General features: G+C 55.4%; 53 protein-coding genes and 1 tRNA gene (2 of these 54 running past the window's edge). 30 read left to right on the top strand and 24 right to left on the bottom strand.

Features of this window, described 5'->3' with window-relative positions:
* Positions 1 to 757: the 3' portion of an FAD-binding oxidoreductase gene (locus ASN_RS13510; RefSeq protein WP_058988480.1), read on the top strand. It extends 677 nt beyond the left edge of the window; only the last 757 of its 1,434 coding nucleotides appear in the window; its start codon lies beyond the left edge, outside the window; its stop codon occupies positions 755 to 757.
* Between the two features lie 75 nt (positions 758 to 832).
* Here ASN_RS13510 and ASN_RS13505 read toward each other — a convergent pair whose 3' ends face one another.
* The 3 genes from ASN_RS13505 to ASN_RS13495 all read right to left on the bottom strand — a co-directional run bounded on the left by ASN_RS13505 (position 833) and on the right by ASN_RS13495 (position 3,020).
* A complete protein-coding gene (locus tag ASN_RS13505; protein ID WP_006559261.1) occupies positions 833 to 1,300 on the bottom strand; it encodes a hypothetical protein in 468 nt (155 codons plus the stop codon).
* 37 nt (positions 1,301 to 1,337) lie between these two features.
* A complete protein-coding gene (locus ASN_RS13500) occupies positions 1,338 to 2,030 on the bottom strand; it encodes a hypothetical protein (protein WP_006559260.1) in 693 nt (230 codons plus the stop codon).
* 429 nt (positions 2,031 to 2,459) lie between these two features.
* Positions 2,460 to 3,020 (bottom strand): cob(I)yrinic acid a,c-diamide adenosyltransferase, encoded by a 561-nt coding sequence (locus ASN_RS13495; RefSeq protein ID WP_058988479.1) that lies wholly within the window; start codon positions 3,018 to 3,020, stop codon positions 2,460 to 2,462.
* 214 nt (positions 3,021 to 3,234) lie between these two features.
* Here ASN_RS13495 and ASN_RS13490 point away from each other — a divergent pair, with 214 nt between their 5' ends.
* The 3 genes from ASN_RS13490 (at position 3,235) to ASN_RS13480 (ending at position 5,506) form a co-directional block, all read left to right on the top strand.
* Positions 3,235 to 3,621, top strand: coding sequence for a DUF423 domain-containing protein (locus ASN_RS13490; protein WP_231948239.1), 387 nt, complete (start codon positions 3,235 to 3,237; stop codon positions 3,619 to 3,621).
* Positions 3,618 to 4,544, top strand: a complete 927-nt coding sequence (locus ASN_RS13485; protein ID WP_039904921.1) for an SAM-dependent methyltransferase — start codon at positions 3,618 to 3,620, stop codon at positions 4,542 to 4,544. Before ASN_RS13490 ends, ASN_RS13485 begins: the two co-directional genes overlap by 4 nt.
* A 116-nt stretch (positions 4,545 to 4,660) precedes the next feature.
* Positions 4,661 to 5,506, top strand: a complete 846-nt coding sequence (locus tag ASN_RS13480; protein WP_058988478.1) for a class I SAM-dependent methyltransferase — start codon at positions 4,661 to 4,663, stop codon at positions 5,504 to 5,506.
* A 333-nt stretch (positions 5,507 to 5,839) separates the two neighbouring features.
* On the opposite strand, the gene ASN_RS13475 is transcribed toward ASN_RS13480, so the two are convergent.
* Positions 5,840 to 6,139, bottom strand: coding sequence for a hypothetical protein (locus ASN_RS13475; protein WP_050942351.1), 300 nt, complete (start codon positions 6,137 to 6,139; stop codon positions 5,840 to 5,842).
* A 52-nt stretch (positions 6,140 to 6,191) separates the two neighbouring features.
* Positions 6,192 to 6,758 (bottom strand): hypothetical protein, encoded by a 567-nt coding sequence (locus ASN_RS13470; RefSeq protein ID WP_058988477.1) that lies wholly within the window; start codon positions 6,756 to 6,758, stop codon positions 6,192 to 6,194.
* A 40-nt stretch (positions 6,759 to 6,798) separates the two neighbouring features.
* On the opposite strand from ASN_RS13470, the gene ASN_RS13465 reads away from it, so the two are divergent.
* Together ASN_RS13465 and ASN_RS13460 are read left to right on the top strand one after the other, a co-directional pair.
* Entirely contained in the window at positions 6,799 to 7,050 is a 252-nt protein-coding gene (locus tag ASN_RS13465) for a DUF1653 domain-containing protein (protein ID WP_006559251.1), read from the top strand.
* A gap of 167 nt (positions 7,051 to 7,217) precedes the next feature.
* Positions 7,218 to 7,670 carry a CHRD domain-containing protein gene (locus ASN_RS13460; protein WP_058988476.1) on the top strand — a complete coding sequence of 151 codons (453 nt, stop codon included), beginning with the start codon at positions 7,218 to 7,220 and terminating at the stop codon, positions 7,668 to 7,670.
* 98 nt (positions 7,671 to 7,768) lie between these two features.
* On the opposite strand, the gene acs is transcribed toward ASN_RS13460, so the two are convergent.
* The gene (gene acs, locus ASN_RS13455) at positions 7,769 to 9,694 is read right to left on the bottom strand and encodes an acetate--CoA ligase (protein WP_082666690.1); all 1,926 of its coding nucleotides are present in this window, start codon (positions 9,692 to 9,694) and stop codon (positions 7,769 to 7,771) included.
* 234 nt (positions 9,695 to 9,928) lie between these two features.
* Positions 9,929 to 10,378 carry a DUF2501 domain-containing protein gene (locus ASN_RS13450; RefSeq protein WP_006560090.1) on the bottom strand — a complete coding sequence of 150 codons (450 nt, stop codon included), beginning with the start codon at positions 10,376 to 10,378 and terminating at the stop codon, positions 9,929 to 9,931.
* A gap of 603 nt (positions 10,379 to 10,981) precedes the next feature.
* Here ASN_RS13450 and ASN_RS13440 point away from each other — a divergent pair.
* Together ASN_RS13440 and putA are read left to right on the top strand one after the other, a co-directional pair.
* Positions 10,982 to 11,686 (top strand): GntR family transcriptional regulator, encoded by a 705-nt coding sequence (locus tag ASN_RS13440; RefSeq protein WP_058988474.1) that lies wholly within the window; start codon positions 10,982 to 10,984, stop codon positions 11,684 to 11,686.
* Positions 11,687 to 11,969: 283 nt separating this feature from the next.
* The gene (gene putA / locus ASN_RS13435; RefSeq protein WP_058988473.1) at positions 11,970 to 15,605 is read left to right on the top strand and encodes a bifunctional proline dehydrogenase/L-glutamate gamma-semialdehyde dehydrogenase PutA; all 3,636 of its coding nucleotides are present in this window, start codon (positions 11,970 to 11,972) and stop codon (positions 15,603 to 15,605) included.
* Positions 15,606 to 15,891: 286 nt separating this feature from the next.
* On the opposite strand, the gene ASN_RS13430 is transcribed toward putA, so the two are convergent.
* Entirely contained in the window at positions 15,892 to 16,395 is a 504-nt protein-coding gene (locus tag ASN_RS13430) for a GlcG/HbpS family heme-binding protein (RefSeq protein ID WP_407922314.1), read from the bottom strand.
* 283 nt (positions 16,396 to 16,678) lie between these two features.
* On the opposite strand from ASN_RS13430, the gene ASN_RS13425 reads away from it, so the two are divergent.
* The 5 genes from ASN_RS13425 (at position 16,679) to ASN_RS13405 (ending at position 20,298) form a co-directional block, all read left to right on the top strand.
* The gene (locus tag ASN_RS13425; RefSeq protein WP_039905264.1) at positions 16,679 to 17,362 is read left to right on the top strand and encodes a YoaK family protein; all 684 of its coding nucleotides are present in this window, start codon (positions 16,679 to 16,681) and stop codon (positions 17,360 to 17,362) included.
* Between the two features lie 540 nt (positions 17,363 to 17,902).
* Complete coding sequence (locus tag ASN_RS13420; RefSeq protein ID WP_058988472.1) at positions 17,903 to 18,322, top strand: hypothetical protein; 420 nt, start codon at positions 17,903 to 17,905, stop codon at positions 18,320 to 18,322.
* An 11-nt stretch (positions 18,323 to 18,333) separates the two neighbouring features.
* Complete coding sequence (locus ASN_RS13415; protein ID WP_231948238.1) at positions 18,334 to 18,981, top strand: cupin domain-containing protein; 648 nt, start codon at positions 18,334 to 18,336, stop codon at positions 18,979 to 18,981.
* Complete coding sequence (locus ASN_RS13410; RefSeq protein ID WP_058988470.1) at positions 18,978 to 19,415, top strand: cupin domain-containing protein; 438 nt, start codon at positions 18,978 to 18,980, stop codon at positions 19,413 to 19,415. Before ASN_RS13415 ends, ASN_RS13410 begins: the two co-directional genes overlap by 4 nt.
* Positions 19,416 to 19,467: 52 nt before the next feature.
* Positions 19,468 to 20,298, top strand: a complete 831-nt coding sequence (locus ASN_RS13405) for a class I SAM-dependent methyltransferase (protein ID WP_167541318.1) — start codon at positions 19,468 to 19,470, stop codon at positions 20,296 to 20,298.
* Here the strand turns inward: ASN_RS13405 and ASN_RS13400 are convergent, their stop codons facing one another.
* The gene (locus ASN_RS13400) at positions 20,299 to 21,657 is read right to left on the bottom strand and encodes an amino acid permease (protein ID WP_058988468.1); all 1,359 of its coding nucleotides are present in this window, start codon (positions 21,655 to 21,657) and stop codon (positions 20,299 to 20,301) included.
* Positions 21,658 to 21,743: 86 nt separating this feature from the next.
* Complete coding sequence (locus tag ASN_RS13395) at positions 21,744 to 23,189, bottom strand: alginate export family protein (RefSeq protein WP_231948237.1); 1,446 nt, start codon at positions 23,187 to 23,189, stop codon at positions 21,744 to 21,746.
* Positions 23,190 to 24,055: 866 nt separating this feature from the next.
* Here ASN_RS13395 and poxB point away from each other — a divergent pair.
* The gene (gene poxB, locus ASN_RS13390) at positions 24,056 to 25,792 is read left to right on the top strand and encodes a ubiquinone-dependent pyruvate dehydrogenase (protein WP_035378147.1); all 1,737 of its coding nucleotides are present in this window, start codon (positions 24,056 to 24,058) and stop codon (positions 25,790 to 25,792) included.
* 126 nt (positions 25,793 to 25,918) lie between these two features.
* On the opposite strand, the gene ASN_RS13385 is transcribed toward poxB, so the two are convergent.
* The 4 genes from ASN_RS13385 to ASN_RS13370 form a co-directional block, all read right to left on the bottom strand.
* Positions 25,919 to 27,688: an AIPR family protein gene (locus tag ASN_RS13385; protein ID WP_058988467.1), complete on the bottom strand. Its 1,770-nt coding sequence runs from the start codon at positions 27,686 to 27,688 to the stop codon at positions 25,919 to 25,921.
* 143 nt (positions 27,689 to 27,831) lie between these two features.
* Positions 27,832 to 27,905, bottom strand: a tRNA-Gly gene (locus tag ASN_RS13380).
* Between the two features lie 65 nt (positions 27,906 to 27,970).
* Entirely contained in the window at positions 27,971 to 29,359 is a 1,389-nt protein-coding gene (gene radA, locus ASN_RS13375; protein WP_035378142.1) for a DNA repair protein RadA, read from the bottom strand.
* Positions 29,360 to 29,413: 54 nt separating this feature from the next.
* Complete coding sequence (locus tag ASN_RS13370) at positions 29,414 to 30,727, bottom strand: UDP-glucose dehydrogenase family protein (RefSeq protein WP_058988466.1); 1,314 nt, start codon at positions 30,725 to 30,727, stop codon at positions 29,414 to 29,416.
* 298 nt (positions 30,728 to 31,025) lie between these two features.
* Between ASN_RS13370 and ASN_RS13365 the strand changes: the two genes are divergently transcribed.
* From ASN_RS13365 to ASN_RS13355, 4 genes are all read left to right on the top strand, one after another.
* Positions 31,026 to 31,811 (top strand): MlaE family ABC transporter permease, encoded by a 786-nt coding sequence (locus tag ASN_RS13365; RefSeq protein WP_006559776.1) that lies wholly within the window; start codon positions 31,026 to 31,028, stop codon positions 31,809 to 31,811.
* Positions 31,808 to 32,584, top strand: coding sequence for an ABC transporter ATP-binding protein (locus ASN_RS13360; protein ID WP_058988465.1), 777 nt, complete (start codon positions 31,808 to 31,810; stop codon positions 32,582 to 32,584). Before ASN_RS13365 ends, ASN_RS13360 begins: the two co-directional genes overlap by 4 nt.
* Positions 32,585 to 32,718: 134 nt before the next feature.
* Positions 32,719 to 32,862 carry a hypothetical protein gene (locus tag ASN_RS19995; RefSeq protein ID WP_162829227.1) on the top strand — a complete coding sequence of 48 codons (144 nt, stop codon included), beginning with the start codon at positions 32,719 to 32,721 and terminating at the stop codon, positions 32,860 to 32,862.
* A gap of 254 nt (positions 32,863 to 33,116) precedes the next feature.
* On the top strand, positions 33,117 to 35,558 hold the full coding sequence (locus ASN_RS13355) for a DUF3772 domain-containing protein (RefSeq protein ID WP_058988464.1): 2,442 nt from the start codon (positions 33,117 to 33,119) through the stop codon (positions 35,556 to 35,558).
* Positions 35,559 to 35,666: 108 nt separating this feature from the next.
* Here ASN_RS13355 and ASN_RS13350 read toward each other — a convergent pair whose 3' ends face one another.
* The 4 genes from ASN_RS13350 to gmk all read right to left on the bottom strand — a co-directional run bounded on the left by ASN_RS13350 (position 35,667) and on the right by gmk (position 40,660).
* On the bottom strand, positions 35,667 to 37,181 hold the full coding sequence (locus ASN_RS13350) for a replicative DNA helicase (protein WP_006559781.1): 1,515 nt from the start codon (positions 37,179 to 37,181) through the stop codon (positions 35,667 to 35,669).
* 187 nt (positions 37,182 to 37,368) lie between these two features.
* Entirely contained in the window at positions 37,369 to 38,568 is a 1,200-nt protein-coding gene (locus ASN_RS13345; RefSeq protein ID WP_231948236.1) for an AGE family epimerase/isomerase, read from the bottom strand.
* Positions 38,568 to 40,001 carry a D-glycero-beta-D-manno-heptose-7-phosphate kinase gene (rfaE1, locus tag ASN_RS13340; protein WP_058988463.1) on the bottom strand — a complete coding sequence of 478 codons (1,434 nt, stop codon included), beginning with the start codon at positions 39,999 to 40,001 and terminating at the stop codon, positions 38,568 to 38,570. The genes ASN_RS13345 and rfaE1 overlap by 1 nt, the downstream gene beginning before the upstream one ends.
* A 5-nt stretch (positions 40,002 to 40,006) precedes the next feature.
* Positions 40,007 to 40,660, bottom strand: a complete 654-nt coding sequence (gene gmk, locus ASN_RS13335; RefSeq protein ID WP_058988462.1) for a guanylate kinase — start codon at positions 40,658 to 40,660, stop codon at positions 40,007 to 40,009.
* Between the two features lie 131 nt (positions 40,661 to 40,791).
* Here gmk and ASN_RS13330 point away from each other — a divergent pair, with 131 nt between their 5' ends.
* Both ASN_RS13330 and ASN_RS13325 read left to right on the top strand, forming a co-directional pair.
* Positions 40,792 to 41,610, top strand: coding sequence for an SDR family NAD(P)-dependent oxidoreductase (locus tag ASN_RS13330; RefSeq protein WP_058988461.1), 819 nt, complete (start codon positions 40,792 to 40,794; stop codon positions 41,608 to 41,610).
* Between the two features lie 28 nt (positions 41,611 to 41,638).
* Positions 41,639 to 42,997: a purine-cytosine permease family protein gene (locus ASN_RS13325; protein WP_058988460.1), complete on the top strand. Its 1,359-nt coding sequence runs from the start codon at positions 41,639 to 41,641 to the stop codon at positions 42,995 to 42,997.
* Here ASN_RS13325 and rlmB read toward each other — a convergent pair.
* The 3 genes from rlmB to proP all read right to left on the bottom strand — a co-directional run bounded on the left by rlmB (position 42,931) and on the right by proP (position 45,789).
* Positions 42,931 to 43,770: a 23S rRNA (guanosine(2251)-2'-O)-methyltransferase RlmB gene (gene rlmB / locus ASN_RS13320; RefSeq protein ID WP_035378126.1), complete on the bottom strand. Its 840-nt coding sequence runs from the start codon at positions 43,768 to 43,770 to the stop codon at positions 42,931 to 42,933. The two genes, ASN_RS13325 and rlmB, sit on opposite strands and share 67 nt — an antisense overlap.
* Positions 43,771 to 43,829: 59 nt before the next feature.
* On the bottom strand, positions 43,830 to 44,261 hold the full coding sequence (locus tag ASN_RS13315; protein ID WP_058988459.1) for an NUDIX hydrolase: 432 nt from the start codon (positions 44,259 to 44,261) through the stop codon (positions 43,830 to 43,832).
* 73 nt (positions 44,262 to 44,334) lie between these two features.
* A complete protein-coding gene (gene proP / locus ASN_RS13310; protein WP_058988458.1) occupies positions 44,335 to 45,789 on the bottom strand; it encodes a glycine betaine/L-proline transporter ProP in 1,455 nt (484 codons plus the stop codon).
* A 497-nt stretch (positions 45,790 to 46,286) separates the two neighbouring features.
* On the opposite strand from proP, the gene ASN_RS13305 reads away from it, so the two are divergent.
* The 5 genes from ASN_RS13305 to lptB are packed head-to-tail and all read left to right on the top strand — an operon-like array spanning position 46,287 to position 50,618.
* Positions 46,287 to 46,946, top strand: coding sequence for a ribonuclease D (locus ASN_RS13305; RefSeq protein WP_058989339.1), 660 nt, complete (start codon positions 46,287 to 46,289; stop codon positions 46,944 to 46,946).
* Positions 46,947 to 46,973: 27 nt separating this feature from the next.
* Positions 46,974 to 48,005: a KpsF/GutQ family sugar-phosphate isomerase gene (locus tag ASN_RS13300; RefSeq protein ID WP_058988457.1), complete on the top strand. Its 1,032-nt coding sequence runs from the start codon at positions 46,974 to 46,976 to the stop codon at positions 48,003 to 48,005.
* Complete coding sequence (gene lptC, locus ASN_RS13295) at positions 48,002 to 48,736, top strand: LPS export ABC transporter periplasmic protein LptC (RefSeq protein ID WP_006559836.1); 735 nt, start codon at positions 48,002 to 48,004, stop codon at positions 48,734 to 48,736. The genes ASN_RS13300 and lptC overlap by 4 nt, the downstream gene beginning before the upstream one ends.
* Positions 48,737 to 48,753: 17 nt before the next feature.
* Positions 48,754 to 49,800, top strand: a complete 1,047-nt coding sequence (locus ASN_RS13290; RefSeq protein ID WP_375600764.1) for an LptA/OstA family protein — start codon at positions 48,754 to 48,756, stop codon at positions 49,798 to 49,800.
* Positions 49,801 to 49,802: 2 nt separating this feature from the next.
* Entirely contained in the window at positions 49,803 to 50,618 is an 816-nt protein-coding gene (gene lptB, locus ASN_RS13285; protein ID WP_006559834.1) for an LPS export ABC transporter ATP-binding protein, read from the top strand.
* A gap of 296 nt (positions 50,619 to 50,914) precedes the next feature.
* On the opposite strand, the gene ASN_RS13280 is transcribed toward lptB, so the two are convergent.
* Entirely contained in the window at positions 50,915 to 51,190 is a 276-nt protein-coding gene (locus ASN_RS13280) for a hypothetical protein (RefSeq protein ID WP_058988456.1), read from the bottom strand.
* Between the two features lie 325 nt (positions 51,191 to 51,515).
* Between ASN_RS13280 and hpf the strand changes: the two genes are divergently transcribed.
* The 5 genes from hpf (at position 51,516) to tnpC (ending at position 55,408) form a co-directional block, all read left to right on the top strand.
* The gene (gene hpf / locus ASN_RS13275) at positions 51,516 to 52,136 is read left to right on the top strand and encodes a ribosome hibernation-promoting factor, HPF/YfiA family (protein ID WP_058988455.1); all 621 of its coding nucleotides are present in this window, start codon (positions 51,516 to 51,518) and stop codon (positions 52,134 to 52,136) included.
* Between the two features lie 118 nt (positions 52,137 to 52,254).
* Entirely contained in the window at positions 52,255 to 52,677 is a 423-nt protein-coding gene (locus ASN_RS19730; protein ID WP_157765189.1) for a hypothetical protein, read from the top strand.
* A 353-nt stretch (positions 52,678 to 53,030) separates the two neighbouring features.
* Positions 53,031 to 53,390, top strand: coding sequence for an IS66-like element accessory protein TnpA (gene tnpA, locus ASN_RS19275; RefSeq protein ID WP_058986867.1), 360 nt, complete (start codon positions 53,031 to 53,033; stop codon positions 53,388 to 53,390).
* Entirely contained in the window at positions 53,387 to 53,734 is a 348-nt protein-coding gene (gene tnpB, locus ASN_RS13260) for an IS66 family insertion sequence element accessory protein TnpB (RefSeq protein WP_010510701.1), read from the top strand. The genes tnpA and tnpB overlap by 4 nt, the downstream gene beginning before the upstream one ends.
* Positions 53,735 to 53,797: 63 nt before the next feature.
* Entirely contained in the window at positions 53,798 to 55,408 is a 1,611-nt protein-coding gene (gene tnpC / locus ASN_RS13255) for an IS66 family transposase (RefSeq protein WP_058986868.1), read from the top strand.
* Positions 55,409 to 55,431: 23 nt separating this feature from the next.
* Here tnpC and ASN_RS13250 read toward each other — a convergent pair whose 3' ends face one another.
* A complete protein-coding gene (locus tag ASN_RS13250; protein WP_058988453.1) occupies positions 55,432 to 56,217 on the bottom strand; it encodes a polysaccharide pyruvyl transferase family protein in 786 nt (261 codons plus the stop codon).
* Between the two features lie 312 nt (positions 56,218 to 56,529).
* Positions 56,530 to 57,671, bottom strand: the 3' portion of a protein-coding gene (locus tag ASN_RS13245) for a glycosyltransferase (protein WP_082666688.1). Its footprint extends 337 nt past the window's final position; only the last 1,142 of its 1,479 coding nucleotides appear in the window; its start codon lies off the right edge, out of view — the gene reads right to left on this strand; it ends in the stop codon at positions 56,530 to 56,532.

The following is a 57,671-nucleotide window of genomic DNA, read 5'->3' as shown; positions in this document are numbered from 1 at the left end:
CGAGACTGCGTTATGCGCCGTAGCTGACGCCAAGAGCGCGCTGGCTCTGTTCGCCGCCTTCCGCAAGCAGGACCCGGCCGCCATTCAGGCCTTTGAATATATGTCTGGCACCAGCATGGCGCTGGTCAACACACTGATAGAAAGCTGCCCACTTCCCTTGTCTGAACCTGCACCTGCCTATGCGCTGGTTGAACTGGGCAGCCCGCGTGAAGATGAAAGCCTGCGCACCCTGATGGAAGATGTGCTGGGACAGGCGCTGGAAGAGGGATTGGTAACGGACGCGGTTCTGGCTGAAAGCGAGACGCAGCGCCAGAACATCTGGATGATTCGCGAAGAACACGCAGAAGCCCAGAAACGGGCTGGGGCGTCGGTCAAAAACGATGTGTCTGTCCCTCTGGCCGCCATTCCGGACTTTATTGAAGAGGCGACAAAAGCGTGTGAATCTCTGGTTCCGGGCATACGCGTAGCACCCTTCGGCCATATTGGAGATGGCAACATCCACTTCAATCTGGTGCAGCCGGAAGGGGCTGATCCTGCGGCCTTTCTGGCACAGGATCATGCCTTAATGGATGCGGTCGCTGAGATTGTGAGAAAATTTGGCGGTTCATTCTCGGCGGAGCATGGTGTCGGCCAGTTGAAAACCTACATGATGCCTTCATGGCGCGGTGGGGCGGAACTTGAAACCATGCGCAAGATCAAGAATGCGCTGGACCCCAAAAACCTGATGAACCCCGGAAAAATTTTCCCGTCACACTGAGAAAACCAAACCCTGACGCCTGCATAACGGCGTCAGGATATTTCCTTGCTGTCGGTCGCACTCAGAAACTGAGTGTTATTTGTTACGGGAAAAGAAATCCATTTCCGGACGCCGCAAAGCGGCCAGTTGCAGCAGAAACGCAGGCAGCATGATCAGCCCCAGTTCCGGGCCACCCAGCACCGCAGCGCCAAGTGTAAAAAGCGGGGCCATGCGCCTCTCCACCACGGCTGCTCGTGGGCTGCCACACGCCAGAACAGAGCACAGGCCGCCGACAGCAATCATGATGGCGGCCGATATGGCCCGGAACGGATGACGCAGGACATTGGGCGTCAGCCCTCCCATCACGCTATCAAGCGATGACATGTCGGACGACCAGCCAGCCAGACCGAACAGGAAGGTGAACGGCAGCACAAGCACGCCGAACACGTCCTTCAACAACAACAGAAAACCCATAACCAAGGGGGGCAGCAACACAAAGGCTACCCCAACCGCAGCATCGGCTATCAAGAACACAAGAGCGGGGGTTACGGAAGCATTTTTCATACCCCGCACCCTAAGCCAAAATATGGCGAAATGTTAGTTAGTCTTTCCACCATTTCACGGGTTGAGGCTCTTCCACATCCAGTTCCTCTTCCCGCACTTCGTCCGCCATGGCGTAGTCCTCAACCGGGCGGGTACGGGGGCGGCCACGCGGGCGCGCTTCCGCTTTTTTGCGCAGCTCTTCTTTCTCTTCTTCCAACGCAGCGATCTCACGCTGGATGCTGCGTAGCTCCCGCGCCTGTTCCGCCAGTTCGGCTTCCCGCTGTTGCAGTTTTTCTTTCAGTTCCCGCACCATCAGATCAGCATGCACCTGACGGGTTTCCATGCTTTTCTGTGCGTTCTGCAACGCTTCAATCTGCTGTTCTGCCTCTTCCGCTCTCAGTTTTTCATCTGCAAGCTGGCGGCGCAGTTTGGAAACTTCACCATTTTCTTCATCTGTGAAGTGCAGCGCGCGTGAGGTGGACATCTTGCCCGGCATGGCCAACGTACGCGGTTTGGTACGCGCCAGAGAATGTTTTTCTACCTGCACATCACCATCTTTTACAAAACGGCGACGTTTGCCCTGCGCAGAATCCGCAGACGGACGAGGCGTTTGCTGCGGCCGTGAGCGAGAGGAAGACCCAAGCCGCTCCAACGCGTTGCGGAGGGAGGCTTCCTCAAATGCTTCATCCTGGCTTTTTTCGGCCACGGGCGTTGATAAAAAAGACGGTGTCTTCATGAATTCGGAAGTCACTCTGCTTTATACTTTCCTGACTCTGCAAACAGTTACCTGAGTTTTCCACACACACGATGCTTTCAGAATAAATCTGAAAATATCAGGAAAAATCATAAGCTACTCTTTTTCGCCTTCAACGGGCAGATAAAACCCAGACAGGCTACATGGGATATATGGATAAAGAAACATTCTGCGCTCTTTTCTTGCTGACAGAATTCTTTCTTTCAGGTGTTGGTCTAACACATCTAATTGCTATTTCCAACACATTCAAAACACAAGAAAAAACTTTTCTATCTGCGCTCAGGTCATATGCGCCATACCTTCAGAGCACATTCCATTACTTTTGCGTCATTACAAAAAAAATGAAGCAAGCGCTACTTCGTGGTCTTGATACTATGAATTTTCATTTAAGTTATGGCCTAAATTATAGGCTCACTCCCCTTGGCTTCAAGAGGGCACCCAAAGAATATCCTCTTTGCCATCTGCATTGAAACGACGAGCGAGAACAAAAAAATAATCGGAAAGTCTGTTAAGAATTCTTATAAGTTCAGAATTCACACCTTCCTGTTCCGCCAGTGCAACCACACGCCGCTCCGTAGTGCGCGCCTGTGTTCGTGCCAGATGCGCCCATGCGGCGGCAACACTGCCACCGGGCAGGACAAAGCTGGTCAAAGGCGCCTGTTTTTGCCGTAGCTGCTCAGTCCACTCTTCCAGCTGCACAAGTATCTGGCCTGTCACCCGGCGCGCATGTACTGCCTTTGGCGTATCTGGCTGGCATAAATCGGCCCCCATATCAAAAAGCAGATTCTGCACCCGCTGCAACTGCTGACGAACGACACAGTCTTCCTTGGTCTGTGTCTGTAAAAGACCAACAACAGCATTCAGTTCGTCCAAACAGCCCATGGCTTCAATCCGCGCATTGCTTTTGGAAACACGCTGACCATCCCCTAACGACGTCTGTCCCGCATCTCCTCCACGCGTTACAACCTTGTCTATCCGTACGCTCATGCGCCCTGCCCTTTAGTCGTGAAAAGTGTTTGGAATCTTAACGTGACTGGCCTAGCGGACTTTTAAATGTCTTTCCCGTCACAAAAAATCCTGTGTTGCTGACGCTTTAAACAGGCTCTTGCTCAGAAATAAAGTATTTCGCGTCAGGTTAAGCACGCCCACACCGGTTTTTCTGTTTCCGCTGCGGCAGGATACGCCCTATAGAAAGCGCATCATGGTATCTTCTTCTCTTATCCCTCGTCTGTGGCGCATCTGTGGCGCATTATTTGCTGGCACCGGCACCATTATGGGGGCGCTGACCGCCCACATGCCTGATGCAAATTTTGGTGCAGGTGGCCGCGCCATGGCGCATGGCGCGATGGAAATGCAGATGTGGCACGCACTTGCTCTCATCATCCTTGGCCTGACCACACATCAAAAACCCGGCCGGTTGCTGGCCATTGGTGGATGCGGACTGTTGTTGGGCACAGTGCTGTTTTGTGGCGGCGTGTATTACACGGCATTTTCTGGCCATCACGCTGCCCATGTCGCCCCCACAGGCGGCAGTATTCTTATCCTCTCGTGGCTCTGCCTTGCTGGTGGATGGGCCTTCCGCGCATGACACAGACCATTCGAGGCGCCTGGCTGGCACCAGAAGGGCTTGAAACTGTTCTGGAGCAGGATCTGGCCCGCCGTGGCGTGACAATAGACCGCTGGCATGGCCAACTGGCACTTTCTGGCCAGCCGTCTGTTTTTTCCCCCTGGGCGCTGGATATCTGGCAGGAGCCGGAAGTGGCTCCTATCACCTCCATTCGCAGTGCAGCGGAAATCCTGCGCGCGCGCCAACGCAACTGGAGCCTATACGCAGCAGACTGCTTCCGGCGTGCAGCCTTGATAGAAGAACGGCTTCCGCCCGTAAAAGCAGCGCCTCTCACGTTTCCCACCGCTCCACCTATAAGCCCGTTGGGCGCGTGGACGCTGCTAGATGCCAGCACACTGCTCTTTTCCGCCCGTAAAAGCAGTCCATTTGTCAACGGCACGCCCCAATTTGTAGAAGACCGCATCGGTCCTCCCTCCCGCGCCTATCTGAAATTGTGGGAAGCCTGCACCCGCCTCGGCCGCTGGCCCCAGCCTGGCGAGACGTGTCTGGACCTTGGCGCGACCCCCGGCGGGTGGACATGGGCAATTGCAAAGCTAGGGGCAAACGTCACCGCCATTGATCGCGCACCGCTGGACCCGCGTGTGGCAGCCATGCCTACAGTCTCCTTCCAGCAAGGAAGTGCCTTTGGTCTGGACCCAAAAGAAATGCCTGAAGCAGACTGGGTGTTTTCGGATATCATTGCCTACCCCAAGCGCCTTTTTGCTCTCGCGACACGCTGGATAGAGTCAGGCCGTGCCAAACAACTTGTTCTGACTGTCAAATTTCAGGGCGAAACAGACCATGACACAGTGGCCGCTTTTGAAGCCATTCCCGGCGGCCATCTGGCGCATCTTGCCCAGAACAAGCACGAACTGACTTTTTTCTGGACCAAACCAGCACCATGATCCGCACTGGTTCAGGCGCTACGCGACACGCTCCTGTTCCAAGGCTGCACGACTGACGAAATAAACGGTGGAGTAAGCTTATGCTGCCTCCACCGACAGCATAAGCGTGACCCGCCATGCCACCCCAACCGGACATCTGCCCCAGCACCACCGCGCTTCGCGTTGCCCGGCAACGCGCCTTGCATCAGATACGTGAAGAGGGCCGTCTGTTTTCAGATCCATTCGCCATGCGCGTTCTGGGTGAAACCGCTGAAACCCTCGTTTTTTCTGAACAAGAGTGTGCGAAGGCGCGCCTGCGCCACTTTGTTGCCGCTCGGCAGCGTATTGCGGAAGATGCCCTCGCCAAAGCGGTCAGGCACGGTATGCGCCAGACTGTTATTCTGGGGGCAGGGCTGGATACGTTTGGCCTCAGAAACCCCTTTGCTCCTCTTGGCCTACGGGTTTTTGAAGTGGATGCACCCCAGATGCAGGCATGGAAACGCGCACAACTCCATAAATTGGCCCTGCCGGTTCCGGCCTCCCTGATGTATGTCCCCGTCAATTTTGAAACAGACACACTCGGCCAACGCCTTGAAGAGAGTGGATTCGACCCGACCCAACCGGCTTTTTTCTTCTGGCTGGGCGTGATTCCCTATTTAACTCGCTCTGCAATTACCGCCACATTGGAGTTTATGGGGAAAGTGCCCCATGCAAACGTCGTGTTTGATTACAATGAGCCTGTTTCCAACTACACGGGTCAGGACCGCGAAAACACGCTGGCGCGGGAACAGGCCGTTGCGGCTCTGGGCGAGCCCTGGCTTTCCCGCTTCCAGCCAGAGGATATGGCGTCCCTGCTCCGCTGTTCCGGTTTCTCACACATACAAGACCGGGACCGTTATGATCTCGCTGCCTATTTTGGTAACGCCACGCCTCGCCCTACCCCAAGGCCAGCCAGCGCGCATATTCTTCACGCATGGCGGTAACGTCCCCTCCGCCACTCTTATCTCACCAGACGAGAGCAAAATCGGCCCTCTCTCCGTAAGGGCAAAAAAGACAGGCAGCGCAAGACATCACGCCGTCTGTTTTAAACCCCAGCACTGAATGCTGGCAGCCGACGTATAAACACCTGCCGCAAAAGGTCGCCAAACATCAGTTCATCGCAACGGGCCGTTTGAACGGCCAACTGCAACATGATGCCCAGAAATCCTGAGGGAAAGAGATCAGTTAAAAAGGCTAATCCAGAAATATCAGCCCTGAAGAGCGGGATGGTCAGGAGCGAAGTCCTTTAACCTTCCCGCCATATTTTTCAGGCCGCCTTACCGGCGGGCAAACACCTTTTCGCCCATCCGCACAAGCACGACGGCCAGCACGAAACACACGAATATCAAGCCTGCGGCAATCATCTGCTGCTGTTGTGTCACCCCTCCGGCAGCGAGAATCCGCAAAATGCTGCTTCCGGCATGAAAGCCAGTGACCTGATCAAGCCACGGCAGGATTCTCAGCAATTCGCGCAGCAGGGCTATCAGCAGCACGGTCAAGGCTACCGTGCTGGCTGTTTTGATAAGGGTCTGCTTCAAACTGCCGGGTACAGATGAAGAGGGCGTTTTTCTAGGCATCAAGATCCTTCACATCAGCATAAATCATCATCCGGCAACCGGCACCCCTTGCCTATTGAGGCACCGCCTGACCTTTTTTCCGCATTTCCGCCTGATGCCGTTTGATGGACGTTTTGAAGCCGGGCAGATCAGTTGCAGTCAACGTGTCCACATAGGTTCCGTTTTTCCAGATCCAGCGGTCAGAACTGTCCACCAGAATATCCCGCATACCACCATGCGTTGTGGGTAGCAGGCTGATGGGCCCGCTCACAGAATCCAGAATTTTGCTCCAGCTATTCCCGCGTTTCAGATAAACGTCCGTTGAACAGCCAGCCGAGCCACACAGGCTGGCCGACTGTACCTGCACGAACAACGCTATATTCTTGCCATCAGGGGAAAGGGGCGCAGACCCAATCAAAATCAGCGGGGTCTCATGGTGCCGTGCGGCTGCCGCCAGATCATCCGTGTTCAGTTTACGGGCCTCGGCATCCAACCCACTCCCAGGCTGGTGCGTCAGAATAACGGGGTCCCCCCCTTTCTGTGCCGTGCTGTGGGTCCGCTTTGCGGCGTGCGCCAAAGAAGGAGCCGCTATCAGCAACGCCCCCGCCAGCACGTGGCCCAGAATGAAAGAACGGTTCAAGGTTGCGATCCCTCCGCAAGCTGTGGAACATCTGTCTATCATGAATACTCACGCTCAAAATACGATCGACACCACCATGCCGGAACATCCACGGCCCGGCCTGTACCGACATTACAAAGGAGGACTGTACACCGTTCTTTGTGTCGGACGCCACAGCGAGACTGAAGAATGGCTTGTCACCTACCGCAGTGAAGCCCTTGGCAGTTACTGGGTCCGGCCATTGGCCATGTGGCAGGAACAGGTGGATGGCATTCCCCGCTTTGCCCTGATTGAAGAAACCGCATCAAAATAATTACGAAAACAAACCATTATTCACGATCCGTTTTCTTTTCACCAACAAGAAAACGGACCAAGTCAACAAGAGTGTAAAAACAGTCCTGAATTCAGGATGGAACCTTTTCTGGAAGGGTGCGTTTTTATTGCCTGTAAGGACATTATAGTTTTTATCAGGAGAGAAACATGATTTCTAAACGCACCATTACTTTTAGCGCAGCCCTTCTTACTGGTGTTCTGGCTATTTCGCCTGTTCTGGCTCACGCTGAAACCATTTCATCAGAAGGCCATTTTGCTCCCCAGAAATCTGCCGGCGCAGAAGCCACGGGCGGCGTGCGGGCCACGCTTGAAACGCGCAACAATCTGCTCAGCTACACCATTACCTGGAATAACCTTTCAGGCCCGGTTGTAGCGGCTGAGCTTCTGGCTGCCAAATCACTGACCGATACGGCGGACAAAGTGGAACCGCTGAAAGGCCCGTTTACGTCTCCGCTCACCGGCACCATCACGCTCAGCGCGGACGAAATTGAGCAGTATCGCAACGGCCAGCTTTACGTCAGCCTTGGCACGGCAGCCCATCCGCATGGCGAAGTGCGCGCACAGCTTACGCCTGCCGGTGGTGCATCCAGCCACCAGTAATCTCTGTTCCCTAAACAGAGGAAAGGGGGCCTGACCACCGTGTCAGGCCCCCTTTTTCATCTCCTGCGCTCTAACCGGGCACAAAAAATGGCCGGGTATCAGCTTTCCTGTGCTTTTACGGTAGCAATCAATTCACCCACAATATCCGGATCAGCCAAGGTGGACAGATCCCCCAGTCCTTCCAGATCATGCGATGCTATCTTACGCAGCAAACGCCGTACAATTTTGCCGGATCGGGTTTTGGGCAGATCCCGCACCACATATATTTTTTCCGGCACTGCATAGCGCCCCACACCTGCCGCCACGGCAGTGTTGACGGCGGACGGATGAAAGACATCCTGCTCTCGAGGCACCACAAACACCACCAGCCCCTGCCCTTTCAGGTCATGGGGAATGCCCACGGCAGCGCTTTCCACAACTTCATGGTCTGTGGCTATGGCATCTTCAATTTCTGCCGTGCCAATCCTGTGTCCGGATACATTGACCACATCATCCACACGGCCGGTTATCCAGTAATACCCATCTTCCTCTCGCCGTGCGCCGTCCCCGGTAAAGTAATGGCCCGGACAGGTTGTAAAGTAAGTCTGCCGGAAACGGTCATGATCCCCCCAGATGGACATGGCCTGACCCGGCCAGGATTGGGCCATGCACAAAAGCCCTTCGCCCGCACCTGCTACTTCCTTGCCCTGTGTATCCAGCAGCACAGCCTCCACGCCCGGCAAAGGCCGCGCAGCCGCACCGGGGCGAGGAACCACACATCCGGCCGCAGCCGTAATCATCACGCCACCGGTTTCAGTCTGCCACCAAGTATCCACCACAGCGCAGTGGCCTTTGCCCACTTCATCATGGAACCAGTGCCATGCCTCCGGGCTGATCGGCTCGCCCACTGTTCCCAGAATCCGCAGGCTTTTGAGGGAACGGCTCCGCACAACGGCTTCATCTTCACGCATGGCCGCTCTTACAACCGTGGGAGACGTGTAAAAGACAGTCACACCGTTCCGGTCAATCACATCCCACCACTGCCCCGGCTCTGGCCATGACGGCAGACCTTCATACACCATAATGGTCGCGCCATTGGCCAGCGGGCCATACACCACATAGGTGTGGCCGGTAATCCAGCTGACATCCGCTGTACACCAGAAAATATCGTCTGGTTTGTAGTCAAACACCACAGCATGGGTAAATGCGGCCCAAGTCAGGTAGCCGCCCGTGCCATGCACCAACCCTTTGGGACGACCGGTGCTGCCAGAGGTATAAAGCAGAAACAGTGGGTCCAGAGCATTCATGCGCTCTGCCGGGCAATCTGCAGCTTCCTTCGCGACTTCCTCCGCATAACGCAGGTCGCGCCCGGGCTGCATGGGCACGTCTGCCCCGGTAACAGGCACCACAAGCACATGCCGCACAGCGCTGGCTGCGCCACACCGTGCAATGGCCTCATCCATTGTCGTCTTGCTGGGAATACGCTTGCCACCCCGGCGCGCAACATCGGCCGTCAGCACCACAACGGCGGCACTATCAGTCAGACGCTCGGCCAATCCTTCGGCTGAGAAGCCGCCAAACAGCACCACATGCACAGCGCCCACGCGGGCGCACGCCAGCATGGCGATGATCCCTTCCGCCACCATAGGCAGATGAATGGCGACACAGTCCCCCTTTTTAACACCCAGCCTGCGCAGAACATTGGCCAGCCGGCAGACACGCTCATACAGGTGCCGATAGGACAACACTTCCCGCTGGCCGGCTTCCTGTCCTTCCCAGATCAGGGCCGTTTTCTCTGGCTGTGTGCGCACATGGCGGTCCAGACAGTTTTCTGAAGCGTTCAGAAATCCATCAGCATACCACTCTATCCGAACATCCTGCGTGAAGTCCGAGCGGGAGGCCTGCGTGGGCGGGGTTTGCCATGTCAGGCGGCGAGCCTGCTGAAGCCAGAAGACTTCAGGATTTGTGTGCGCTTCCCGCACCATGCCATCATATTGCCCGGCAGACAGCGTTGCGCCACCGGGGGTTACAAACGCGTCTGACACGTTCTCCCGCCCTTTCTTCTTGTTTTGCCGCTCGAGACCCAATGTTCGAAGCCGAAACGGTTTCATCACATTAACGCGATTGGGGAAAGGTATGCCGCCCGATACGGCCAGATTAAACTTGGTTTATAATAACAAGAAAAAAGGCCGACTGCTTTGCGCAGCCGACCTTCCCCCTTTTTACAACTCTTACCCTACAAGGCCTGAACCCGCAGGAAAGACCTGAGAACCTGTGTCTTACAGTGCAGCCTTAGCGCGAGACAGAACTGCCGCGCAGGTTTTCTGGCGCACCGGGATGCTGGATGTTGCAATGGAATAGGTCTTGCCATTGGCCTGAAGCTGCCCGGCTGTGCCACGGGCGTAATACATGTTGCCTTCCTGGCCATCCGGCACGGCGTTGGTCTTCTGGTTGTAAGACTGCAGCACCTTGAAGCCATCATCATAGTCAACATAGTTGCCCTGGGTGCAGTAGTTCAGCAGCCCGGCCACTTCAACCGGATTGATGGACCCCACATAACCGGACAGATCGGCATCTGTCTGGATAGCACCTTTGCCACCAGCTTCAGCCTGTTCACCACCCTTGGAAACCGGAGCGGGGGTATCGGCAGCGTGAGCAAACACAGGCGCGCCAGCCAGCATTGTTGTAACAGCAAGCGCCGACAGGGCACGTACGGAAATCAGTTTCATTCAGAATCTCCCTAGCGGAATAAGCGCCAAACTGCCCTGCAAACCACAGAAAGATCAAGCCAGCCCTCTGCGCATCTCAAGCATGGCAGACCTCAGATATCACTCAGCTTTTTCCGCTCCTCCCTGCCCATTTCATCCCGATGCAAGTCCTCTCTCCCCTCCCGCGCCTTTGCTCTAGAGAAAACCTTGCAGGCCCTGCGGATGGACAGCCCTCCGCTCCCACCACATCAACTTCTGGAAAACGTAATGAGCCCAGCATCATTTTCCAGGTTTTTATGGCGTTCTGAAACCACGCGGGCGCAAGGCTGGCCGGTGGAGAGATAGAGGGCTGACACCCTGCCTGCACCACCCCGGCACGCGGCTTGGCAGTAACTTCCCGTACCACCAGTTCGCCCTGCCTCCGGCAGCCTGTTCACAATATAGTGACCGCCGACTTTTCCTGCGCTGCCCATCATCACCCAGCAGATACTTTCATCCGGCAGGTTACTGCGTCATCTGCCGGAGGCATTTTCGTTCTCCTGACGAGACGGGTTGGCATAACAGACTGACGCTCTCTATGATGCGATCAGATGTTTCTGGTCGATTTTTTGGAGCCCCCCACGGATGCTACCTGCTAGCCTTTTCAACAAAACGGAATTTGCAGGCCATGGCACCGCGTCAGAAACCATTTGCGCGGCTTTGCGCAAGGCGATTCTGAACGACACTCTGGAGGCAGGGCGGGCTTTACCTCAGTCTGAACTGGCAAACGGTTTTGGCGTCAGTATCATACCGGTCAGGGAAGCCCTCAAACATCTTGAAGCCGAAGGACTGGTGGCATTTCTGCCCAACCGCGGAGCAACCGTGGTGGGTATGAACGAAGCCGATATTCTTGAATATTCTCATATCCGCGCTCTGCTGGAAGAACAGGCGGCGGGCGACGCCGTGCGGAACATGACCCGTGTGGATCTGGCCCGCATAGAAGATGCCTATGACGCCTTTGTGGAAGGTGTGAGCGGCCCGGATGGCACGGTGAAGTCTGGTGCCCTGAACCGTGCCTTTCATAACGCCATCTATGCCGCCGCAGGCAAACCCCGCCTGCTTGAAATGATTGATGATCTGCACAACAAGCTGGACCGCTACATCCGTGGCCATCTGCTGATTGAAGGCCGTAAGAGCACGACGGACGAAGAACACCTCGCCATTCTGGAAGCCTGCCGGGCGCGAGATGCAGATCTGGCTGCACGGTTGACCCGTATTCATATTCTGGATGCCGCCGATATCTCGGTTAAAGTATTTCGCAATAAAAAATCTCAGGCCAAAATCCGCTGAGCCCGCAAGCAGGTGGCTTGGCGCTGATAGAGTGGTTTCCTCGTCTTCTGGCCGTTCGTAACGGCTGATTATTCCCGTCTCTCCTGTTCCCGCGTTCCATCCTTCGCAGACAGATGCGCCCTTGCACAAAGGGCGTGCGCAGACTGCTGCCCTCACAAGTAATATATGATCTTGCAAATCATATATTATCATGCGAAGGACGAAAAACGTTATGAAGCCAAAACTTCCTGAGTCTCGGAAAAATCAGGAAGCGCAGGCACTCCACATGCCGGAATAGAAGCCCATGTCAGTGTATGACACTTTCGCCCCCGCGTTTTCTTCCCGCACGCCCCTGCGTAAGGCTATTGTTGAGGCTATTCGCAAGCCGGAAGCGGCCTGCGTCACGGCTCTCACACCCGCTGCAACACTGACCGACGCTGAAAGCCACGCCACCACCGCTCTGGCGACCCGCCTTGCTGAAAAGCTCCGGGCGGAACGGAACCCCGGCTTGGTCGAAACACTGGTGCAGGAATTCTCCCTTTCTTCTGCCGAAGGGGTGGCCCTGATGTGTCTGGCCGAAGCCCTGCTGCGTATTCCTGACACCGCCACGCGTGATGCTCTGATTCAGGACAAGATTGGCGAGGGAAACTGGCTGGCCCATGCCTCTCGCGGTCGGCCGCTGTTTGCCAATGCGGCGGCATGGGGGCTGGCGCTGACAGGCGGACTGGTGGCCGAGCGGGACGAGAAAGATCTGACCACTGCATTGCTGGGCTTTGTAAACCGCGCCACCAAACCGGTTATCCGCAAAGCAGTTGATGCCGCCATGCGCCTGATGGGCGAACAGTTCGTGCTGGGCGAAACCATTGAACAGGCCCGCAAAAACAGCACAAAGCTGGAAGAGATCGGTTTTTCCTATTCCTATGACATGTTGGGAGAAGCCGCATTCACAGCACAGGACGCCAACCGCTACCGGCAGGATTACATCAACGCCATTCATGCCATTGGTCGCAGTGCCAAAGGCGCAAATGTGTATGAACGCCCCGGCATTTCCATCAAGCTTTCCGCCCTGCACCCGCGCTACGCCCGCGCGCAACGCGAACGGGTTATGACAGAACTGCTGGCTGTTGTGCAGGAACTCACCCTGCTTGCCCGCAGCTATGACATTGGCATCAATATTGACGCGGAAGAAAGCGAAAGGCTAGATATCTCGCTTGATCTGCTGGAAGTACTTTGCCAGACCCCCGGCCTAGAGGGCTGGAACGGCATTGGCTTTGTGGTGCAGGCTTACGGCAAACGCTGCCCATACGTGCTGGACTTCATTATTGACCTTGCACGCCGCACCAACCGCAGGCTGATGGTTCGGCTTGTTAAAGGCGCTTACTGGGACAGTGAAATCAAGAAAGCACAGGTCGATGGTCTATCTGATTTCCCGGTTTATACCCGCAAAAGCCACACGGATATCAGCTACATTGCCTGCGCCCGCAAACTGTTGACCGCACGGGATGTTATCTTCCCGCAATTTGCCACCCATAATGCCCGCACGCTTTCCACCATCTACACTCTCGCAGGCGAAAAGTTTGAGATCGGGTCATATGAATTCCAATGCCTGCATGGCATGGGCGAACCTCTTTACAAGCAGGTTGTCGGGGCAGAAAAACTGGGGCGTCCCGCACGGATCTATGCACCTGTCGGCACACATGAAACGCTGCTGGCTTATCTTGTGCGTCGCCTTTTGGAAAACGGGGCCAACTCTTCCTTTGTAAACCAGATTGGTGATGAAAACATTCCGGTTTCCGCCTTGGTGGAAGATCCGCTTGAAGTAGCACGCAGCTTCACACCCTACGGCGCGCCTCATTCCGAAATCCGCAAACCGGCAGATCTGTTTGGCGCAGAACGTCGCAACTCCGCTGGCACAGATCTGGCGGACGATCAGGTTCTTGCGACCCTTGCGGAAGGATTGAAAAACGCGCCTGAAACGTGGACAGCGGGTCCCATCATCGTCGGCCAGAAGCCCAAAGGGACTGCGGCACCCGTTACCAATCCCGCCAACCGTCAGGACGTGGTCGGCACGGTGGTTCTGGCTACACCGGCTGTTGTGAAAAAAGCTGTTACAGCTGCGGAAAAAACCAAGACTGACTGGGCGACCACCTCTCCCGCCACCCGTGCGGACATTCTGGAAAAAGCCTCTGACCTGCTGGAGGCCCGGCAGGATGAACTGCTGGCTCTGCTATCCCGTGAAGCTGGTAAATCCCTGCCCAACGGCATTGCGGAAGTGCGTGAAGCGGTCGATTTTCTCCGCTATTATGGCGCACTCATACGCCGGGACTTTGATAACAGCACCCATGTGCCTCTTGGCACCGTAGCGTGCATCAGCCCCTGGAATTTTCCGTTAGCCATTTTCACCGGGCAGATTGCCGCAGCACTCGCCGCTGGCAACGTGGTGTTGGCCAAACCGGCTGAAGAAACGCCCCTGATTGCCGCACTGGCCGTTGGCATCCTGCACGAAGCAGGCGTGCCCGCTGGCACGCTGCAACTCCTGACGGGAGAAGGAGACATTGGCGCGGCACTGGTGGGGGATGATCGCGTTGCCGGCGTGATGTTCACCGGCTCCACCGTGGTTGCGCAGGCCATTAATCGTCAGCTTGAAACCCGCCGCACCCATACGGGCCAGCCCGTGCCGCTTATTGCGGAAACTGGTGGCCAGAACGCTATGATTGTCGATTCCACGGCATTAGCGGAGCAGGTTGTGGCCGATGTTGTGGCGTCCGCTTTTGACAGCGCTGGCCAGCGCTGCTCCGCCCTGCGTCTGCTATGTGTTCAGGAAGACTGCGCGGACCATATTCTGACCATGTTGCGCGGTGCCATGCGCGAGTTGCGCATGGGCAACCCGGCTCTGCTTTCAACCGATGTTGGCCCGGTGATTACGGCAGAATCTGCTGAGGGGATAAGCAAACATATTGAAAGCTTCCGCCAGAAAAAGGCGCCGGTTTTTGCTCTCTCTACGCCGGAATCCTGTGCCAATGGCAGCTTTGTGCCCCCTACAGTGATTGAAATCAGCTCGGTGCGGGAAATGGGCGCGGAGGTGTTCGGCCCCGTGCTGCACGTGCTGCGTTATTCCCGCAGTGGGCTGGATCAGCTTCTGGCCGATATCAATGCAACAGGGTACGGCCTGACCTTTGGTTTGCACACCCGCATTGAATCGACCGTGCAGCATGTTCTGTCCCGTGTGGACGCGGGCAATCTGTATGTAAACCGCAACACCATTGGCGCTGTGGTTGGCGTGCAGCCCTTCGGTGGACGTGGGCTTTCTGGCACCGGCCCCAAAGCTGGCGGTCCGTTGATTCTGCGCCGCCTGCTGGCTCAGGCCCCCACCGTTCCGCAACTGGTGCGTGGCCGTGTGCCCGCCGCCATGACAGCATGGACTGACTGGCTCCGTGAGCAGGGAGAAAGCATTTCCGCCAGAACGGCTGCGGCTCTCGCCCGTCAGCCACTGGTGGGGGGTGAGATCGCCCTCCCCGGCCCTGTAGGGGAGAAAAACCTCTACAGTCTTGCGCCGCGCGGCAATGTGCTCTGTATTCCAGCCACCAAGGCAGGCCTGTATGATCAGATTTCTCTCGCTCTCAGCGGAGGAAATACGGCGCTCATTCTGGCAGATGAATCCATTGCCAGCTGGTACGTCAGTCTGCCCGAAGCCATCCGCGCCAAGGTAAAACTGGTGGCAAGCGCCACTGCGGAGCCTTGCGCCATCGTGCTAAGCGAACGTGATGATGCCGCCTTTGCTGCGGCCCGGCAGGCTCTGGCGAATAGCACCGCCCCCATCGCTTCAGCGTGGATTACGGGCAACGGCCTTCCCTCAGCTGAATGTGTGTTGGAAGAACAATCCCGCAGCATCAACACAACGGCTGCTGGAGGAAATGCCAGCCTGATGACACTCGGCTAACAAGCAGGCACCATCAAGCCAAAGCTGAGATACAGGCAGTTCCTTCCTGTATCTCAGCGTGCCTTGAGCCCGGTTGGGCACAACAATCTTTTGCCGGACGGGTTTTAACAAAAGAGAAAGTTCTCTGCCTCTTTGCAGGCTGTGTGAATAACCGCCGAGGCTTCTCAAAGCGCCTTCCTGCAAGGAACAGCCTTCTCCATCTGCTGCCCTGATAAATAGTCACCATCTCCGGTCATGATTATTCTCGTTCCATCAGGGCCTGACCTCTTTTTTCTTAAAACTGCCTCTACTGAAAATCGGCTTGAAATTTTTTGACCGCTGTCAGAGCACAGGCTTCATCCTTATCACCACCCGGTGCGCCAGACACGCCAAGACCACCCAGAACTGCGCCACCAGATGCCGTGCGCAATGTTACACCGCCCGGAACAAACAGAACTTCCGGAATGGTGTTCAGTGCCCCGTTGGCAGGCCCTGTCACTTTGGCGGCAATCAGTTCACTGGTTGTGTTCTTGTTAAACGCCAGCCCGTACGAATAAGCCGTATAAGCTTTGCGATAGGAGACCGAGAGCGACTGCAACGGCACCGTATCGCCTTTAATAACAACCTGCTGATGCCCCGTGGTGTCCACCACCGTCGCCGTTACGGAATATCCCTGCGCCTGACACACCCGCACGGCTTCCGCCGCAAGATGCTCTGCGGTGGACCAATCCAGTTTTTGCAAGGATATAATATGGCTTTGCGCACAGGCCACCGAATGCCACGCCCCCGCCACCATCATACCCGCGCACATTACTGACGCGATAAAACCTGCGGGCTTGTAAAACATGATTTTCGCACTCCTGCTGCCATTATACCAAAGAACGGTGTGACAGGGGGAGAAACGCCCGCAAATCAAAAATACAAGAGCAGACAAACTTCTTTTCTCATCCACCGTTTCCTGCTCAAGATCGGCATGCAAAAAGCCGTGCAACAGCCCCATAGGAGCCTTGACAACAGAACCACACAAAAACGTGAAAAAATGATATGAGACCCCTTATCCCTCTTTATCCACCACTTTATTGTCCGGAGATTTCATGACCACCCGCGCAGGCCACGACCCCCGACTGGTTGCCGCCATTATCTTGGTAACCATGGCCATGGGCATGCTTGATGCCGTATCCCTGCTGCACCTGAAAATCTTTGCTGGTTACATGACAGCGACCATCCTGCTCATGGCGGTGCATATTGCGACATCGGAAACGGTGGTACTGTCCGGCTTTGAAGCAATTGGCCTCTATCTTCTGGGGGCCGTTACGGGTGGACGCCTTACCCGAAGGGACCGCACGGTTCGCTACGCTGTGGGGGATATCCTGTTGCGTGTTGGTCTGCTGGTGGGGCTGACCGCTTTGGTCTGGGCGGCCAACCCACCGGGCCGTACCTACATCACACTCGGCCTGCTGGCTTTTGCCATGGGCATGCAAACTTCCGCCACGCGGCACGCCAGAGTAGCGGACATGAGCCTGCCTGCCGCCACCATGCTGCTGCATGGTCTGGCCCACAACAGCAGTATTGCCGGAGGCTCCAATCCCGGCACATGGCGCAGATTGGCCGCCATCGGCAGCCTGTTTGTGGGAGCCGTTATCGGCACGCTGGTTTCCAGCCACAGCATATCCCTGTCCATTGCCATTGCCGGGGCTACCATTCTTTCAGCAGGAACGCTGCTTTACCTGCGCGAACACGGCCTGCTGGTGCGTCTGGACAGTCTAACCATTCACTAAATAGGGTGGGTAAGAGGCTTAATGGCCGGGCGTAGAGTGTAGCAGTCAGCCTGAAAATCTATCAGCTTGATCTGGCGCATTTTCAGCGGGTGACTGTGTGGGATTTGCATCCCGATGGCCCCGCATCTCGTCTTCACATCCATCCGTCAGTCTTTCAAACTCCCCCTCCCTGAACTGCTTGTTCAGAACAGCCTCTAAAAGTCAGAAACAGAAGGCTAACAAGGATGCGTCGGGTGGAGGCCCCTGCGAAGAGGGTGCACCCGCCCCTACAGGCGCAAAGGGAACACTCTCTGTCCAAACGGTTCTGCCTTACGGCTTGCGCTCCCCACGCATCGAGGTGATAATTCTATCGTAACAATATAGCGGAAAAGTCAGGGCGTGATGATCTGGCAAGCGATCGCAGAGAGATACGGCTTTCTGGCTTTGTGCTGCGTCCTCTCAGGTGCAGCAATACGCTGTGAGGCCGCAGAGGCCGGAACATCGCCCGTTCCGTCACAGGTGCAGGGTCTTTCCGGCTGCTGGAAAGGCGACGGGACTGTTATGAAAAAGCCCGTGTGGATTCATCTGGCGGCCAAGCCAATAGTGCTTGGCGCGATGCTGACGATTGATGCAACCAGCACCGCCAAGAATGATAAATCAGATCGTTATGCAGCACATCTTCTGTTCGGTGCAGGCCCTGAAACTGCTCCTCACCCAGATGCACAACACCCTGTCAGTGCATTCTGGGCCGATAGTTTTGGCGGAACATTTGCCGTTACAGGCAGCGGTATCACGCTACTTGATGGTTTTGACATCGTATATCATTACCCGCAACAGACTTTCCTGAATCAGTGGCGCAAGCAGGGAAACCATCTGACATGGGAGATTTTCACCATGTCGTCCGGATCAGTCCTCAAAAAATTGTTTGCCCAGTATCGTTTGCAAAGCACTCCCTGCACTTCCACCGACCATAAAGAGTGATGGTGCGTGACATGAAAACACTTGGCACAAGACGATCCCTGCGGCGCTTTTCTGCTTCTTTGCGAAAGTTGCGCGCCCTTGCCGCTACACTCACCATCTTTCTGGGTCACTCACCTTGCACCGCAGGGGCGGAAACTGCCTTTTCCATGCCGCCAGAGGCGCAACGTTTGATTACGCATTATCACATGCAGCCAATCCCCGTTGAAGGAGGATGGTTCTCCCAGTTGCAAAGAACACCGGAAACCATTCCCGGGGCGGTGCTGCCTGCCCGCTATGCAGGCGTTACACATCCTATCTCAACAGCCATTCTGTTACTGGAAACCCGAAGCGGGTTTTCAGCCCTGCATCGCTTAAAAACTGCCGAGATCTGGCATTTTTACAAAGGAGATGCCATTCATCTGCTTCTGCTTTACCCCGATGGCAGCATCAAGCGGGTAATATTGAATTCAGAAAACCCCGCCTTTGTTGTGCCGGAAGGTGTGTGGCAGGGCTCGGCCCCGGAAGGCCCCTTGGGGTGGGCCTTTGCAGGCACCACCATGGCGCCCGGTTTTATACCGGATGATTTTGAAGCCGGAGAGCGCACGCAACTTTCCCGCCTGTATCCTGCTGCGGCCAAAGACATTCTGGCGTTAACCCGTGAGAAAGCCCCCACGCCATGAAGATACTGGTTTCTGTTGTTCTCATCCCGGTGCTGACGGCTTTTTCCGGCATATCTGCACATGCCCAGACACTCACACCCGCGCAGGTACCCGCGGTCACACCCTCGGCTGGAAGCAGCCTGAAAGAACTGATTGGACGAAATGCGCCCCTTTCATCAAACAGACTGAGCGTGGCCTTGTTCACGCTTAAGCCCGGCATTGCCTATCCGGAAAGCTACAACAAAACTGCCGAAGAGTTTTTTCTGATCCATGAAGGCCATGGCACGGTTTGGCTGGAAGGCGTTCCCCACACAGTAAAAGCGGGAGACATTGTGCGCCTTCTTGCCGGCAGCCGACACCGCATTGCAGCAGCACCCGATAGTATGCTCAGCTTTTACGCGCTCACGGCCCCACCATTCCAACCGTCCGACTATGTGCAGACAGGAAAACCGTGAAGAAACCAGTTACCTAATTTTAAGCAATAATCTGGCCCATGGGATGATTTTTATGAAAACTGTCTCGCTCCAGAAGAAACGTATATCGTTTGGCGAGGATGCCGCCGCCTACCAAAGCGCACGCCCTCCCTACCCCGCTACGGTTTACGATCAGCTCATGGCGCACGTGCCTCTCTCTGGAGCGCACATTTTTGAAATTGGGCCGGGAACGGGGCAGGCAACACGCACCCTACTGGCGCATATGCCTGCTGAACTGAAAGCGATTGAACCAGACACGCGGCTATGCGCCTACCTTGAAGGTCATCTTGCCCCGACGGCTCCGGAACTGTCTGTGGTTCCCTCCTCCTGGGAGGACGCGCCCATTGAAACAGGCCGATATGATCTGGGCATTGCAGCAACAGCCTTTCACTGGCTGCCGCAGACAGACGCTTTAGGCAAAGTTTATCAGGCTCTCAAACCCGGTGGGTGGTGGGCCATGTGGTGGAATGTATTTGGTGACCCGGATGAGCCCGATGCCTTTCATCAGAAAGCCAGTCCGCTGTTTGCCCAACTGGGTGATAGCCAGAGTTGGCAACAGGGCCAACTTCCCTTTGCACTGGACCGCTCGGCACGCCTGTCCGACCTTGAGGCGGCAGGATTTCAGGACATGGAAACAAGTTTACTGCGGTGGAGCATCACCATGACAGCGGCACAAGTCTGTGCGCTTGCGGCAACCTTCTCGCAAGTTATCACGGCTGAGCCGGTTATAAAAAAGACCTTCCTGAATGCCTTGGCTCAGCTAGTAGACCATGAATTTGGCGGCACGGTGGAGCGGCGGTTCATGACCGCGCTCTATATGGCGCGCAGGCCGCCCAATCCCGTTTTACGATCAAACCCCCTCTGATCAAGCCCGACGCCCGGCACGAAACGAGGCCAGCGCGTAGCACACAACCGATGTGCCAATACTGGCAACAGCCGTCATCCGTTCTGCGGGGTTCAGCAGCATGGCCAGAAATACAAACACCACGGCAATCAGCGCTACATAGTTGCAATACGGAAAAAACGGGATGGTGTAGCCTTCCGTATCACCCGCTTGCTGGGCTGCGCTTCTGGCTTTGATGTAGGCCGCCACAATCATGGAATACACCACCAGAATAACGCCACCACTGCAACTGAGCAGAAAAGCGAAAATGGTATCTGGCGCGAGAATGGAAGAAAACGCCACCAATGTTCCCGCCACACTGCTGACCACAATGGCCATACGCGGTGCATCCGCAGTTGATTGCCGCACCAGAGAAGACGGAGCATCCCCACTGGCCGCAAGTTCAGTCAGAATACGGGAGGTGATGTACATGCTGGAGTTCAGGCAGGAGACAATGGCGCTCAGCACCACAATCCGCATCAGAAGACCTGCGCCGGGAATACCCATGGCATCCATGGCCGTAACAAACGGAGATTTGCCGGGAACAATGCTGGTCCACGGCACTACCATCAGAATCATGGTGACAGACAAAAGATAGAACAATGTCACACGCGTGCCGATGCTACGTGTGACACGTGCCACGTTCTTCCCCGGCTCTGGTGATTCCGCGGCCGCAACCGTGGCAATTTCCGAACCCATCATGGTGAACAGAATTGTGGGAATAATGGACAGAACAGCCACAAACCCATGCGGGAAAAAACCACCATGCCCGACAAAATTCTGGATGGGGGCGGTCCCGGGTCCGAACAGGTGCAACACATACAGCGCAGCCACCAGAACGAAGGCGATAATGCTGACAACCTTGACCAGAGAGAGCCAGAATTCGCACTCCCCAAACACCCGTGGGGCTGCAAAGTTGATCAGCTTGAGCACAATAATCAGACCAATCGCCAGCACCCACACCGGCAGCCTGACCCAGTCCTGTATCACTATGGCACCCGCTATGGCTTCACTGCCCAGCACCACAACCCAGAAGAACCAGTAGAGCCAACCGGCGGTAAACCCTGCGCGGTCTCCGCACGCGGTGCGGATGTATTCAACAAAGGAGCCGCGCCCGGGGCTGGCTACCACCATTTCCCCCAGCATGCGCATAACCAGAATGACCAGCGCGCCCACAGCCAGAAAAGCCAGCAGCACGGCTGGGCCCGTGGCCGCTATGGCGGCCCCGCTCCCGACAAACAGCCCCGCACCAATAACCCCTCCGAGAGCGATCATCGCGATATGGCGATTCCGTAAACCCGCGGCTGATGTTGTGGTTGGAGTGCTGTCCTGTTCAACCATGTGCATGGCATCCTTTCGTGTCGTTGCTATTGTGAATCGTTAGCCTGACGAAAAAAACTACTAATTCCCGTTGGTAGATAAGTCTTTCAGAAGTGTTTGTAAAAATACGCCTCTATAATTCCGGCGTGGTGGCCAATATCTGGCACCGGATAGCCGCCCGGGACGCCCGCATGAGCCAACGCCCGGCCCGATGGTCCGGCAAACGCAACACCGCCCGCCAATGCGGCGGATGTTGTGGCATTCATGGTATATTCAGCCGTGACATCCAGCTCATCAGAAATATGGCGGCCCACCGATTTCAGGCCCACACCTGAAGGATAGAGCAAGGACAGATCATAGTAATGAAGCCCCAGCTTCAGGTTGTCCCCCTTGTTGAGCAGATGCACCGGGGGCGTGGCCGTGAGATCAAGCTGATGCACTTCCAGATCAGAGAGCGGAGCGAGATACATGCCCACAATTTCGCCCGGCCAGTATCCGCCATACGTGTAGCGCTTTCCATCATACAGGAAGAACGTATCATAGCTGTGCTTGACCGTTCCGTTAGGGTTTTTATTCCCACCATAGCGCGTGTAGCGGTAAAAGATCTGCGGCTGCCAGGGTAGCATGGTGAACCTGTAACCGGGCTCAAAATACATGCCGTAAGCTTCAACCGATTTGTAACCATTGCCTGCGTGACTGTTCTGTTCAGACACAAAGCTCCCATAAAACGTGAAGTTTTTTGAAATCCCCAATGGCCTGAATGGAACCAGGGCACCGCCCCAACTGAGCGAGGCGACATTCATGCCATTACGATCCCCACGGGCTGAATAATCATAATGGGAAGACGTATCAGCATCCCGCACATGGAAATAGGTCAGCGTGACGTAAGCCGCGCGATCAGCGTAGGTGCTTTCCCCATGGCCGCCCGGCGTATTGCGAAACCAACTGACATCGAACCCGACAAATTTGGTTTTTGGCCGGTCATTGCCCCAGTCGATATCGTTATCCGCATTGCTTTCCAACATGAAGATATCCGCCCGCACCGGATTGCCTTCCAGTTTGATGACACCAGGGCCGGAGAAGGCAAAGCGTGGCGCATACCACCATGCGCCACGGCTGCCCGCGCTGTAGGTGCCTTTCCCGATCAGAAAGCCATCATCCACAGCAAAGGCCTGCCGTCCCCCCAACACGGTAAGCTGCTGGCTTTTACCTGCCAGATGGACAGGCAAGGTCACGCCGATATTGGCTTCTTCCAGATAAATGGAACGTGGGGTTCCGGCTGTCTGAGAGACTTCCTGCGCATCCCCATGCCCCAGAGTAGCGGCTCCCAGTGCGGAAGCCTTGCCAATAATGGCCACGCCCTGCCCCAGATCCCAGCGCCCGGACAGAATGGGCTTGCCATATAATTCACCATAAGTCGGGCTTTGCGCCCTGTTATAGCGGCCTCCCGAACGCGGTGCGTAAGAACCTGCGCCAAAATTGACATTGGGAAGGTAGAAAGCTGAACCGCCGATATCCAGACCACCTTCGATCGTTATATCTTTGACAGACACCAGCGTTTTTTCAGCGCATGCGGGAGAGGCCAAAACCGTGGCGCAGCAAAACAGAACAAGCGGATAGACACAGAAACGCATATCGGCTCAGCGCCATCCGGCATATCGCAAGATACAGACAATGGACATAACGCCCTTCTCCCATAGTGGAGGGCCAAATATCCTTTATGGGCAGTGTACCATCAGGATTATTGGCCCTGAGCCATATGGCCCGCAGCATTCCGAGACCCTGATAATCTCGAATATGTTATAAAATTTACATTATGATATAATATTTTCAACCCAAACTCTTTCCGAAAATTATCCGTCTTATTACTATAAAAACCATATTATTTCTAAAATAACGCAATAAAAACATGTCACCCAAGCAACGTTAAAGGTGGGGCGCATCCTCTAATATCCGGCAGAAAACCGCTATTTTCTGCCTCCATTCTTATCAACTTCCTCATTATTTATAACAGGCGGCACCCCATGCAAAAACCGGGAAAGGTTAGCTGTTTAATTTTTTAAACACAAACCCGTGATCACAGACCTGTTATTGATGACATTTTTGTCATTTTTACTTTATAACCATTTCAAAACAATATGTTACTTTCAATTTCTTCGCCAAAATCAGAGCTGCCTCTCTGCACCCTCGATTTTTCCCGATTTTTAAAATGAACGCCTTCAGACTCCGCTTGCAAAACTGTACAAGTATTCCTTCTTCGTAATAAATGGTTATGCACCATATCTGGCCTTATGTTCCTGACCACGCTGAGGCGCGCACCCAAGGATGCCGATCAACCATCCCCATCCGCAGGGAACCTCCTTCAGCCGGAGGTCTTCTAGAAGCATTACCCCCTTCTATGGACTGAGGACTGAAGAGTATGGCGAAACCCAATGTTGCGGATATTCTGGTACAAACGCTCGAACAGGCTGGTGTCGACTCTATTTATGGCGTGGTGGGCGACAGCCTGAACGGCATTACGGACAGCCTGCTCAAACGCAAGACCATCCGCTGGGTCCATGTCCGGCATGAAGAAGTTGCCGCCTTTGCCGCTGCTGGCGCGGCGCATGTTACCGGCAAGCTGGCTGTTTGCGCAGGCTCATGCGGGCCGGGCAACCTGCATCTGATCAATGGACTGTATGATGCCCACCGCTCCCGCGTGCCGGTTCTGGCCATTGCAGCCCAAATTCCCAGCCCGGAGATTGGATCGGGCTATTTTCAGGAAACCCGGCCGGAAGCCCTCTTCCGTGAATGCAGCCATTATTGTGAAACCATTTCCTCACCCGAGCAGGCCCCTCGCGTGGTTGAAGCCGCCATTCGCGCCGCAGTGGGTCAAAAAGGGGTAGCGGTCATTGCCATCCCCGGGGATGTGGCGCTGAAGGCAGCAGTTAATACCGTTATTTCCGAAAAAATAGCCCTGCTGCCTAAAGAGCCGGTTGTTGTTCCGCCAGAAGACGATCTGGCCGCTTTGATAGATCTTCTGAAAAGCGGAAAGCGCATTACCATTCTGGCCGGGCGCGGCTGCGCTGGTGCCCATGCCGAACTCATCCGGCTGGCCGAAACCCTCAAGGCCCCCATTGTCCATGCCCTCGGTGGGAAGGAACATGTGGAATATGACAACCCGTACGATGTGGGCATGACAGGACTGATCGGGTTCTCCTCCGGTTATCATTCGCTGCTGGCCGCTGATGTCGTGCTGATGCTGGGCACGGACTTCCCTTACCGCCAGTTCTATCCGGAAGACGCAAAGATCGCGCAGATTGATATTCGGCCCCAGCAACTTGGCCGACGCTGCCCCCTCGCCCTTGGTCTGGTGGGGGATGTGAAACACACCCTGACAGCACTGTTGCCTCGGCTGACGGCCCGCACCGACCGCGCCCATCTGGATAAATGTCTGGAACTTTACAAAAAAGCACGTCAGGGACTGGATGATCTGGCAACCGGAGGCACCAAAAAACCCATCCACCCGCAGTATCTCACCCGTCTGATCAATGAAACCGCGACACGTGACGCCATTTTCACGGCAGATGTCGGCACCCCTACGGTGTGGGCTGCACGCTACCTGAAAATGAATGGACAGCGACGGCTGATGGGGTCCTTTGTCCATGGGTCCATGGCCAACGCCCTGCCGCAGGCCATTGGAGCGCAGGTGGCGCAACCCAACCGTCAGATTATCAGCCTCTCAGGTGATGGTGGTTTTACCATGCTGATGGGAGACCTTCTGACACTGGTTCAGGAAAAACTTCCGATTAAGCTTATCATTTACAATAATGGCACTCTTGGTTTTGTGGCTATGGAAATGAAAGCCGCCGGATATCTGGAAACAGGCGTGTCCCTGCAGAACCCGGATTTTGCCGCCATGTGCCGTGCCATGGGCATTCATGCTGTGCGTGCAGAAACACCCGCCGAATTGCCTGCTGCTGTAGACAACATCCTCAACCACCCCGGCCCTGCCGTGCTGGATGCCGTCACCAACACGCAGGAACTGGCCATGCCACCCAAAATTGAAAAATCCCAGATTACCGGCTTCAGTCTTTACGCTCTCAAAGCCATCATGAACGGTCGGGGTGATGAGATTATTGATGTTGCCAAAACCAATATTCCGTTTCTACGGTAAAAAAGTGGCTATTATTGATTCAATAACAGCCACTTTGATAGCTCGCTTCCTTTGTCGTTCAGACAAAGGGCTTAGCCTATAGATGAGGGGAGGAGAGTTAGGTTTTTTGAACCATACGCTTCTTATTCAATTAATTTTAATGTTATCCTTTATACTTTCAAAAAAACTTGCGTATGGCCCTTTTAAAGTAGCAACTAATTGAGAAAATGCTTTTAAATTGTCACTAATTCTTTCTTGATTTTTCAACCCGTCAGTAAGAGCCTTGTCGAGATGAATATGCAGTCCGGACAAGGCTTCTACGGTCGGTTTCCAAAGCTGCACTGCTTGTTCTGGTGAAATTCTCTCTCCAAATCTAAGTAAGAATTTATTGGGTATAGGTTTATCTATGATAGTTTCAAGACACTCCCCCACTGCAGCGACAAGCAGAAAAACCGAACCTCGTTTTCGGTAGAAAACCAATTTTTCTTTTTCTGCTCTAGTTAATTCTCCTCCGCTCTCTTCTTTAGTTCTTAAATCATTTTTCTCGTTCTCAACACATCTTAGGAGAGCGTAAGCAAATACAATATGTTTTGCGGTTAATTGATCATTAAAAAATCTACTATAGAGCACATCTCTCGACCAAATAGCTGATTTTTCATTATACGCAATTGTTGGCGCGCCATGCAACGAAGCTAAGGCTTGGCCAACCGAATAAGAAGGTAATAATTTCGGACGCCGTTTAATTGCAGCAGATATACCTCCGCGTCGCCCTCCATCATATTCTGCATCAGGAATAGCCTTCATTTCCCCGACCAAACGACGCTGTATCGGGTCGGTACTTCTAAAATCAGATGCCGTAACAGCATTTTGACTATTGTTATACCTTACGACATCAGAAATGAGATCCTCATTATTTGTGGAAATAAAACGAGCAAGAACATATGAATCATCAGATGGTTCATTATCAGAAGTTCCAATTGTACCTGTGGTTTGCGCACCATTAACAATAGAAATTCCTGAAACTATCACTTTTGTTTTCCCATCTCCTTCCCTGATCTGTTCAATTTTATGCGTCAATATTGTTAATCCATTATTATATATAAAGAAATTATTCGGGGACTCTTCTAATGTTTTCTGCATTTGATAGTTTATATTTGAATCCCCAGCTTTTACCCCTAAAAAATCCCTTACATTTGCTGAAAAAAGGTTTGTGTTATATTTTTTATAAAGATCCCTTAATTTTTTTACTGATATTGGAATAACCAAATATTTCCAATCCTCTTCTTCAAAAAAAAGTCCAGGAACAGAATTGAATATTATATTATCAGTAACCAATATAGGAGTACTTGTGTCTGTATACAATTTCTCCAAGTTGTCAGTAGAAATCTCTTCTCCAATAACAGATATTGATTTTTCTTTATATTGACTAGAAAGTATAGCGTTAACTGTTTGTTGTATAGCCTTCATTTCTCTAGATACATTGATCGATGATGGGCAATTATGAACAAACCATACATATACCCTATCAATAGATCCATCCTGAACTGCAGAACGAAGCAATTCCGCACTTGCTTTCAATCTATCCGGGACTTGCCCGATCTCTACTTCCAAAAGCCAAGAGGCAGCTTGACGTAGAGTTGCAGCTTTACCATCTCTTGCTTGCGCATTAAGGCGCTCTGCATAGTAAGACTGCGCAATAATTGCGATCCTTAAATCAAAATCCACATAGACAGCATCACAACCTTTATCGTCAGGCCCATCTACTACAGCGTCTGCTCCAATAGTCACAAGGTCATCATAGCCAAATTTCAGAGCCATCGCGAACAATGCTAAGCCAGCACTTCCAAATTGAGCCAAATCCTCTCGTTCTTTATACGCATTATTCCAAGTACGAATATTTTGAATGTTACCCGACATGTATCACCTTATAAATAATTACTTTTTGTAATTTTGCTTTCTATGACTGTATTTTGAATTCTAAAATTATGAAAATACGAACAATGCATAACAGACTTATGCTGTCTACATGGTTTTTCTTTGGATGGAAGGGGAGATGCAACTGGAGCGGATGAGGGGAATCGAACCCCCGTATGCAGCTTGGGAAGCTGCCGTTCTACCATTGAACTACATCCGCGTTCTGTGGCGCGCACTATAGCGATGCCCAGCGCCTCTGACAATCCGGTTTTTGATCTGCCAGAGCTATTCGGCTTCCATTTCCGCGCTGATCAGGTCTGAAAGGTGCCCAATCTCGCGCAGGGCAAGCCCTTCTGGTGGTTTGCTGCGCGCACTGCCGCGCGCAATACGGCGGGGCAGCACGGCACGATCAAACCCCAATTTGGCGGCTTCTTTCAGGCGTGCATCTGCCTGCGCCACCTGCCGGATTTCTCCTGACAATCCCACTTCACCAAAATAGACTTCACCAGAACTAGTAGGCACACCGCTGGCTGCGGAAATCAGGGCTGCCGCCACGGCAAGATCTGCCGCTGGCTCCGCTACTTTCAGGCCCCCAGCCACATTCAGATAGACATCCATGCCGGAGAGTTTCAGGCCACAGCGTGTTTCCAGCACGGCCAGCAGCATGTTTAGCCTGCCACTATCCCACCCCACCACGGCCCGGCGGGGCGCGCCATCTCCACTTTTGGGAGAAAGCAGCGCCTGCACTTCAAGCAGTACGGGGCGCGTGCCCTCCAACCCGGCAAAAACGGCAGACCCGGCAATATTACCGCGCCGCTCGGCCAGAAACAGGGCGGAAGGATTGCTCACTTCCTCAAGCCCTCTGTCCGTCATGGCAAACACGCCAATTTCATCCGTTGCACCAAAACGGTTCTTCGCAGCGCGCAAAATACGGAACTGGTGCCCTCGGTCGCCTTCAAAATACATGACGGCATCCACCATGTGCTCCAGCACACGCGGGCCCGCCAACGCGCCTTCCTTGGTAACATGCCCAACCAGTATCAGGCTGAACCCACGGCGCTTGGCCAGACGGATGAGTTCAAACGCACAGGCCCGCACCTGAGAAACAGTGCCGGGTGCGCTTTCCACCGTTTCAAGCCACATGGTCTGAATGGAGTCGATTACCACCGCCCGCACATCAGGCTCGGCTTCCAGCGTGGCCACAATATCCATCACATTGATGGACGCTGCCAGATCCAACGTGGCGGTGCCAACGCCAAGACGCAGAGCACGCAGACGAATCTGATCGACCGCTTCTTCGCCTGAAATATAGAGAACACGCTCGCCCTTGCCCGCCAGACGACACGCCGCCTGAAGCAGCAGCGTGGACTTGCCGATGCCGGGGTCTCCCCCCACCAGCACGACCGAAGCCGGAACCAGTCCGCCCCCCAGCACGCGGTCAAGCTCCACAATACCAGTCTGGGTACGGGGCGGAGGGGCAGCCATGCCCTCCAACCCTTCAAGCTTAACCCGGCGCCCCTTGCCAGCCGCACGGGGGGAGGACGCCGCCAGAGGTTCAGCAGTTTCCTCCACCAGCGTGTTCCATTCTCCACACGCTTCGCACTGGCCGATCCATTTGGGATACACCGCCCCACAGGCCCGGCAGACAAACTGGCGGGACGGTTTTTTAGCCACGATGTTCTATCCTTGTTCTCATTCTGAATGATGTAAGGCTAAAACATCCAAGGCTCAAGGGCGACCAACAGACTCGTAGGTCAGGCCCGCCGCCCGCATGGCGGTCGGATCAAAAATGTTGCGCAGATCAACAATCACACCATTGCGCATCCGTTTGGCCAGTTCTGCCGGAGAGAGCGCGCGGAACATGTTCCATTCCGTCAGCACCACCAGCACATCGGCCCCTTCTGCTACCTCCAGCGCATCGGTGCAGTACACCACATCCTGCGGCAGAAGCGGCTTGGCGGCAGCCATACCAACGGGATCATACGCGCGGATCGTTGCGCCCGCTTCTGCCAGACGATGCAGAATCGGGATGGAGGCAGATTCGCGCATGTCATCTGTCTCGGGTTTGAAAGTCAGCCCCAGCACGCCAACCGTCTTGCCTGCAACGGACCCACCACAGGCAGCCGCAATACGCCCGGCCATACCTGCCTTACGGGCTTCATTTACCTGTACGGTGGTTTCTACCAGGCGGCATGCACTATGCGCTTCCTGAGCAATGCGTGAGAGCGCCAGCGTATCCTTGGGGAAGCAGGAGCCACCATACCCCGGACCGGGCTGCAGAAAATCCCGGCCAATACGCTTGTCCATGCCCATGCCCCGAGCAAGATCATGCACATTCGCACCCAGTTTTTCGCACAGATCGGCCATTTCATTGATGAAGGAAATCTTCATGGCAAGGAAGGAATTGGACGCGTATTTGGTCAGTTCCGCTGTTTCCAGCCCGGTGAACAACAACGGCGCTTCAACCACGGACAACGGACGATAGACTTGCCGCAGCACGCCTTCCGCACGGCTTGCCCGTTCTGGCAGACGCTGGTCCAGACCGATAATCACGCGATCAGGCCGCATGAAGTCTCCAATGGCGCTGCCTTCACGCAGAAATTCCGGATTGGACGCCACATCAAAGTCAGCATCAGGCCGTGTCTGGCGAATAATCTCTGCAATCCGGCGGCTGGTGCCCACGGGCACGGTGGATTTGGTGACAATCACGGCATAACCGGTCAGGGCTTCCGCAATCTGGCGGGCAGCCGCGTGCACATATTGAAGGTCTGCAGCGCCGTCACCATTCCGAGGGGGCGTGCCAACCGCAATAAACACCGCTTCCGCGCCAGTTACAGCCTGCGCAATATCATCACCGAAGGTCAGACGACCAGCCTGGCTGTTAGACGCCACAAGAGCATCCAGGCCGGGTTCATAAATCGGAATACGGCCATCCCTCAGGGCAGACAGTCGCTCCGGGTTGGTTTCAACAATGGAAACATTGATGCCGAATTCGGCAAAACACGCCCCGGATACAAGCCCAACATATCCGCCGCCGATCATGGCTATGCGCACTTTCTGTCCTCCGCCTTCTCGCTTCTGCCATCCCCTCATCCGTCAGCGGAGTGAGAGGGAAGACATATTTCTGTGCCACACCAATGCCCTCCCTCGCCGCGCCCTGCAATGGGGCAGCCGTGCAACGGGCCTGTTTTGCGCGTGGTTTATGCTGCTCTTTCCGCGTCAAATGGATAGGGAGCCAGCGCAAAGACAGACTTCAGGCTTTGACGCGCCCCCCATAGTCGGGCTACGGCAGCTAGAACGTGTTTTGACACTCGCCTGCAGGAGCGGACAACCAAAACGGATGAATATGGTGCTCACTCTCGTGGCCGGACTGGGTCGCGGTACCCTTGCCTTGATACGGGCTGCAGGGTCTCTGGCTCTGTTCGCGCTTGAAGGGCTTTCCCACATTGTGCGTCCTCCCTTTTACGGGCGTGTCTTTCTGGGGGCTTTTCTGGAAACCGGGTTTTTCTCCCTTCCTGTCGTGGCTTTGACCGCCCTTTTCTCTGGTGGGGTGATTGCCCTGCAATCCTATACGGGGTTTGCGCAGTATCATGTGCAAAGCGCCATTGCCGGAATTGTGGTGCTGGCCGTAACCCGTGAACTCGGCCCCGTTCTGGCGGGCCTGATGGTAGCGGGCCGCGTAGGGGCCGCCATGGCAGCGCAGATTGGCACCATGCGCGTCACAGACCAGATTGACGCCCTGACCACCCTTTCCACCAACCCCATGAAGTATCTGGTAGCGCCACGCCTGCTGGCGGGCCTGATTGCCCTGCCTCTGCTAGTGCTGGTGGCGGATGTTCTGGGGGTTGCTGGCGGTTTTACCGTATGTGTCATGAAGCTGGGCTTCTCCCCCAACGCCTATATCACCTCTACCCTGAACTCCCTGAAAGCCATTGATGTCACGGTCGGGCTGGTCAAGGCCGCTCTGTTCGGGTTCCTGATTGCGCTGATGGGCTGTTACTACGGCTACAACAGCAAGGGCGGCGCAGAAGGCGTTGGCTCCGCCACAACAGCGGCGGTGGTCGTGGCCTCCATTCTGTTGCTGGCCTTTGATTACCTCCTGACAGATCTGTTTTTCTCACAATGAGCACGTCTCTCCCCAAGATCCGCATCCGCGATCTGCACAAATCCTTCGGCACCAAAAAAGTGCTGGATGGCGTTAATCTGGATGTTGCGCAGGGCACATCGTTCGTCATCATCGGCGGGTCTGGCAGCGGGAAATCCGTGCTGCTGCGCTGCATTCTGGGCCTGATCATACCCGATTCCGGCAGTATCGAAATTGATGGCGAAAACATTCTCACCGCCACGGACAAACGCCGTGAAGCCCTGCGCGGTGAAATTGGCATGCTGTTCCAGAACGCGGCCTTGTTTGACAGTCTGCCGGTGTGGGAGAACGTGACCTTCGGCCTGCTGGCCCGCAAGCGGCTGAAGCGCCCGCAGGCACGTGAACATGCCGGGTCCATTCTGGCGCAGGTGGGGCTGGACCCATCCGTGGGCGATCTTTACCCCTCCGAACTTTCGGGCGGGATGCAGAAGCGCGTGGGGCTTGCCCGCGCCATTGCCGCAACGCCGAACATTCTGTTCTTTGATGAACCCACCACCGGACTGGACCCGATCATGGGGGCGGTAATTGATGGCCTGATTGTAGATTGCGTGAAAAAACTGGGCTCCACCGCCATTGCCATCACGCATGACATGGCCTCTGCCCAACGTATCGGGGATGAAGCCGCCATGCTCTATAAAGGGCAGTTGATCTGGCAGGGGCCAGCCTCGTCCCTCATGCACAGCGGCAACGCCATGGTGGACCAGTTTACCCATGGCCGCCGGGAAGGCCCCATCACCATGGAATTGCGCAAATAAAGGCCACCACCACGCTCCTGCTGGCCCTCTCACACGGGCCGCTACATTTTCTTTCGCTTTTTTGCCGCGCGTGCTTGCCCGCCTTCCTTGCGAATGAGATAGAAGCAGGAACAGATCCTTTCAGGAAAGAGACCATGAAACACGCGGTTATGATGCTGGTATGTGCTTTTGCGCTCTCAGCCTGTGGCATGTTCAAAAGCGAACCCAAGCACCTGACCACTCCCGCTCAGTGGGAAAAATACGGCTATCACGACCACCTGCACAGCGACCATAAATAAGGCGGCTGGGTAACAGCGTCTTCCTGCTTCTGTTTTTCTGGCCCCTTCCATAATCCGGCTCTTCCAGTCGCCGGGGAAGAAGGAAAAATAGGAAAAACGGTCTCTTCCCGCTGATCATTCCGCGCTATTCCGGCGTTGATTGTCATTTAGTCCGTAGCGTTCGCCGGTCTTTTCCCCCTATCAGAGCGCAACCTCCCTGTTAGCTGTCACGTTTGGCTGGGAGTAGTGTTTCTGGCGGGGTGTAGAGAAGACTGATGATCAGCAAGCCGTTTCGTGCGTTTTTCCCTGTTCTGGCCGTTCTGTTTCTGGGGCTGCTTTTCCCTCCCCTCCTCTCTCATAGCCAGGTCTGGGCGGCCGAGACGGATACAAAGCAGGTCTCTCAACCTGCCACTCCCGCTACGCCGCTCATTTCAGATATTTCTGCCGTGGCTACAGATGCCACGCTGGATCAGATCAATAATGAGATCCGGGCCATCTATCAGGACAGCCTGAAAAACTACTCAAAGAGCGAAAACGCAGCGGTTTTTGCAGCTCTTCTCAAACGCGCCACGGCAGTTTCAACCCGTACGGACGCATTGCTCGCCAAGATAAAACCCTACGAGTCCGTTTATCAGAATTTTCTGGACATCCTTGGCCAGCCTCCCGCCAAGGATGCGCCGCCCGAAGCCGCCTCCATTACGGAACAGCGCAAGACTCTGGCCGCCAAACAGCGTGATATTTCCGGGCGTATTACGCGACTGAAGCTCTATCAGCTTGAAGCCCAGCAACTGGTGGATGAACTTCGCCAGCACGGCACTGCCATTCAGCAGGCCACCCTCACACAACGGTTTCCCTCCCCGCTGGGTATCCCGTTCTGGACGCAACTCATCGCCACATCCGGGGATGATACGGATCGTTTCTCCAGCATCGTGCAGGAAACCGGTGCAGTTCTGATTGAGGCCTTCCGCGGCACCCACGCCCTATGGACATTGGGCGGCCTGGTTGTTGGCGGCCTGCTGCTGACGCTTTACTTCTTCTGCCATCATCCGGTGCGCATGCTGGTGGCCCGGTTTCTGCCAACGGGCCGCATCCGCCCTATTGCCGCAACCGTTCTATGCGCTGCCATCAGTGTGGCAGCATGGGCATTTGCCTTCCGCATTGTGTGGGGAGCCATAGCGTTCAATAACCCGGCCTTGGGAGAAGATCTGGACACACTGGCCGATATGGTCGCGTCTCAGGTACCGCTTTGCGGCTTTGTTATTGAACTGGGCATCAGCCTGCTGGCCAGCAAGCCGGAATGGCGGGTGTTTCCCATGCCGGACAAGGTTGCGCACAATCTGCGGCTGTTTCCCATCTGGTTTGCCGTCGCCCTGATTGTGCGCGGCGTTCTGCGCTATGTGGACACCAAAAGCGGGCTGAGCATCCTGCCGGTACAGTTGCTGGACGGGCTTTATACGCTGGCCGTCAGCCCGTTGCTGTTCGCCATTCCGCGCCAGCTCCGCATTTCTGCCGAGGAAGGCTCCGGCAGCCACCCTACAGTGGCCCCGTTCCTACGCACAATTGCCATGACCATTTCCATTGTGTGCTGGCTGGCTGTTCTTTCTGGCTACATTCCGCTGGCCTACACCATTATCTCATGGGTTTCGGTCATGGCCATCACCATGACAGCCCTGTTGCTGCTTGCTCTTCTGGCCACAGCGCTGGGCAGCAGCGTCTTTCCCTCTCACGGGCCGATCGGGCAGCATCTGGTGCAACTGGGGCTTGCGGCGCGACTGGTGGATCAGGCCAGCGTTGTTATTCCCGGTTTGATCAGCGTGTTTCTGCTGGTTGTGGCATTTTCCGTTGCCACAGCAGGCGCGGACTTTGACCCAACACAGGTTGGCAACCGTATTCTTTTCATCTTCCGTGGGCAAAATGGCGCGTCCACGGAAGGCAGTTTCAATATCTCGCTGGACACCATTCTGCTTTGTGCGGTTTTGCCCATTATCGGGCATTACGCCATTCGCATTCTCAAAAACTGGTTCCGTCAGCGCTTTTTCCCTACCACACGGCTGGATATCGGGGCGCAGGCGTCCATCCTGAGCATTATCACCTATTCCGCATGGATTCTGGTGGGACTGAGCATGGCGTCTGCCCTCGGCGTCACCATGAAGAGCATGACATGGGTGGTCAGTGCGCTTTCCGTGGGGATTGGTTTTGGTCTGCAATCCATTGTGCAGAATTTTGTGTCCGGCATTATCCTGATGGCCGAACGCCCCGTCTCCATTGGGGATGTGGTGGATATTGCGGGCGCACATGGTGAAGTTGCCCGTATCAGCGTGCGATCCACCAATATCAAACTGGCTGATGGTTCCACCATGATTGTGCCGAACTCCCAGTTCATCACCTCTGCCGTGCGCAACGCCACGCGGGCCGAAAAGCCGGGCGTATTTACCCTCACCCTCCAGCTGCCATTTGCGTCTGATCTGCAAAAAGCCATGGATGTGATGGTGGCCACCCTTGCCGCGTGCAAGAATGTTGACCCGCAACTGACCCCGACCGTCAGCATCTCCTCCGTAACCGATGGCTCAGCCCTGTTAACGGGCACGGCCCGCGCCCGCACAGGGCTGGACCCCGCTGCGGTAAGAAGTGAAGCCCTTTATGATCTGTGGCAGGCCTTTCAGAACAACCATATCCCCATCACTGTGCCGACCTCTCTGGCAGCCCCTAACAGCTAACAAAAAAGCCGGGTTCAGAACCCGGCTTTTTCTTTCCAGTGCAGGGAATACCGCTCGGTATGGCTAAAATACCGGCTGGGTCACTTCCCTCACCATCCGTCCGGTTGGTTAGCGGATCTGGTCTTCGTGAATGGTATCCAGATCTGTAAAGCGTGTGTATTCGCCTTCAAAATACAGATGTACAGTGCCGGTTGGCCCGTGTCTCTGTTTTTCCAGAATCAGTTCCGCCTTGTTATGCACCAGCCCCATCTTGCGCTGCCAGTCATCAAGGGCCGCTGAGTATTTATCCATGGAATCGAAGGCCGTTTCCTTGGGCATGCGCTGCTGCAGATAATATTCATCACGATAGACAAACATCACGGCATCGGCGTCCTGCTCGATCGAGCCCGATTCACGCAAGTCAGACAGCATGGGGCGCTTGTCTTCCCGGCTTTCCACCTGACGCGAGAGCTGGGAAAGTGCGATAACCGGCACTTCCAGTTCCTTTGCAATGGCTTTCAGCCCCTGCGTGATCATCGAGATTTCCAGCACGCGGCTTTCAGGGCGCGTTCCCACGGAAGGACGCATCAGCTGAAGGTAATCGACCACCACAAGGCTTAGGCCCTTGGTCCGCTTCAATCGGCGGCAGCGTGTCCGCATGGCGGAAAGGGAAATGGCCGGTGTATCATCAATCACCAGCGGCAGGCGCGCCAGTTCGCGGCTCACGCGCACAAACCTGTCAAACTCCTTCTGCCCAATATCACCACGACGGATGCGTTCGCTGGAAACCTCGGACTGTTCTGACAGAATACGGGCGGCAAGCTGTTCCGCCGACATTTCCAGCGAGAAAATGGCAACGGCGCCTTTAGGCTGCACGCCCGGCCCTTTATCCTCGGCATCCTGCATCAGAGCGCGTGCAGCAGAGAACGCAATCTTGGTGGCCAGCGCAGTCTTCCCCATTGCGGGACGTCCGGCGAGAATCAGAAGATCAGAGGGGTGCAGGCCGCCGGTTTTCTTATCAAAATCCCGCAGGCCGGAGGTCAGGCCGGAGACGTGTCCTTCGTTCTTGAACGCCTGCTCCGCCGTATGAATGGCGTTGGCCAGCGCACGGTCAAAACCGACAAAACCGCCATCCTGCCCTTTTTCAGTTGCCAGCCGGAAAAGCGCCTCTTCCCCTGCTGCAATCTGGTCCGGGCCCGACAGATCAGACGTTGCACCGAAGGCGTTGTTGACCACGCCCTCGCCAATATCAATCAGTTGCCGCCGAATCCAAGCATCATGAATGGCGCGCCCGTAATCCCCGGCATTGATGATCCCCACCATGGAGGTCAGCAGCTTGCCCATATAGGCCATGCCACCCACCTCGGAGAGGATACCCGAGTTTTCCAGTTCCGCCCGCAAAGTGACCGGGTCTGCCAACTGGCCATTTTCAATGCGGCGGGCAATGGCGTCATAAATGCGGCCATTCACCTCGTTGGCGAAGTGTGCGCCGGTCAGAAAATCAGACACGCGATCATACGCGCGGTTGTTGGTCAGCAACGCGCCAAGCAGCGCCTGCTCCGCTTCAAGGTTGGCAGGCGGCTGGCGAAGAGAGAGCGACAGGAGCGTTTCGTCTTCCGGCCGCGCGGGGGCTGTTTTGGTCATACTCACGCCGTTGGTTCTAACAGGTCTTCATTATGACGTCTGCATACGTTGTGGCAGCTTTCACGCCACACAAGGGGGTTTGTTTCCGCACCCAGAGTCAGGCGATGCCGGACTTAAATATCATAAGGGCTATCAGGCCTCTCATCAGTGCGCTCACTTGATCACAGTCCCCCACTGCCTCCCCGCTTCACAAGCGAGAGGCCGCCTGATCAAGTGCCTCAAATGCGGTGACGATATGGTAAAGTGAACTGGTTGGAATGGCCGTTACGGCTGGCTGGCCTGCTGCATCCAACTGGTCCAGCCACGTGCCCTCCGGGCAGCCGGTGAAATAGCGGGTCAGCAGAGTGTCCGCCATCCGCGCGGCCAAATGATCTGCGGTGTCCTGCGGGTTGACGGTCAACACACCACGCAGAGCCTCCCCCTGCACCCACAAACGGGACGAGGCTTTCAGGACTGTCCCATCCCGGCCTATGCCGTCATACGCAAAAGCGGTGTGAACATTCACCCCATGCTGCAGCGCAAACGCGTAGAGGCGCTGACTTTGGTGCGCTGTCTGCACCCCGCTCCACCGTGTGTATTCATGCAGCAGCCATACCCATTCAAAATGGTGGCCGGGCTCCACCCTGTTTCCGGCTTCTCCGGGGGCAGGTTGCCAGTTCTCCGTAAAAAACTCCCCCAATATGCCTGTTTCAGCATCCTGAAAACGCGTGCTGAACAACGCATACAGATCATGCGCCATTGCCAGATCTGCCGTGTCCCGGGTGGTCTCATACAAGGCCAGAACGGCCTCCAGCAGATGCATATGGGGGTTCTGCTGACGAGGAGCGTCCTTTTGCGGCAGCGTATTGAAAAAGCCACCAGTAGGCGCGCCCATATGGGCCCGAATCCAGCACAGGGTCTCCCGTGCCAACGCCACGGCATGACCGCTCTTGTCCAGCCTGCCGTGCCACGCCAGAGCAAACACCACGAAAGCAAGATCATACAGATCCGCTGTGGCATCCAGAACGCTTCCCTCCGGTGTCAGGCGACACACCCATCCTCCATCCGGGGTGCGTGCTTTCAGCAGAAAGTCGAAAATCCCTGCTGCGCATGCTTCCGCCTGTTTCCAGCCGCGCAAACTGGCCCATGAAAACACAAAAAGCTGCCGGGCCTGCACGCGCACCCGCTTGAAAGGGGGTAACGCAGGCACACCGGCCAGGGTCAGGCTTTCCTGTGCTCCCCGCATGGCCGGGTGGCTCGGCGTTCCATCACAGCCGGTTGTGGCCCAGAACGGCAAAGCCTGCTCAAACAGCCAGCGCTGAAAACGGTCCCGCACCGTCTGCAAAGCAGTCCCCTGCCCAGAAGCAACTGACGAACCGAGGGGCGCTCTTTGAAGACCCTGCGGCATCACGCACCGCGAATCCGGCCAATGGTGGATGTTGTGGAATGGCCCTGCGCCAGATCCGCCAGCACCAGCCTGCCTCCGGCGGCGGTAACCACATCGGCCCCCACCACATCTTCCGGTTTGTAGTCCGCACCTTTGATCAACACATCCGGCATCAGCGCCTTGATGGTTTCCAGAGGCGTATCGTCCTCAAACGCCACGACTGCGTCCACATACCGTACGGCAGCCATCACCCGCGCACGGGAATCCAGCGTGTTGACCGGGCGTTCCGGCCCTTTCAGGCGACTGATGCTGGCATCCGTGTTCAGGGCCACCACCAGTCTGTCACATGCAGCACGGGCTTCCGCCAGCAGGCTGACATGGCCGGGGTGCAGAATATCAAAGCAGCCATTGGTGAACCCCACCTTCAACCCACGCGCCTGCCAACGCTGAACCTGTGCCCGCGCCGCTGCCCGCGGCAACAGATGAGGGGCTTCATCAGGGCCGGACTGTTCATCCAGTTCATGCAGCACTTCCTGAATATCCGCCGTGGCGGTACCCAGTTTGCCCACCACAACCCCTGCGGCGGCATTGGCCACCCGCATGGCCTGCTCGAACGAGAGGCCGGAGCCAACCGCCAGCGCCATGGTGGCAATCACCGTATCGCCAGCGCCGGAGACATCAAACACTTCCCGCGCGCGGGTGGGAATGGAGACAACCGCGCCATTCCGCTGCACCAGCATCATGCCTTTTTCAGAACGCGTGGCCAGAATGGCGTCGGCTTCCGCGTCCGCCATCACCTTGCGGGCTGCAGCTTCCACCATCGCCTCGGTTTCCACCGACAGACCTGAAGCCTCGGCCAGTTCACGGGCATTGGGGGTAATGCAGGTGGCCCCGCAATAGAGGCGATAATCTGATGATTTTGGGTCCACAAACACCGGAATATTCCGGGCCTTTGCGGCACGGAACACGGTTTCCAGCACCTGCGGGCTGCAAACCCCTTTGCCGTAATCAGACACCACAACGGCCTGCACGCCTTCAGTACGTGCTTCAAGAGCCGCGCATAAATCCGCGGCTTCGCTCGCCTGCAAAGGCAGACGGCTTTCCTCGTCCGTCCGCACCACCTGCTGATGGGCGGCTATGAACCGGGTTTTGCAGATTGTGGGCCGACTGGTGGTGCTCACGGTGGCATCCACCACATTCGGGCGTGCCGCCAGAGCGCTCCTTAACAGCCCTCCGGCCTCATCATTCCCCACCAGCCCCACCAGAATGGCACGGCCACCCAATGCCGTTACGTTGCTGGCTACGTTCCCGGCCCCGCCAGCCATTTCCCGCCGCTTGTCCAGCAACAGAACTGGCACCGGCGCTTCTGGCGAAATGCGCTCCATGCTGCCGTATAAAAAGCGGTCCAGCATCACATCGCCAACACACAGAATGGAAACAGCCGAAAAATCCATCAGGCTCAGGCTCCAAACGTCCCAACAAATTCTTCAAGCCCGGTTTGCCGCCGGGTTTTCAGGCGTCCGGCAGTCAGAATGGCGCGGGCTTCAAAAATGGCACGGTCCAGATCCTTGTTCACCACCACATGATCAAATTCGTGCCAGTGGGAAATTTCATCACGCGCGGCCGCCATACGCCGGGCGATTTCATCCGGATGGTCAGACGCACGGGAGGTCAGACGGCGCTCCAGTTCTTCCAGCGATGGCGGCAGCACAAACAGGCTGACAACGTCATCCGGCAATGCCTGACGCACCTGCTGGTGGCCCTGCCAGTCTATATCGAACACCATGTCCTGCCCTGCAGCCAGCGCTTCCTCTACGGGAGCGCGGGGCGTGCCATAGCCACGGCCAAACACAATGGCCCATTCCAGCAACTGGCCCTTTGCTGCCATTTCCTCGAACTGCTCCATGCTGCGGAAGTGGTAATGCACGCCTTCCTTCTCACCAGGCCGTGGCTGGCGCGTCGTGACGGAAACGGAGTGGCGCAACTGGGGCTCGGACGCCCGTAAGGCGTTGGCAATGGTCGATTTTCCTGCCCCCGACGGAGCGGAAATCACAAAACAGACTCCGCGCCGTTTCAACCTCGCCCCTGCTTCAGACGTTCTGCCCTGCACCATACCGCGTTCCAACTCCCGTGTTGCTCACCCGCCAGCAAACGCTTGGGAAAGCATGGCCTTGGCCGCCATGCATGCCCGCTTTGCCCTGTGGCGTGCAGCCCTTCTAACAGTCTCGCGTTAAGAGAGCGACCATGAAACATAATACCGTTCTGATAACCGGAGCCTCCTCCGGCCTCGGGCGCTCACTGGCCCTCACTCTGGCGCGGCCCGGACGCATGCTGCATCTGGGCGGACGGAATGAGACCCGGCTGATAGAAACCGCCCGGCAGTGCATCTCGCGCGGAGCAGGTGTGGACATCGCACGATGCGATGTAGCCGACCGGCAGACCATGGCGGAGTGGGTAAAAAGCACCGGGCAGCTTGATCTGGTATTGGCCTGTGCAGGCATTACCGGGGGCACCCGCAAGCCCGAAACGCCGGATGATGCCCCTTACGAGCCTGACGAACAGGTACGACGCTTTTTTGCCACCAATATGGATGGCGTTCTGAACACTGTTCTGCCCGCCATGGCGTTGATGCGCCGCCAGCCCCGTGCAGCGGATGGCATGCGCGGGCGAATCTGCGCCATTTCCTCCGTTGCGGGACTGGTCTCCTATCCCGGCACGCCGTCCTATGGCGCGGCGAAGGCGGCAGTTGACCGGTTTATGGTGGCCACTGGCGGGAATATGAAGCAGGCAGGTATTCTGTGTTCTTCCGTGGTCTGCGGGTTCCTCAACACCCCCATGACGGCGCAAAACCGCTTCCCCATGCCGGGCATGACAGATGTGGATAACGCCAGCCGCCGTATTCTGCGCGGCCTGCGCCGCAACGAAAGACGCATTGTTTTTCCATTATGGCTTGCAGCCGGGTCCAGATTTATGGACCTTCTGCCTATACGGCTGGCGGAAGCCTATTACACCCATCAGCCCACCGGGGCTGCGGGCACCATGCCAGAGCCGGACCTGTCATGACCCTTTTAGCCTGAGGACCCTCCCCGGCATGAACCACCAGTCCACCCCCGTTTCCGCTTCTTCTCCCGGTGGCCTGATGGAAGAGCTTTCAGCCGCATCCGTGCGCGAACCCGTGCCCGCTGCACTGAAGACCATGAAGATGGACCGTGTCTTCTGGAGCCATTTTTCCCCCAACCTCGGCCCCGGCGGCTGGGTGACGGGGGCGTTGCTCACCAGCATGGGGCTGGATTTCAAGACCGGGGTGCTCGCTATTGTGCTCGGCAACATAATCGGGGCGCTACCAGTTGCCCTTGCTGCCGCCATTGGCCCCGCCATGGGGCTGACACAGATGGAGGCCTCCCGCCGGGCGCTGGGGCAGATTGGTATCCGCCCTCCTGCCTTCCTGAACTGGATCTATTGCGTCGGGTGGGATGCGGTAAACAACGTGCCTGCCGCCACAGCCCTGATGGCGCTGTTGCTGCTGGGCGGCATTTCCTCCCCTTTCTGGCTGGCTCTTGGTGTTCTGGCCGCAACCCAGATGGTGGCCTCCATTTACGGGCACCACGTTGTGCAGCTTTTGCAGAAATATCTGGGCGGGGTACTGCTGATCACCTTTGCGCTGATGGGCATTACGCTGGCGGTGGAAGGGACGGCCCCCATAGCGGCCCATCATCCCGTAAGCTGGCAGACTTTTCTGCTGGCCACAGGCGTTCTGGTCAGCTTCAACCTGTCTTGGGCATCCTATTCTTCTGATTACACGCGGTATCTGCCAGCGTCTTCCAGTCCGAAAAAAGTGGTGCTTCTGGCGTTGGCGGGGCTTCTGGGTTCCGCCATTCCATTCCAGATTCTGGGTTTACTTACGGCGGGCAGCGTGGCGGACCCATCGCCCACCGCCGTTATTGCCTCGCTTCAGCAGGCCATGGGGCCTCTGGGGGCCGTGGCGCTGGCAGCCATTGCGCTGTCTTCCATCACCGGCAATTCGTTCAATGATAACACTGCCAGTTATAGCCTGATTTCCGCCGGCCTGCATGTGCCCCGCGTGGCCGCAGCCATTCTTACCGCCGTACTGGGCTACGTGCTCGCTGTAGCAGGCGCGGGCCGCTACACCACGCTTTACACAGATTATCTGATGGTCACCATGTACTGGATTGCGCCGTGGATCGGCATTGTGCTGGCGGACTGGTATTGTGGAGACCGCACAGTGCATCCGGTTCCACCCGGCTGGACATACGGGGCCACCATTTTTTCCGTGACCGCCGTGCTGACCATCCTGCTCTTTTCAACCAGCACGCTCTATACCGGCCCCGTCGCAAAATGGCTGAATGGGGCCGATATTGGCTATTACGTTGGCTTTTTTGTTGCTGCGGGCTGGTATGTGCTGGGCATGCGCACGCGGGCCAACTCATAAAGCCCCACCGCCGCCGCAACGGAAACATTCAGGCTTTCCATATCACCGGGCATATACAGCCCGGCAATTTCATCACAGCTTTCGCGCGTCAGGCGGCGCAGGCCCTTGCCTTCCGCCCCCAAGACCAGCGCCACACGGCGGCCTTCAAAAGAAGGACCGTCCAGCAAGCCGCCGCCTGCATCCAGCCCCACGGTCCAGCACCCGCCTTTCTGCAAGGCCTCAATCGCACGGGACAGATTGACTTCCCGCACCATGGGCACGGTTTCCAGCGCGCCTGAAGCAGCTTTGGCCAGCACGGCGGTTTCTTCCGGCGCGTTACGATCCTGCACCACAAGGCAGGCAGCCCCAAAGGCGGCGGCAGAGCGTAGAATGGCCCCCACATTGCGCGGGTCTGTCACCTGATCCAGCACCAGCACTGGCCCCGGCCGTTCCAGCGCCTCATCCAGTGTAAGATTTGGCAGCAGCTTGACCAGCGCAGCCACGCCCTGATGCACGGCCTCTGCCCCCAGCAGCTCATCCAGTTTGGCGCGCTGCGCAAGCTCGGGCTCAATAGTCAGTCTGGCTCCGGCCTCACGCGCAGCAAGCAGAGCGGGGTGATCGCCCTCCGTCACCAGCAGACGCTGAAAGACACGACGCGGATTAGCCAGCGCCGCCGCAACGGCATGCGTGCCGAACAACCAGCAGCTCCCGGCTGGTGCGCCGCCCCCTTCCCGTCCGCCAGAGGACTGGTTGCGCTGATGACGGGACGAACGACCGGAACGGGGATTACGCATAAGAACCTTTGATCTCTCTCACTCTTTCCCCTCCCCTACCGCATGTTCCGGTTGCGGGGCTATCCCTTTTGCCGCTGGTTTTGCAAACATGCCCGACGCTCGGCCAACGCACGCAAGGCCTGCTGCGTAGCCTCCGTCAACGGAGCAGGCAGAGCATCCAGCGCAAACCAGCCTACTGCTGCCAGAGCCTCCGGCTCCTGCACCGTGGGTTCACCGCGCCACTCTTCCACCAGATAGACAGGGGCAACCCAGTGCTGCCCCTGTGCCTGATCTATCTGGTCCACCACGCATAGAAGCGTCTGTGGCGTGATGCTCAACCCGATTTCTTCCTGAATTTCACGGGCTACGGCTGCGGGCACTGTTTCAAACGGATCAACCTTCCCACCCGGCAGCCCCCAATGATGCGCTTCCGGGTTCCGCCGCCGCTGGACCAAAAGCAGCTTGCCCTCCCGCAGGATGGCCGCACCGCACCCAACGCGTGGAACTGTCATTTGATCTCTCCCTCCAGCCACGCTTCGGCTTCCCGCTCAGATTTCCATTCTTCTTCCGCTCTCCCCGCCCCCCTCAGGGTAGAGGCGGCAAGGTGGCATCAACCGTAATCGGGTGGTCCCCGGAAAGAATGGCTTTGACTTCTGCCTCTGTCGCCACGGCAGGCGGAGAGCCACGCAAAGGCATGCGTGCTGTCTCACGCACGGTCAACATGGTCAGGATGCCAATAACGGCTGCCCCCATCAGGTAATAGGCAGGCATCATCAAATCCCCGGTTGTGCGCACCAGCCACGCTGTAACCAGCGGTGTTGTGCCCCCAAACAGGGAAACGGAGAGGTTGAAAGCAACAGAGAGCGCCGTATAGCGCACGGGCGTATAAAACAGAGCAGGCAGCGTTGAGGGCATGGAACTGGTAAAACACACCAGAGAAAGCCCCAGCAGCATAAGACCAAGAAAAATAAGAATATTATTGTGGCTCTGCACCAACAGAAGCGAGGGAACAGCCAGCAGCAGGATCGCCAGACAGGCCCCGATGATCATGGGCCTGCGCCCCAATTTGTCACTAAAGAGACCACCCACCACGTTCAGCGGCATCATGATCAGCATGACAATAATAATCAGCAACAGGCCTTTGCTTTCCGGGTAACCAAGCGTCACACTCAGATAACTGGGCATGTAGGTCAGCAGCATGTAATCCGTTACGTTGAAGACCAGCACCAGCCCCACGCATTTCAGCAGTTGTGGCCAATGTACACGCAGCAGTTCCGTCCAGCCGGGTTTGTCATGCTCGCGGCTTTCGGCCTGCTCCGCATACGCCTGGAAGGCCGGAGTTTCTTCCAGCTTCATGCGCATATACAGCCCCAGAAGCCCCAGCGGCCCCGCCACCAGAAACGGAATACGCCAGCCCCACGCCAGCATCTGGCTTTCTTCAAGCCCCAATTGAAGGGCCGTCACCGTACCTGCTCCGGCCACGTATCCGGCCAGAGTGCCAAATTCCAGCCAGCTTCCCATCAGGCCCCGCCTGCGGTCCGTGGAATATTCGGCAATAAAGGTGGCAGCACCACCATATTCGCCACCTGTAGAAAACCCCTGCACAAGCCGCGCCAGAAGCAAGAGCGCCGGAGCCCCTAACCCGATGCTGTGATAGGAAGGAATAAGCCCGATGGAAAACGTGCCCAGCGCCATGAGAACCATGGTGAATGCCAGCACTTTCTGCCGCCCATACCGATCCCCCAGCGGGCCGAACACCATACCCCCCACGGGCCGCACCAGAAACGCGACCGTAAACGTTGCAAATGTTGCCAGAAGCTGGGCGGTGGGATCATTGGACGGAAAAAACACACGCCCCAATGTGACGGCAATGTAGCCATAAACCCCAAAATCAAACCATTCCATGGCGTTGCCCAGAGCCGCTGCTCCTACGGCACGTTTCAGCATATCGCTATCCACCACGGTAATATCATCGGGCTTCATCTGCCTGCGGCGCTTGAACCATCCAAAATGGGCATGCGCCGTGCCAGAATCCTGCATAAGGTTTTCTTCCTCCAAAATTTATCGTGGGTGCGGCGCCTCCGGCTTGCGCAACACCCAACTCAACGCCAAGCGGCCTTTCCTGTTTGCAAGAAAAGCAACTTTTCGCTTCAACTTAATGATTAAAGATAGCGCGCTTATGTGACATAAGTTCAAAAATACGTAAAGGAAAAGAGAGTCATTTTATTTCATGAGCTCATGCAAATTAATATCCCCTGCAAACAATAATAACTACTTGTTGTATATCTTTTTATTTCATTTATTTCAGTTTAAATATTTTAATAATATTTATAAAATCACATGAATTACTACAGACTGAATTTTTCAGACTCTCCAGCCAGCACGAAACGAAGCCTCTCCAAAAGAAATCATGACAGAGAGTATCCTGCGCTCACCATCAAATCGCCTGAAACAGGATGCAGGAGCGCCGGAATGGACAATCCCTTCCCTCGGCGGTATCGCTCTGGCCAGATTAACAGAAAGATATGGAGCGGGTCATGACCTCATCCCGGCCCCCGTCCGAAGGTGCCATTACATTACATCGGAACGATCTGCCGGATGACGTGACGTTCTCTGGCTCCGTGGCCGTTGATACGGAAACCATGGGCCTTAAGCCTTATCGTGACAGGCTCTGCCTTGTGCAGCTTTCCGCCGGAGATGGCACTGCTCATCTTGTGCAGCTTGTCCCTCCTTCTCTGGGCGGAACGGGATATGACTGTCCCAACCTGAAAAGAATTCTGGCCGATCCGAGCGTGACCAAGATCATGCATTTCGCGCGATTTGATGTCGCCATTCTCCAGCATGCGCTGGGCATTACGATCAGTCCTGTGGTGTGCACCAAAATTGCCGCGCGCCTTGTTCGCACCTTTACGGATCGGCATGGTCTGGCCGCCCTGTGCCGGGAGCTGCTGGGGGTGGAAATGAGCAAGCACCAGCAGACCTCTGACTGGGGCGCGCCTGACCTCAAGCCCGAACAACTGGCCTATGCGGCGTCCGATGTTCTGTATCTGCATGCACTTTGGGAGAAGATGGATGCCCTTCTCCAGCGGGAAGGTCGGCGGGAACTGGCGCAGGCCTGTTACGATTTTCTGCCCGCCCGTGCCCAGCTTGATCTTCTGGGGTATGAAGACCCAGATATATTTTCTCACCGGTCTTAACCCGTTTTAACCCGGACCTCCTGACGCATGACAGAGCTTCTCGCCTCGGAACACGCCTCCCCAACCGCAGCACGCCAGCAAGCCACGCTGACAGCAAACGCTGTGGCCGTTTTGCGGGCAGAACGCGCCGGGCTGGATGCGCTGGAACAGGCCCTGCAGAACCCAAACAGCCTTGGGCGCGCATTTGCGCAGGCAGTGGCACTTATCAGCACTCTACCGGGACGGCTGGTTGTAACGGGCATTGGTAAATCCGGGCATATCGCGCGCAAGGTGCAGGCCACACTGGCTTCTACCGGCACCCCAGCCCTGTTTGTGCATCCGGCAGAAGCCTCCCATGGGGATCTGGGCATGGTGCAGGACGGTGACGCCGTTCTGGCCTTTTCCAATTCAGGTGAAACCACGGAACTGGGCGATATTGCCGCCCACACCCGCCGCTGCAAACTGCCTTTGCTGGCCGTTACCAGCAGAGCAACCTCCACGCTGGCCACGGCAGCCGATATTGCGCTCACCCTCCCCTCCATGCCGGAAGCCTGCCCCATGGGGCTGGCCCCAACCACCAGCACCATCATGCAGCTTGCCCTGGGCGATGCGCTGGCCGTTGCGCTGCTTCAGCAACGGGGCTTTACGGCGAACGATTTCGGGAATTTTCATCCCGGCGGGCGGCTGGGCATGCGGTTGCGGACCGTGCAGGATCTCATGCGGACCGGCAGTTCCCTGCCAATCGGGCAGGAAAATACGCCCATGCGGGACGTGATTGTGGAAATGACATGCAAAGCCCTAGGCTGCATTGGTATTCTGGACCATAATGGCAAGCTGGCGGGGCTGATCACGGATGGCGACCTGCGCCGGGCGTTGGACCTTGATCTTACCATTACGCAGGCAAAGGATGTCATGAACCGCACTCCGCTCACCATCGGGCCTGATGTTTTTGCGGCGGACGCCCTGCGCCTGATGAACGAGCGTGACCGACCCATTACCTCCCTGTTTGTGCTGAATGCCGAGGGTAAGCCTTTGGGTGTGGTGCATGTCCATGACCTTTTGCGGGCCGGTGTGGGATGACAGAACCGCCCAGAAAATCCCCCCAGCGGGATGATTTTGCCCGTTCGGAAGAAACCATTCGCCAGCAGCGCGAGCGGCTGGCGCCTGCCCAACAGCGCCGGGTTGCGCCTGATGCCGGAACCCTTGCCCGCCGCCGCACCCTGTTGCGCTGGGCCAAATGGGTTCTGCCCGCCACCGCCCTGCTGCTGCTGAGTTCCATTGCCGTCTGGCCAGAGGTGGACCGGCTGATCAACGCCAACAGCGCCGCCATTCGGGAAATTTCCAAGGTGAAGATTGAAAGCGGCAATCTGGTGGGTGCCACTTACAGAGGGGTAGACGAACACAACCGCCCCTTCATGGTGACATCAGACAGCGCGCATCAGGTCAACCCGGAACGGATGGACCTGACCAACCCCGCCGCCGATATTCTGACACAGGGCGGAGACTGGATTCTGGTGCGCTCACAAAAAGGCGTATACATGCAGCACGCGGATATTCTTGATCTGACAGGAGAAGTGACCCTGTATCGTGATGATGGCCTGATGATGCATAGTCCGGTAGCGGATATTGATATCAAACGTAGCATTATTGCATCGGATTCCTGGGTACGGGCGGAAGGGCCATTTGGCGTGCTGGACGCAAAGGGCTACCTGCTCTCCCAGCATGAAGGCATTGCCCAGTTTCGTGGCCCGGGTCGCCTTATCCTGAATGATGATCGCGGTAGTCATCCCGCTGATGGGAAAGCATCCTGATTATGCCGTCTGTTGCTTTGGCGCGCCTGAAGGCCGCCCCCTTTCAGCTGCCTCGCTATTCTCCTCTGGCATTCGGTGCCGTTCTGCTGGCAACCCTACTGCCGGGTATGGCCTACGCCCAGTCCATTGATCTCTCGCACGGTGGCCAGATTACCGTCACCGCCGTAGGAGGATTTGACTGGGACCAGAACCAGAAAAAAGTCACTGCCTATGATCAGGCAAAAGCCATCCGTGGCGATGTTACGGTAACGGCCGATAAGCTGATTGCCTATTATCGTAAAAAGACTGCGCCCGATGGCCCCGCCCCCGGCCCTGATGCCGGGACAGACCAGAAGCCTCCCGCACCAGCCAATACAACGGCAGGCACGCCCCCTGCCGCTCCACCCGCGTCAGGCCAACCCGCCGCAGGTGGTGATCCAGACTCTTCCGGTGCGAATGAAATCTATCGGCTGGAGGCCATTGGGCACGTACATATCTACACCCAGACCGATCAGGCCTGGGGGGATAAGGCGGTCTATGACATGGATCAGGCTGTGCTGGTCATGAACGGGAAAGCCATGAAACTGGTGACCCCACAGGATCTGCTAACAGCACGTGATTCCATGGAATATTATTCCCAGCAGCGCATTTCCATCGGGCGCGGCAATGCCACCGTTACCACCAATGATGGACGCCAGATTCGGGCGGATGTGCTTGTAGGGTACAGCGCGCCACCTGATAACACCGCTCAACCCCAGAATGGGCAGCAGGATGCCGGTAAACAGACGTCCGGTGATCCACTGAGCAACGGCTCCGGCAAGCTGGAAAAAGTGAACGCCTTTGGCCATGTCTGGGTCAGAACACAAACGGAAATCGTAACCGGGGATCGGGGGGTTTACGTGCCGGATACAGGCATTGCGCGGATTGTGGGGAACGTGCATATCACCCGTGGTGCCAACCAGATCCAGGGTGCGGCCGCCATCATCAATATGCATACAGGCCTAGCCACCATGACCGAACACCCCGGCAGCCGGGTAAGCGGGGTTGTGGTGCCCAATAACGGCGATGGGTCAGACAGGAAATAAGGATGACTCAGGAAATTACCTGGACCGCTGAAGAAACAGTGGAAGAACGCATCATCGGGCCGGAACCGGCTTTCTTGAATGCCCAGCATAAACCGGGGCACGGGCTTTTTGCGCACGGAATAGGCAAATCCTACAAGAAGCGCGAAGTGGTGAAGAATGTCTCCATTGAGGTGCATCGGGGTGAAGCCGTTGGTCTGCTGGGGCCAAACGGGGCCGGGAAAACCACCAGCTTCTACATGATTGTGGGCCTTGTGCAGCCAGATACAGGCTCCATCACGCTGGACGGAGCCGATATTACGCAGTTGCCCATGTATCGTCGGGCGCGGCTGGGCATTGGCTATCTACCGCAGGAAGCCAGCATTTTCCGTGGCCTGAATGTTGAGCAGAACATTATGGCCGCTCTGGAAGTGGTGGAGCAGGACCCGGACAAACGGGAAGTGATGCTGGATGGCCTTCTGAGCGAATTCGGTATTTCTCACCTTCGTCGCTCTCCTTCTCTGGCGCTCTCGGGCGGGGAACGTCGACGTCTGGAAATTGCGCGTGCGCTTGCCAGCCAGCCGCATTACATCCTGCTGGACGAACCTTTGGCCGGGATTGACCCCATTGCCGTGGGCGAAATTCGTGATCTTGTGTCCCACCTGAAAGACCGTGGCATTGGCGTGCTGATTACAGACCACAACGTGCGCGAAACACTCGAGGTCATTGACCGGGCCTATATCATGCATAGTGGGCAGGTGCTGATGCAGGGCGTGCCAGAAGAAATTGTGGCCCATGAAGACGTCCGCCGCGTCTATCTGGGGGAAAGCTTCTCGCTGTAATAGTCAGGGAAGCTGCCTGCAAAACCTGCTGGATCGCTCTGGCCTGCAACAGGCTTCCTTCGCGCCTTTCTCTGGCAGGCATGTATTCCGGCCCCAAAAGCCCTGCCCGCCCGCATGGTGGCCGTTTCCATAAAAATGATGAGGAACAGAAGCCTCTAGGGGCGGGAAACCATCCGACTACGCTTCTTCTTCAAGCCCTATCCTGCTTCTACCCCACGTAGCACAGCATGATTTTCAACAGGAGCTCGACGCCTGACGGCTAACCCATCGCAAGATTGCCCAGACGGCGGAGATGCTTAGCGATGGATAACTGGCGGCGGAAGATCCACATGTGGAGGCTGTATCAACGGGATAGGCGGCGCGGGAGGCGCAGGCGGCTCAGCCTGCTTTTTCTCTTTCACCACATCCACCGGAATAAGCACCCGTTCCATAATAACCGGTGGCTTGCTGTGCATCATATGCCACATGAAGGCACCATAGCCTGTGGCCAGAACACCAAGCACGACAAGTTTGGCCCGCCAGCTACGACGCATTTTAGGCATATTGGCAGGTGGGCTTGAACGTAAAAGCATGATGTCCTTGTCTGGCTTGCAACTCTGCTTCGTTTGTACGCGGTAGCCGTTGCGGGCAGCAACCCCACATCAGCAGTTTTTTGCGCTGCCTGCATAATCATTGGAATGGCGAGGGAACTGTCAGCCTTGGTGATGCATTAAATCTGTAACAAAAGAATGGACACACCCGCGAGAGCGTGCCCAAATAAACTTCAGATCATGCAGACTCCATGGCTGCATGATTGACGGTTAAAGCCGCCAGCGCCTGAAAACAGGCCGCAACACCGTGTGGCTCATGATTCAGGCGCGACGGTCCTGCTTGTAACAGACAAGGAAGGACATCCGAATGCATATTCATGTTTCCGGCAAACAGATTGATCTGTCTGACGCACTCAAGCACCGCGTCAATACCCATATGGGCAATCTGGCGGACCGGTATTTTGACAAGGCGCTGGAAGCCAAGGTCACCTTCAGCAAGGCGCGTTCCTTTTTCACGTGCGATATCAATGTCCATGCCGGACGCGGCCTTACATTGCGAGGTGAAGGGGAGGCTGCGGACGCCAATACCGCGTTTGATGACGCTGCCGAGCATATTGCCAAACGGCTGCGCCGTTACCATCGGCGCGTAACGTCCCACGCTCGTGCCACCAAGAGTGACGCCATTCCCGAAACAGGCCGTTCCTATGTCCTGCAACAGCCTCCGCCGAACAAAAAAGGCAAAGCAAACGGACACGCCAATAAAACACAGGCCGCCACAGACGAAGCCGAGGAACAGGAAACATACGCCGCTATAATCGCGGAACACACCACGGACATCCCTCACCTCAGCGTCAGCGAAGCCGTGATGCGGCTGGACCTTGCGGCAAGCACCATCCTGCTATTCCGAAACCGGAAAAATCAACAGATCAACGTGGTTTTCCGCCGAGATGACGGAAATATCGGCTGGGTAGATACGGGGCCCGGTTGAGTTGTGCTTGACTGGATGAAGCCTTATTAGTCGAGGAATGCTGCCCATAACACGGCATCATTCCTTCATGACCTGAGGACGTTCACGGTCGCACGAAGTAGGAAAATCCATCCACAGAATGGTAGGGCTGCAACTCCTCTCCTTCGAAATAACAATCAAGAACGGCCTGATAGTTCTTTTTGATATGCTCTCAAAGAGAGACAAGCGAAGTTGTTGCTCGCCATCAGGGAAAATATTGGCTGGGGTAGCCTTGCCCTATTATGTTTATGACTTTTCCAGATATGGTATCCAGCAACAAGATCAAATAGTAAAATCGAATAACTCACCCCATGACAATGATGAGTCAAAACGCAAGCCGTTTTCAACTTGGGGGGCTAAAAACCCCTATTTTTATTTTCCCAATAGTACCAATATCAATTGGGATACGGTTTTTATACAGGCGGAAAGAGGGTTTTTAGAACCCTCCACTTATACGACAGAGATATTGCTCGCCCGCTTTCCTCATTTTTCTATACCAGCCAATACCTTTTTTACTATTTAAGCAAAAAATTAGAGAATTTTTCTTTGTATTTCTCGGAAATATTTACATTGCACTTACTTAAGTAAGATATAAAGTTTTGAGTGTTGTAATTATATTTTTTTATAAAATTATCGTAGTTTGTGGAATCCCTATAATATTCCATCGTTCTGTATTCATCGAAATCCTCAAATTCAAGAGACGGTAGATCAAAAAAATTAGTCATCTCTTTTGTTCTACTATCAATAGCCAAAAACAATGCAGGAACACCTGATAGAATGTAACCGGCCGTTTGAGGCCGCCTTATGATTAAAGATTGTGACTGGTAACTTACCGTCGTTAACGACGTCGTTATTGACGTCATTTGAGAGGTAAGAATGGCCCAGGAAATCCTGATTGGTGTTGAACGCCGTCGCCGCTGGTCGGATGAACGCAAACTGGCGATACTGTCTGAAGTTGGTGTGGATGGAGCGAGTGTATCGGATGTGGCACGTCGGCATGACCTGACCCGCCAACACCTTTACCAATGGCGGAGTTCATTCCGTCAAAGACTATCTTCGCCAGATCAGTCTGTGGCGTTTATTCCTGTTGCTTCAGTGACGACACCTGCTGTGACATCTGGCGGTGGACCTGACGAACTGGCCATAGTGCTGCGCAATGGCCGTAGTATCAGGGTGACGGGACATCCTGCCGAAGATCTTCTGGCCCGGGTCATCCAGATTGCGGAGACGGCATGATTGGCGTGGGCAACGGCGTGCGTGTCTATCTGGCCTGCGGGGTGACCGATATGCGCAAGGGCATATCGGGTCTGGCAGCACTGGCACAGGACGTGCTGCGTCAGAACCCGACATCAGGGGCGCTCTTTGCTTTTCGTGGTCGCCGTGGCGACAGGATCAAGCTTCTGATGTGGGACGGTCAGGGGTTCTGTCTTTATTACAAGGTGCTTGAGAAGGGACGTTTTCCATGGCCGTCTCCGGCAGAGGGCGTTGCACGCCTGACGACAGCACAGATGGCCATGCTGTGGGAAGGCATGGAGTGGAGACGCCCTTCCTGGTCTGCACCACCGTCTCGCGTAGCCTGATTTTTATGGCGTGATCGTGTAGAACCTTTTGAATTTTCTTAGATTTTCTGCTATTTTTTCATAATGACGCCTGCACCCGTGGTCCTGCCTGATGATCCGGATATCCTGAGGGAAATGATTGTTTCCCTGCAGACCGAAGTGGCCCGGCTTTCTGCGTCGGCCCGTGCGTATGAGGCTCTTGTCCAGTCTCTCAAAATCCGGATCGCACGCCTTCAGAAACAGAAATTCGGGGCCAGTTCAGAAAAGATAGACCGTGAGATTGAACAGCTCGAACTGCTCCTTGAAGATGTAAAAATCGCCATCGCGGCAGCCGATCCTTCTCCTGATATCAGGGAGCATGATGTCAGCGATGATGCAGTCTCTCCCCCACGGCAGCGTGGCAAACCACAGGTTTCTGACACGACACCACGGGAGCGTATTGTTCTCGACCCGGGTGAGGCCTGTCCTGCCTGTGGCGGTCCTCTGCGTCTTGTAGGCGAAGATGTCACCGAAATACTGGACTTTATTGCGGCAAAACTGAAAGTTGTCGAAACGGCACGGCTGAAGAAATCCTGCCGCCATTGCGAAACGATGGTGCAGCCTGAAGCACCGTCGCGCCCTGTTCCACGGGGGATGGCTGGCCCCGGGCTTCTGGCCCATATCCTGGTCTCGAAATTCGATGACCATATCCCGCTTTATCGTCAGAACGAGATCTTTGCCCGTCAGGGTGTGGACATTCCCCGTTCAACCCTGATCGACTGGTGTGGTCAGGCCGTTGCCGTTCTGCGTCCTCTCACAGATCTGATCCGTCAGGATGTCGTAAAGGCAGACCTGCTGCATGCCGATGATACACCCATCCAGGTTCTTGATTCCCGTCTGCGCCAGGCTGGGAAACCACGTGGTGTGAAGGAAGGGCGGATCTGGACCTATCTGCGCGATCCCCGCCCCTGGGGCGGGAGTGATCCGCCCGCCGTGGCCTACTGGTTCTCTCCCGATCGCAAGGGGATCAATCCCCAGACCCATCTGGCACAGTTCCGGGGCATTCTGCAGGCTGACGCCTACGCGGGGTTCAGGGATCTGTATAAACCCGATGCAACGGGAACCGTGCATGTGCGCGAAGCGGCCTGCTGGGCTCATCTCCGCAGGGCCTTCCATGATGTCTGGAAGGGCAGTGATTCGACAATCGCAAGGGAAGCACTCGAGCAGATCGGGGAACTCTACGATATCGAGCGGCAGCTCACCGGGTCTCCTGCTCCGTATCGTCTGGCTGTCCGACAGGAAAAAAGCCGCCCTCGTGTCACAGCATTCCACGCATGGTGCGAAACACAGCTCGCCCGTATCCCTGGCAAGGGGGAACTGGCAAAAGCAATCCGTTATGCGCTCAACCGGTGGGCAGCCTTTACCCTCTTCCTCGAAGATGGTCGTGTTGCCATCGACAACAATCCTGCCGAACGGGCCATACGACCGGTATGCGTCGGGCGGAAAAACTATCTGTTTGCCGGTTCAGACGCCGGGGGCGACAACATCGCTGATGCCATGACGCTTATCGAAAGCGCAAAACTTTCAGGCCTCAACCCGCACGATTACCTCGCCGATGTTCTCGCCCGCATCAACGAACACAAGATCAACCGCCTCCACGAATTGTTGCCATGGAACTGGCAACCCGCGAATACGCTTCACAAAAAGGCCGCATAATCAAGGCGGCACAGAACGGCCGGTTACGATAGAATTGCCATGACGTTCCCGTGAAACCGAGACCCAATACTAAAATTATATTTTTTGCTATTTAATAGCCACGTGTCCACATCAAAATAAATACTTTTACTATCCTCAATCCATTTATCTATCTCACTATCTGAACCATTTATATTTTGTATGTAATCAAAAGTTTGCTCAACAAATCCATCGCAATTTTTACTTAGATATTTCAATACTTTATATTCTTTTTCGGTCAGATCCGTATCAAATGTCCGAAAATTGGAAACAGCTTTTCCATATTTATAGTCTTTTAGAAAATCAAATGAGTTTTGATAGAGAGGGATCTGATATAATGAAGAACACCCAATTACTTCCATATTCCTTATGCCGTTTTTATATAAAATATCATATGTATATATTCCTCTTACTGCAAAACAGGTTTTCTCCTCCATTCCTTTTAATATGCTTATGATTTCCGGATGGAGACAAAAGTCTTTTTTAAAATATTTTGACTGCAAGCCAATGCTAATCGGAACAAGAGGTTTATCTCCAGCCTTTTCCAATTGCTTTGTTAAACTAAGCCACGGCTGCACATTTTCACGCAGCCATATCAGTTCTGTCGTAATAAATTGGTCAAAATTACTGAGTGTTCCCTCTTCTGCATCTTCTGAAACAATTTCACATTCCAGGAGATTTATTATTGAATTCGTGAACACGATATTACCCGTATTCCACCCTACAGCTTCTATTTTTTCTTCAAGAGAGGAAAATTGTTTTACAGTCTTCGCAAAAAATCCGGTTTTCATAAGATTACCTACCCTCTTCAGACAAACAAAACATTTAGATCTACAACCTTAGACCCATTTCGTTGTTACAACCACTCAGAAGAGAGTGAGAAAAAATCGCATTTGCGACAGGTAGGAAGCCAGATAGATAGTAAGACATCTGGCGCAGGTAGATGTCGCAGCTCTCTATTCCCGAGAAAATACCGACCACCGAACCTCTGTGCCAGAAAGCTCAAGCTTATAGAAAGGTTTCAAGAACAACCATCTAGACAGATGCCTTCGCCCCCGCCCTTGCTCTTTTCTGCCCACGAAAAGAGCAAGGGCGCCTGGGTATTAATGACGTGATGCTTTTTCTATTTCCGTATTCACTTTTTCCATGATTTTTCGGCGTGCTTTAGGGGCAAGCATTTTGTACCCATCATGCAGAGACCGCATGGCACGGGCTTTATAATCTTCCACAAGATTACTATCCAATCGCCCCAGAGCCCATATGTGAGTGTTCACTTCAACCATCATAAGCTGCTCAATAACATCATTGCGCATTCGCGATGTTACTCTTGGCTTCAGGTAATCAAAAATATCAAAATGTACAAACAATTTCTCGTCTTTTGCAAGGATATCCTGCCCTAGCCTTCCTTGCCTATAATAGTAATAATCCTTCGCCGTCGTTACAATGCGCCGTGCCAAGCTCAGAGCTTCAAACTGAAAAGGAAGATCATCAAAACGTTTTATATGTTCTGGAAAAATAATCTTGTTTTCAGTCAGCAATTCTTTCGCATAAATGCGCCGCCAGATAGTAGGCTGGCCTGTCAGCAGACTGAGCGGATTATCAACAATACCAGATCTTTTAAACAGGCCATCACGTCCTGCGTAAATATCGTTGCTATTGGCAATCAGTCCGCCTTCATATGCAAGGCAGTACCCTCCCTGGGCAACATCTGCTGCATTTTCCACAGCCATTTTGTACAGATCGGAATACATGTCTGGGGTAACCCAGTCATCACCGTCCACAAACCCGATAAACTGCCCACGTGCAACGGCCATCCCTGCATTTCGTGCAGAAGCGCATCCTCCGTTGGCCTTATGCACAACAACAACACGCTCCGGAAATTTCTGAGCATAACTGTCGGCTATTTCTCCGCAGGCATCTGGAGAACCATCATCCACCACAATAATTTCCAGCCGCTCCAATGTCTGCTCAACCAGACTGTCCAGACATTGCGGAAGCTGAGCGGCAACACCATAAGCTGGCACAATAACAGAAACAGCTATTTTAGGCTGAGGCTTATCAAAGCCCCGCCCACGTCCACTCGCATGAGCAAGATAGAGAAAAGAGACGTGAGGACGTAATTGTTCCGAGATATCATAAATGCTGCATGAAAATGGGATCTCTGTCGTGAGTGCTTTAATTTTAAAATGTTTAATCAGAGTCCAAACAGTCGGGTAATACGCATCATCGATCCGCACGAAATCAA

The organism is Acetobacter senegalensis (genome assembly GCF_001499615.1).
In the GTDB taxonomy this organism is placed as follows: domain Bacteria; phylum Pseudomonadota; class Alphaproteobacteria; order Acetobacterales; family Acetobacteraceae; genus Acetobacter; species Acetobacter senegalensis.
This window is presented reverse-complemented; position numbering and strand designations above follow the sequence as displayed.

Bases quoted from the DNA above. Each gene is read 5' to 3' on its own strand.
- ASN_RS13505 (WP_006559261.1), bottom strand. From the start codon at position 1,300: ATGAAAAATGCTTCCGTAACCCCCGCTCTTGTGTTCTTGATAGCCGAT.
- ASN_RS13495 (WP_058988479.1), bottom strand. From the start codon at position 3,020: ATGAGCGTACGGATAGACAAGGTTGTAACGCGTGGAGGAGATGCGGGA.
- ASN_RS13490 (WP_231948239.1), top strand. From the start codon at position 3,235: ATGGTATCTTCTTCTCTTATCCCTCGTCTGTGGCGCATCTGTGGCGCA.
- ASN_RS13485 (WP_039904921.1), top strand. From the start codon at position 3,618: ATGACACAGACCATTCGAGGCGCCTGGCTGGCACCAGAAGGGCTTGAA.
- ASN_RS13480 (WP_058988478.1), top strand. From the start codon at position 4,661: ATGCCACCCCAACCGGACATCTGCCCCAGCACCACCGCGCTTCGCGTT.
- ASN_RS13475 (WP_050942351.1), bottom strand. From the start codon at position 6,139: ATGCCTAGAAAAACGCCCTCTTCATCTGTACCCGGCAGTTTGAAGCAG.
- ASN_RS13465 (WP_006559251.1), top strand. From the start codon at position 6,799: ATGAATACTCACGCTCAAAATACGATCGACACCACCATGCCGGAACAT.
- ASN_RS13460 (WP_058988476.1), top strand. From the start codon at position 7,218: ATGATTTCTAAACGCACCATTACTTTTAGCGCAGCCCTTCTTACTGGT.
- ASN_RS13450 (WP_006560090.1), bottom strand. From the start codon at position 10,378: ATGAAACTGATTTCCGTACGTGCCCTGTCGGCGCTTGCTGTTACAACA.
- ASN_RS13440 (WP_058988474.1), top strand. From the start codon at position 10,982: ATGCTACCTGCTAGCCTTTTCAACAAAACGGAATTTGCAGGCCATGGC.
- putA (WP_058988473.1), top strand. From the start codon at position 11,970: ATGTCAGTGTATGACACTTTCGCCCCCGCGTTTTCTTCCCGCACGCCC.
- ASN_RS13430 (WP_407922314.1), bottom strand. From the start codon at position 16,395: ATGTGCGCGGGTATGATGGTGGCGGGGGCGTGGCATTCGGTGGCCTGT.
- ASN_RS13425 (WP_039905264.1), top strand. From the start codon at position 16,679: ATGACCACCCGCGCAGGCCACGACCCCCGACTGGTTGCCGCCATTATC.
- ASN_RS13420 (WP_058988472.1), top strand. From the start codon at position 17,903: ATGAAAAAGCCCGTGTGGATTCATCTGGCGGCCAAGCCAATAGTGCTT.
- ASN_RS13415 (WP_231948238.1), top strand. From the start codon at position 18,334: ATGAAAACACTTGGCACAAGACGATCCCTGCGGCGCTTTTCTGCTTCT.
- ASN_RS13410 (WP_058988470.1), top strand. From the start codon at position 18,978: ATGAAGATACTGGTTTCTGTTGTTCTCATCCCGGTGCTGACGGCTTTT.
- ASN_RS13405 (WP_167541318.1), top strand. From the start codon at position 19,468: ATGAAAACTGTCTCGCTCCAGAAGAAACGTATATCGTTTGGCGAGGAT.
- ASN_RS13400 (WP_058988468.1), bottom strand. From the start codon at position 21,657: ATGGTTGAACAGGACAGCACTCCAACCACAACATCAGCCGCGGGTTTA.
- poxB (WP_035378147.1), top strand. From the start codon at position 24,056: ATGGCGAAACCCAATGTTGCGGATATTCTGGTACAAACGCTCGAACAG.
- ASN_RS13385 (WP_058988467.1), bottom strand. From the start codon at position 27,688: ATGTCGGGTAACATTCAAAATATTCGTACTTGGAATAATGCGTATAAA.
- ASN_RS13370 (WP_058988466.1), bottom strand. From the start codon at position 30,727: ATGATCGGCGGCGGATATGTTGGGCTTGTATCCGGGGCGTGTTTTGCC.
- ASN_RS13365 (WP_006559776.1), top strand. From the start codon at position 31,026: ATGAATATGGTGCTCACTCTCGTGGCCGGACTGGGTCGCGGTACCCTT.
- ASN_RS13360 (WP_058988465.1), top strand. From the start codon at position 31,808: ATGAGCACGTCTCTCCCCAAGATCCGCATCCGCGATCTGCACAAATCC.
- ASN_RS19995 (WP_162829227.1), top strand. From the start codon at position 32,719: ATGAAACACGCGGTTATGATGCTGGTATGTGCTTTTGCGCTCTCAGCC.
- ASN_RS13355 (WP_058988464.1), top strand. From the start codon at position 33,117: ATGATCAGCAAGCCGTTTCGTGCGTTTTTCCCTGTTCTGGCCGTTCTG.
- ASN_RS13350 (WP_006559781.1), bottom strand. From the start codon at position 37,181: ATGACCAAAACAGCCCCCGCGCGGCCGGAAGACGAAACGCTCCTGTCG.
- ASN_RS13345 (WP_231948236.1), bottom strand. From the start codon at position 38,568: ATGCCGCAGGGTCTTCAAAGAGCGCCCCTCGGTTCGTCAGTTGCTTCT.
- rfaE1 (WP_058988463.1), bottom strand. From the start codon at position 40,001: ATGGATTTTTCGGCTGTTTCCATTCTGTGTGTTGGCGATGTGATGCTG.
- gmk (WP_058988462.1), bottom strand. From the start codon at position 40,660: ATGGTGCAGGGCAGAACGTCTGAAGCAGGGGCGAGGTTGAAACGGCGC.
- ASN_RS13330 (WP_058988461.1), top strand. From the start codon at position 40,792: ATGAAACATAATACCGTTCTGATAACCGGAGCCTCCTCCGGCCTCGGG.
- ASN_RS13325 (WP_058988460.1), top strand. From the start codon at position 41,639: ATGAACCACCAGTCCACCCCCGTTTCCGCTTCTTCTCCCGGTGGCCTG.
- rlmB (WP_035378126.1), bottom strand. From the start codon at position 43,770: ATGCGTAATCCCCGTTCCGGTCGTTCGTCCCGTCATCAGCGCAACCAG.
- ASN_RS13315 (WP_058988459.1), bottom strand. From the start codon at position 44,261: ATGACAGTTCCACGCGTTGGGTGCGGTGCGGCCATCCTGCGGGAGGGC.
- proP (WP_058988458.1), bottom strand. From the start codon at position 45,789: ATGCAGGATTCTGGCACGGCGCATGCCCATTTTGGATGGTTCAAGCGC.
- ASN_RS13305 (WP_058989339.1), top strand. From the start codon at position 46,287: ATGACCTCATCCCGGCCCCCGTCCGAAGGTGCCATTACATTACATCGG.
- ASN_RS13300 (WP_058988457.1), top strand. From the start codon at position 46,974: ATGACAGAGCTTCTCGCCTCGGAACACGCCTCCCCAACCGCAGCACGC.
- lptC (WP_006559836.1), top strand. From the start codon at position 48,002: ATGACAGAACCGCCCAGAAAATCCCCCCAGCGGGATGATTTTGCCCGT.
- lptB (WP_006559834.1), top strand. From the start codon at position 49,803: ATGACTCAGGAAATTACCTGGACCGCTGAAGAAACAGTGGAAGAACGC.
- ASN_RS13280 (WP_058988456.1), bottom strand. From the start codon at position 51,190: ATGCTTTTACGTTCAAGCCCACCTGCCAATATGCCTAAAATGCGTCGT.
- hpf (WP_058988455.1), top strand. From the start codon at position 51,516: ATGCATATTCATGTTTCCGGCAAACAGATTGATCTGTCTGACGCACTC.
- ASN_RS19730 (WP_157765189.1), top strand. From the start codon at position 52,255: ATGGTAGGGCTGCAACTCCTCTCCTTCGAAATAACAATCAAGAACGGC.
- tnpA (WP_058986867.1), top strand. From the start codon at position 53,031: ATGGCCCAGGAAATCCTGATTGGTGTTGAACGCCGTCGCCGCTGGTCG.
- tnpB (WP_010510701.1), top strand. From the start codon at position 53,387: ATGATTGGCGTGGGCAACGGCGTGCGTGTCTATCTGGCCTGCGGGGTG.
- tnpC (WP_058986868.1), top strand. From the start codon at position 53,798: ATGACGCCTGCACCCGTGGTCCTGCCTGATGATCCGGATATCCTGAGG.
- ASN_RS13250 (WP_058988453.1), bottom strand. From the start codon at position 56,217: ATGAAAACCGGATTTTTTGCGAAGACTGTAAAACAATTTTCCTCTCTT.